Annotated in this window: 39 protein-coding genes, 3 pseudogenes and 1 other annotated feature; of the genes and pseudogenes, 32 read left to right on the top strand and 10 right to left on the bottom strand. The window is 40.5% G+C overall.

Annotated elements, in window-relative coordinates; translation table 11 throughout:
• Positions 1–76: 76 nt before the first annotated feature.
• The 4 genes from BA1_RS10325 to BA1_RS10310 all read right to left on the bottom strand — a co-directional run bounded on the left by BA1_RS10325 (position 77) and on the right by BA1_RS10310 (position 3029).
• Positions 77–727 carry an amino acid ABC transporter permease gene (locus tag BA1_RS10325; RefSeq protein ID WP_008358536.1) on the bottom strand — a complete coding sequence of 217 codons (651 nt, stop codon included), beginning with the start codon at positions 725–727 and terminating at the stop codon, positions 77–79.
• A 15-nt stretch (positions 728–742) separates the two neighbouring features.
• On the bottom strand, positions 743–1396 hold the full coding sequence (locus tag BA1_RS10320; protein ID WP_008358534.1) for an amino acid ABC transporter permease: 654 nt from the start codon (positions 1394–1396) through the stop codon (positions 743–745).
• Positions 1397–1476: 80 nt separating this feature from the next.
• Positions 1477–2286, bottom strand: coding sequence for a transporter substrate-binding domain-containing protein (locus tag BA1_RS10315; RefSeq protein WP_008358532.1), 810 nt, complete (start codon positions 2284–2286; stop codon positions 1477–1479).
• A 14-nt stretch (positions 2287–2300) separates the two neighbouring features.
• Complete coding sequence (locus tag BA1_RS10310; RefSeq protein WP_008358530.1) at positions 2301–3029, bottom strand: amino acid ABC transporter ATP-binding protein; 729 nt, start codon at positions 3027–3029, stop codon at positions 2301–2303.
• A 224-nt stretch (positions 3030–3253) separates the two neighbouring features.
• On the opposite strand from BA1_RS10310, the gene BA1_RS10305 reads away from it, so the two are divergent.
• The 14 genes and pseudogenes from BA1_RS10305 to BA1_RS10240 all read left to right on the top strand — a co-directional run bounded on the left by BA1_RS10305 (position 3254) and on the right by BA1_RS10240 (position 17294).
• The gene (locus BA1_RS10305; protein ID WP_008358527.1) at positions 3254–4318 is read left to right on the top strand and encodes an AI-2E family transporter; all 1065 of its coding nucleotides are present in this window, start codon (positions 3254–3256) and stop codon (positions 4316–4318) included.
• A 43-nt stretch (positions 4319–4361) separates the two neighbouring features.
• Positions 4362–4570: a binding site (T-box leader), on the top strand.
• Between the two features lie 81 nt (positions 4571–4651).
• Positions 4652–7288, top strand: coding sequence for an alanine--tRNA ligase (alaS, locus tag BA1_RS10300; protein WP_008358525.1), 2637 nt, complete (start codon positions 4652–4654; stop codon positions 7286–7288).
• A gap of 88 nt (positions 7289–7376) precedes the next feature.
• Positions 7377–7643: an IreB family regulatory phosphoprotein gene (locus BA1_RS10295; RefSeq protein ID WP_008358522.1), complete on the top strand. Its 267-nt coding sequence runs from the start codon at positions 7377–7379 to the stop codon at positions 7641–7643.
• Positions 7644–7646: 3 nt separating this feature from the next.
• Positions 7647–8063: a Holliday junction resolvase RuvX gene (ruvX, locus tag BA1_RS10290; RefSeq protein ID WP_008358520.1), complete on the top strand. Its 417-nt coding sequence runs from the start codon at positions 7647–7649 to the stop codon at positions 8061–8063.
• Positions 8064–8078: 15 nt separating this feature from the next.
• The gene (locus BA1_RS10285; protein ID WP_008358518.1) at positions 8079–8357 is read left to right on the top strand and encodes a DUF1292 domain-containing protein; all 279 of its coding nucleotides are present in this window, start codon (positions 8079–8081) and stop codon (positions 8355–8357) included.
• 179 nt (positions 8358–8536) lie between these two features.
• Positions 8537–8779: pseudogene (locus BA1_RS10280) on the top strand (acetyl-CoA C-acyltransferase); the annotation flags it as partial.
• 73 nt (positions 8780–8852) lie between these two features.
• The gene (mltG, locus tag BA1_RS10275) at positions 8853–9935 is read left to right on the top strand and encodes an endolytic transglycosylase MltG (protein ID WP_008358515.1); all 1083 of its coding nucleotides are present in this window, start codon (positions 8853–8855) and stop codon (positions 9933–9935) included.
• A gap of 213 nt (positions 9936–10148) precedes the next feature.
• Positions 10149–10814 carry an O-methyltransferase gene (locus BA1_RS10270; protein ID WP_008358513.1) on the top strand — a complete coding sequence of 222 codons (666 nt, stop codon included), beginning with the start codon at positions 10149–10151 and terminating at the stop codon, positions 10812–10814.
• Positions 10811–11740 (top strand): peptidase U32 family protein, encoded by a 930-nt coding sequence (locus tag BA1_RS10265; RefSeq protein WP_008358511.1) that lies wholly within the window; start codon positions 10811–10813, stop codon positions 11738–11740. The genes BA1_RS10270 and BA1_RS10265 overlap by 4 nt, the downstream gene beginning before the upstream one ends.
• 20 nt (positions 11741–11760) lie before the next feature.
• The gene (locus BA1_RS10260) at positions 11761–13029 is read left to right on the top strand and encodes a peptidase U32 family protein (RefSeq protein ID WP_008358509.1); all 1269 of its coding nucleotides are present in this window, start codon (positions 11761–11763) and stop codon (positions 13027–13029) included.
• A gap of 7 nt (positions 13030–13036) precedes the next feature.
• The gene (gene udk / locus BA1_RS10255) at positions 13037–13669 is read left to right on the top strand and encodes a uridine kinase (protein ID WP_008358507.1); all 633 of its coding nucleotides are present in this window, start codon (positions 13037–13039) and stop codon (positions 13667–13669) included.
• A 628-nt stretch (positions 13670–14297) separates the two neighbouring features.
• On the top strand, positions 14298–14771 hold the full coding sequence (gene greA, locus BA1_RS10250; RefSeq protein ID WP_008358505.1) for a transcription elongation factor GreA: 474 nt from the start codon (positions 14298–14300) through the stop codon (positions 14769–14771).
• Between the two features lie 50 nt (positions 14772–14821).
• Complete coding sequence (locus BA1_RS10245) at positions 14822–16564, top strand: peptidoglycan D,D-transpeptidase FtsI family protein (RefSeq protein ID WP_008358503.1); 1743 nt, start codon at positions 14822–14824, stop codon at positions 16562–16564.
• Between the two features lie 67 nt (positions 16565–16631).
• The gene (locus tag BA1_RS10240; RefSeq protein WP_008358502.1) at positions 16632–17294 is read left to right on the top strand and encodes a YrrS family protein; all 663 of its coding nucleotides are present in this window, start codon (positions 16632–16634) and stop codon (positions 17292–17294) included.
• 39 nt (positions 17295–17333) lie between these two features.
• Here BA1_RS10240 and BA1_RS10235 read toward each other — a convergent pair whose 3' ends face one another.
• A complete protein-coding gene (locus tag BA1_RS10235; RefSeq protein WP_008358500.1) occupies positions 17334–17537 on the bottom strand; it encodes a YrzA family protein in 204 nt (67 codons plus the stop codon).
• 186 nt (positions 17538–17723) lie between these two features.
• On the opposite strand from BA1_RS10235, the gene BA1_RS10230 reads away from it, so the two are divergent.
• The 7 genes from BA1_RS10230 (at position 17724) to BA1_RS19030 (ending at position 22399) form a co-directional block, all read left to right on the top strand.
• On the top strand, positions 17724–18365 hold the full coding sequence (locus tag BA1_RS10230; protein ID WP_008358498.1) for a class I SAM-dependent DNA methyltransferase: 642 nt from the start codon (positions 17724–17726) through the stop codon (positions 18363–18365).
• Positions 18366–18380: 15 nt separating this feature from the next.
• Entirely contained in the window at positions 18381–19076 is a 696-nt protein-coding gene (gene mtnN / locus BA1_RS10225) for a 5'-methylthioadenosine/S-adenosylhomocysteine nucleosidase (protein ID WP_008358496.1), read from the top strand.
• A 47-nt stretch (positions 19077–19123) separates the two neighbouring features.
• Positions 19124–20047, top strand: a complete 924-nt coding sequence (locus tag BA1_RS10220; protein ID WP_008358494.1) for a PLP-dependent cysteine synthase family protein — start codon at positions 19124–19126, stop codon at positions 20045–20047.
• Between the two features lies 1 nt (position 20048).
• Positions 20049–21197: a bifunctional cystathionine gamma-lyase/homocysteine desulfhydrase gene (locus BA1_RS10215; protein ID WP_008358492.1), complete on the top strand. Its 1149-nt coding sequence runs from the start codon at positions 20049–20051 to the stop codon at positions 21195–21197.
• A gap of 72 nt (positions 21198–21269) precedes the next feature.
• Positions 21270–21500 (top strand): YrhC family protein, encoded by a 231-nt coding sequence (locus BA1_RS10210; RefSeq protein WP_008358490.1) that lies wholly within the window; start codon positions 21270–21272, stop codon positions 21498–21500.
• Between the two features lie 443 nt (positions 21501–21943).
• A complete protein-coding gene (locus BA1_RS18705) occupies positions 21944–22078 on the top strand; it encodes a YrzI family small protein (RefSeq protein WP_008358488.1) in 135 nt (44 codons plus the stop codon).
• 159 nt (positions 22079–22237) lie between these two features.
• Positions 22238–22399 (top strand): hypothetical protein, encoded by a 162-nt coding sequence (locus BA1_RS19030; RefSeq protein ID WP_155887861.1) that lies wholly within the window; start codon positions 22238–22240, stop codon positions 22397–22399.
• A gap of 44 nt (positions 22400–22443) precedes the next feature.
• On the opposite strand, the gene BA1_RS19780 is transcribed toward BA1_RS19030, so the two are convergent.
• Positions 22444–22569: a YjcZ family sporulation protein gene (locus BA1_RS19780; RefSeq protein WP_008342643.1), complete on the bottom strand. Its 126-nt coding sequence runs from the start codon at positions 22567–22569 to the stop codon at positions 22444–22446.
• A gap of 267 nt (positions 22570–22836) precedes the next feature.
• Between BA1_RS19780 and BA1_RS10205 the strand changes: the two genes are divergently transcribed.
• From BA1_RS10205 to BA1_RS10170, 8 genes are all read left to right on the top strand, one after another.
• The gene (locus BA1_RS10205; RefSeq protein WP_008358486.1) at positions 22837–23439 is read left to right on the top strand and encodes a class I SAM-dependent methyltransferase; all 603 of its coding nucleotides are present in this window, start codon (positions 22837–22839) and stop codon (positions 23437–23439) included.
• A 429-nt stretch (positions 23440–23868) separates the two neighbouring features.
• Positions 23869–25083, top strand: coding sequence for a formaldehyde dehydrogenase, glutathione-independent (fdhA, locus tag BA1_RS10200; RefSeq protein ID WP_008358484.1), 1215 nt, complete (start codon positions 23869–23871; stop codon positions 25081–25083).
• 230 nt (positions 25084–25313) lie between these two features.
• On the top strand, positions 25314–26258 hold the full coding sequence (locus tag BA1_RS10195; RefSeq protein WP_008358482.1) for an ABC transporter ATP-binding protein: 945 nt from the start codon (positions 25314–25316) through the stop codon (positions 26256–26258).
• 38 nt (positions 26259–26296) lie between these two features.
• Positions 26297–27445, top strand: a complete 1149-nt coding sequence (locus BA1_RS10190; protein ID WP_237739212.1) for an ABC transporter permease — start codon at positions 26297–26299, stop codon at positions 27443–27445.
• Positions 27438–28559, top strand: a complete 1122-nt coding sequence (locus BA1_RS10185) for an ABC transporter permease (RefSeq protein WP_008358478.1) — start codon at positions 27438–27440, stop codon at positions 28557–28559. Before BA1_RS10190 ends, BA1_RS10185 begins: the two co-directional genes overlap by 8 nt.
• A gap of 70 nt (positions 28560–28629) precedes the next feature.
• Positions 28630–29379, top strand: coding sequence for a glucose 1-dehydrogenase (locus BA1_RS10180; protein ID WP_008358476.1), 750 nt, complete (start codon positions 28630–28632; stop codon positions 29377–29379).
• Between the two features lie 371 nt (positions 29380–29750).
• Entirely contained in the window at positions 29751–30971 is a 1221-nt protein-coding gene (locus tag BA1_RS10175) for an MFS transporter (protein WP_008358474.1), read from the top strand.
• A gap of 70 nt (positions 30972–31041) precedes the next feature.
• The gene (locus BA1_RS10170) at positions 31042–32082 is read left to right on the top strand and encodes a 2,3-butanediol dehydrogenase (protein WP_008358472.1); all 1041 of its coding nucleotides are present in this window, start codon (positions 31042–31044) and stop codon (positions 32080–32082) included.
• Positions 32083–32123: 41 nt separating this feature from the next.
• Here the strand turns inward: BA1_RS10170 and BA1_RS10165 are convergent, their stop codons facing one another.
• From BA1_RS10165 to BA1_RS10150, 4 genes are read right to left on the bottom strand one after another with little or no spacing between them, the layout of a single operon-like run.
• Positions 32124–32837: an amino acid ABC transporter permease gene (locus BA1_RS10165; RefSeq protein WP_008358470.1), complete on the bottom strand. Its 714-nt coding sequence runs from the start codon at positions 32835–32837 to the stop codon at positions 32124–32126.
• 12 nt (positions 32838–32849) lie between these two features.
• Positions 32850–33548: an amino acid ABC transporter permease gene (locus tag BA1_RS10160; RefSeq protein WP_008358467.1), complete on the bottom strand. Its 699-nt coding sequence runs from the start codon at positions 33546–33548 to the stop codon at positions 32850–32852.
• Positions 33545–34405 (bottom strand): amino acid ABC transporter substrate-binding protein, encoded by an 861-nt coding sequence (locus BA1_RS10155; protein WP_008358466.1) that lies wholly within the window; start codon positions 34403–34405, stop codon positions 33545–33547. Before BA1_RS10155 ends, BA1_RS10160 begins: the two co-directional genes overlap by 4 nt.
• On the bottom strand, positions 34402–35190 hold the full coding sequence (locus tag BA1_RS10150; protein ID WP_082194741.1) for an amino acid ABC transporter ATP-binding protein: 789 nt from the start codon (positions 35188–35190) through the stop codon (positions 34402–34404). Before BA1_RS10150 ends, BA1_RS10155 begins: the two co-directional genes overlap by 4 nt.
• A gap of 120 nt (positions 35191–35310) precedes the next feature.
• Between BA1_RS10150 and BA1_RS10145 the strand changes: the two genes are divergently transcribed.
• The 3 genes and pseudogenes from BA1_RS10145 (at position 35311) to BA1_RS10135 (ending at position 44531) form a co-directional block, all read left to right on the top strand.
• Positions 35311–36468, top strand: a complete 1158-nt coding sequence (locus BA1_RS10145; RefSeq protein ID WP_008358462.1) for an acyl-CoA dehydrogenase family protein — start codon at positions 35311–35313, stop codon at positions 36466–36468.
• Between the two features lie 305 nt (positions 36469–36773).
• A pseudogene (gene blaOXA, locus BA1_RS10140) lies at positions 36774–37378 on the top strand (class D beta-lactamase); the annotation flags it as partial.
• A gap of 169 nt (positions 37379–37547) precedes the next feature.
• Positions 37548–44531: pseudogene (locus tag BA1_RS10135) on the top strand (DNRLRE domain-containing protein).
• The last annotated feature ends 103 nt before the right edge of the window (positions 44532–44634 follow it).

Here is a 44634-nt window from a genome sequence, read left to right as displayed (position 1 = left end):
CGGCACGCAGGACTGACAAAGAATGCGAGGGTTTGTCTACACGCTGGGGACATCCACTCATAGTGGATGTCCTTTTTTATGCCTGCCTGTACTCTAATCTCCGTGCAAGTAAGGACAAGCCGAAGTTGACAACAAAATACATCATGGCCGCCAAAAGGAAAATAGGGAGTAAGTAAGATTGGCTCTGACCATTTAAAATTTGTGCGTGATGCAATAATTCTGGAAGGGCAATCACAACGGCAAGCGATGTATCTTTTAAAAGAGAAATAAATTGACTGACAATCGGCGGTACCATACGGCGTAACGCTTGAGGCATAATGATCATTTTTAACGTTTGAACATAGGTTAAACCGGAAGATCTGGCAGCTTCAATCTGCCCTTTATCAATTGATTTGAGGCCGCTGCGAATAATTTCTGACAGCATGGCCGATTCAAACACGGTTAAAGCTGCTATGGCAGAGGCAGTGATGCTCAGCTTAATGCCGATTTCAGGAAGTGCAAAATATGTGAAAAAGATGATCAGCAAAAGCGGCAGGTTCCGAATGGTTTCAACAATGACCGCCAGCACCTTTGATAAAATAGGGATTTGAGCGAACCTGAATGTGCCAACGATTAAACCGATGATAAAGCTTAAAATGATGGAGATAAAAGCCACTTTTAAGGTGACAGCAAATCCTTCAAGTAAAAAGGCGAGATGATCCGGCTGGTAGGCACCTATAAAATCCATTGTGTTTCCTCCTTTCTAGTGGCTTCTTGCTAATCTTCTTTCTAAATAACCAACGCCTAGGCTGAGCGGAATGGTTAAGAGTAAATAAAACATGGCAACGAAAATGTATACATCAAACGTCACAAATGTTCTGGAAGCGATGAGGTCCCCTTGATACATGAGATCAAAACCGGCTATGACACCTAAAATAGACGAGTTTTTGACAAGGTTAATAAATTGATTCCCAAGAGGCGGGATGACAATTTTGATCGCCTGAGGCAAAATAATATATCGCATCGTACCGCCGTATGACAGACCAGAAGCTCTAGCGGCTTCCATTTGTCCAAGTGGTACTGCTTGTATACCGGCACGGATGGCTTCAGCAATAAAAGCCGACGTATAAATCGCAAGGGCGATGGTCCCAGCAGTAAAGCCATCTGCCACAATACCAAGCACCGGTAAACCAAAGAAGAAAACAAATGTGATCAATAATAACGGAATATTCCGAATAAATTCCACATAAGCCGTTCCTAACCAGTTGAGCGGCCTAAGGGGCGCGATTCTCATAATGGCAATGAGTGTACCGATCAAAAAGCTTCCAATTAACGCAATGACACTTGCACCAATCGTATATTTAAATCCTTCTAAATAAAGAGGGAAGTTTTCAGTTAAAATTGAAAACCGCAGCAATCCGTTCACTTCCTTCCTAATCAACAGGGGAGCCGAGAACTGGCCCTCCTGAAGGTATGAATGTTGATTTAGTTAAGTGGCTATTCTTTGATCCATTTTTCATAAATCTTGTCATACTCACCATTATCCTTTAATGCCTTTAAGGCTTTGTTAATGGCTTCTGTCAATTTTTCATCGCCTTTTTTCACCGCGATGCCATATGGCTCATCGGTAAAGGTTCCGCCGACGACTTCATAATTTGAGTCTTCGTCAGCCATACCGAATAGGATGGCGTTATCTGTTGTGAGCACTTGCCCTTGGTTTGATTTTAATGCTGTAAAGGCTTCTTGATAGTTTTCAAATTCTAGTACAGTCGCTTCAGGGGCTTTCTCGCGGATGTTTTGAGATGAAGTAGACCCTTTGACCGCCAGCACCTTCGTCCCTTTTTTAAGATCGTCAATGGATTGGATGTCACTTCCTTTTTTCACAAGCAGTGATTGTCCTGCTTCAAAGTAAACATCTGAGAAATTGACTTCTTTTTTACGCTCTTCTGTGATGGTCATTGTGGCAACAATTGCATGGATGTCTCCTTTTTGCAGTAAAGGAATTCTTGTTTTCGATGTCACTTCTTTGAATTCTGCCTTTCCTTCATCACCGAGCATTTCTTTTGTGATCGCTTTTGCGATATCAATATCAAATCCTTCGATATCTCCGGTGCTAGGATTTTTCAGACCGAAAAGGCGGGTATCATTTTTGACACCGAACATGATTTTTTTGTCTTTCTTAATTGCGTCTAATGAGCTTCCTTGCTTGGCATCCGTTGAGCCTTTCTCGGCAGAGCCGCAGGCAGCAAGAGCGACAATACAGCAAGTCATCAGTAATAATAGGCCAAATCGTTTCATTTTTTTCATAAAAACATTCCCCCTTAGTGATTTAAAATACGGCTTAAAAAGAGCTGAGCGCGTTTCTCGCGCGGTTTTTCATAAAATGCAGCCGGTGTTGATTCTTCAAGGATTCGCCCTTCATCAATAAAAACAATGCGGTCAGCCACTTCCCGGGCAAATCCCATCTCATGCGTGACAACAACCATGGTCATTCCTTCTCTGGCCAGCTGTTTCATCACATCTAGTACCTCACCGATCATTTCCGGATCAAGCGCAGACGTCGGCTCATCAAAAAGCATGACCTCAGGCTTCATCGCGAGCCCCCTTGCAATGGCAACACGCTGCTGCTGTCCTCCTGATAGTCTTGAAGGATAAGTGTCTGCTTTATCAGGAATCCCAACTTTATTTAAATAAAATTCAGCTGTTTCTCTTGCTTCTGCCTTGCTTACTTTTTTGACCTTCATAGGCGCAAGCATAATGTTTTCAAGCACTGTCTTATGAGGATAGAGATGAAAGTGTTGAAACACCATCCCGATATTTTGCCTGACTTGATTGATGTTTGTTTTTGGATGCTGGACAGGGACTTCGTTGACAAGTACTTTTCCTTCATCAATGCTTTCAAGACGATTGATGCACCTGAGCATCGTGCTTTTACCGGATCCTGAAGGACCGATGATCACAACAACCTCACCCTTTTGAATATGTAGGTTAATGTCTTTGAGTACGTGGAACTGGCCATAATGCTTGTTGACTTCTTCGAATGTGATCATGAAGAACCTCCTCTTGTGATTATTTGGCTAAAGTGGATTCTAGCACACCTTGTGTAAAAAGAAGTAAATAATGGAATATTATCTGACGAGATTTTACAGCAAACAGTGACTTTGGTTGGAGCTGTATGTTTCATATGTATTCATTTTTAACGAAGTTAGGACAAATTTTATTTACATGGATAATTGCAGAAGTTGGTTAAACAATAAGAAAAGAGGTGAAAAAGGTGAAGAAACGTCCGATCGAGTTTCTGATATATGCTGCAGGTGTACTGCTTGTCCTTGCATCCTTACTCATTTTGGTTCAGCTCGACGAGTTATGGATGCCTATTTTCTTATTGCTCAAAGCGGTTTTGATCCCGCTTCTTATCGCTATTTTTATTTCTTACCTTCTTTATCCTATTGTTGAAAGGCTGCACAAGCGAGGCTTGCCTAGAACGGTCAGTCTCTTATTGATTTATGTGCTGTTTTTTGGAGGAATTGGTTTTGCTGTGTATAAAGGGGCACCTGTTTTAATCGCTCAATTGAATGAATTGTCAGAGCAAATTCCTGTGCTTGCGGAAACGTATAATGGCGCTTTATCTCATGTTCATCGTCATACAAGCCATTGGCCTGACGGACTGCACGATCGGCTTGATCGTTTTATTGTCCAATCGGAGACATATGCAGCAAATGGGGCAGAGCGAATGATTCTTAGCTGTAAAGTGCTGCTTGATTACGCCTTAGTTGCGGCACTCATCCCTTTTCTTGTCTTTTATATGGTGAAAGATATGAACACGATGAAGCGGGCGGCATGGTATTTAACGCCGCCAAACTTTCGGAAAAGGGGTCATGCCTTTGTGAAAGCAGTGGATGACTCACTTGGGGATTATATTAGAGGACAGCTGCTTGTCTGTTCTTTAATTGGGGGAACAGCTGCCGTTGTTCTCTGGCTGTTTCATATCCCGTACCCCCTTGTATTAGGTATGTTCATCGGTGCAACGAATGTGATCCCGTATTTTGGTCCAATTATTGGTGCCATTCCTGCTGTATTTATTGCTTTTACCATCTCAGTTAAGTCGGTCCTTATTGTGCTGATTACAGTGGCAGTGCTTCAATTTTTGGAAAGCAATGTTCTTAGTCCGATCATCGTTGGGAGAAGTCTGCATATGCATCCTGTCGTCATTATGCTTGTGTTACTCGCTGGAGGTGAGCTGTTTGGCTTAATTGGCATGATTTTAGCAGTGCCGTCCGCAGCCATTATCAGGGTCATCATTGTGCAATATATCTACATGAGACGAAGCGTTCATTGACAAGACGAGCCGAGTTGTCTATAATAATTTCGATTCATACATATTGAATTCAATGACGGACCCGAGTACGTTAAAAAGCTGTTGCAGAGAGAGGCTTTATGTTGCTGAGAAAAGCCTTATCAGACCTTTAACGGAAGCTAGTCCCGAGTGCAGATAAACACTGCCGCTCTCTTCCAGCGTTATCGGATGTGAAGGTGATAGACGAATAGGTCTATAATCAGGGTGGTACCGCGAGAACATCTCGTCCCTGTGTAAGTAATTGTATGCTTGCATAGGGCGGGATGTTTTTTCGTTTGTGTGAAGATTGATGAAATGAAAAGGGAGGATTTTTGAATGAAAACTTTAACTTCAGCTCAAGTACGTCAAATGTTTTTAGACTTTTTTAAAGAAAAAGGACATGCTGTCGAACCGAGTGCGTCTTTAGTACCTCACGATGACCCAACACTTTTATGGATTAACAGCGGAGTTGCGACATTAAAGAAATACTTTGATGGCCGCGTTGTGCCTGACAATCCGCGTATTTGCAACGCACAAAAATCGATTCGTACGAATGACATTGAAAATGTAGGGAAAACAGCACGCCATCATACGTTTTTTGAAATGCTCGGCAACTTCTCGATTGGTGACTATTTTAAAGAAGAGGCCATCGAATGGGCTTGGGAGTTCCTCACAAGTGACGAGTGGATTGGTTTTGATCCGAATTTGTTATCTGTTACGGTACATCCAGAGGATGAAGAAGCGTATGTTCTTTGGAGAGATAAAATTGGTATCCCTGAAGAACGGATTATTCGTCTAGAGGGGAACTTCTGGGATATTGGCGAGGGGCCAAGTGGTCCGAATACAGAAATTTTCTATGACCGCGGCGAAGCATATGGTCACGATATAAACGATCCAGAATTATATCCAGGCGGGGAAAATGAGCGTTATCTAGAAGTGTGGAATCTCGTTTTTTCTGAATTTAACCATAATCCAGATGGTACATACACGCCGCTGCCGAAGAAAAACATTGATACAGGAATGGGTCTTGAACGTATGGTCTCTGTCATTCAGAACGTGCCAACGAACTTTGACACCGATCTATTCATGCCGATTATCCGTGCAGTAGAAACGATTTCTGGAGAAAGCTATGGTGAGTCGAAGGAGAAGGACACAGCCTTTAAAGTCATTGCTGACCACATTCGAACAGTTGCCTTTGCTGTCAGTGACGGAGCACTACCTTCTAACGAAGGCCGCGGCTATGTATTAAGACGTTTGCTGCGCCGTGCTGTGCGTTATGCAAAAACGATCCATATCCACCGTCCGTTTATGTATGATCTAGTACCAGTTGTTGCAGAGATCATGAAGGACTTCTATCCAGATGTTCAGGCAAAAGAAGAATTTATTGCAAAAGTAATCAAAAATGAAGAAGAACGTTTCCATGAAACACTGAATGAAGGGTTAGCCATTTTGTCAGAAGTGATCAAAAAAGAAAGAGACAATGGCAGCTCACAAATTTCAGGTGAAGATGTGTTTAAGCTGTATGACACATACGGATTCCCTGTCGAGCTCACAGAAGAATATGCAGAAGATGAGAACATGACAGTCGATCGAGAAGGCTTCCAGGCAGAGATGGAGAAGCAGCGTGAACGCGCGAGAAATGCAAGACAAGATGTCGGCAGTATGCAGGTTCAAGGCGGGGCTTTAGGCGATATTAAAGCCGAAAGCACGTTTGTTGGTTACGAAAACTTAACTGCGGATTCTCGTATTATCGAATTGCTTCAAAACGGTGAAATTGTCGCAGAAGCACACGAAGGGGAAACGGTACAAATCTTATTAGATGAAACACCTTTCTATGCGGAAAGCGGCGGACAAGTTGCGGATAAAGGGACGTTAAAAAGTGCTGAAGTCATCATTGACATCAAAGATGTGAAAAAGGCGCCAAACGGTCAGCATGTCCATGAAGGGGTCGTCGTAAGCGGTACCGTTCAAAAAGGAATAGAAGTGACTGCAGAAGTCGAATCAGCTCTTCGAAAAGGCATTGTGAAAAATCATACAGCGACGCATCTATTGCATCAGGCGCTCAAAGATGTATTAGGCAGCCACGTCAATCAAGCAGGTTCACTTGTGAACGAGAACAGACTTCGCTTTGATTTCTCTCACTTTGGACAAGTGACAAAAGAAGAATTGTCACAGATCGAAAAAATCGTCAACGAAAAGATTTGGGAAGGGATTTCGGTTGCGATTGACCTGAAGCCAATTGCTGAAGCAAAAGAAATGGGCGCAATGGCGCTGTTTGGCGAGAAGTATGGCGATATCGTCCGTGTTGTGCAAGTAGGCGATTACAGCATCGAGTTATGCGGCGGCTGTCACGTCCAAAACACTGCGGAGATCGGTTTGTTTAAAATTGCATCTGAATCGGGTATTGGTGCTGGAACACGCCGTATCGAAGCTGTCACAGGCAAAGGGGCTTATGAAGAATTAAATGACCAGCTGGCCATTTTAGAGCAGGTAGCGAGTGTGCTGAAATCAAATACGAAAGATGTACCAAAACGCATCGCTTCCTTGCAGGCCGATTTAAAAGAGGCTCAAAGAGAAAACGAATCCCTTCTTGCGAAATTAAGTCAGGCAGAAGCAGGCTCTATTTTAGAAAAAGTAACAGAAGTCGGCGGAGTAAAAGTGTTAACGGAAAAAGTAAACGCCAAAGACATGAACCATTTAAGAACAATGGTCGATGACTTAAAAGCCAAATTAGGTTCAGCTGTCATTGTACTTGGATCCGTTCAAAATGGAAAAGTAAACATTTCAGCAGGTGTAACAAAAGACGTTATTGAAAAAGGTCTTCATGCAGGAAAGCTTGTCAAGCAGGCAGCTGAAATCTGCGGAGGCGGCGGAGGCGGACGCCCAGATATGGCACAAGCAGGCGGGAAACAGCCAGAAAAGCTTGAAGAAGCATTAGCAACTGTCGAAGAATCTGTCAAATCCGTTTTATAATCAGTCAATGTAGTGTAGAATAATGGTATTAGATGAGCGGTTAGAAAAAGCTTGCTAGTAGAATGTTGGAAGAGAGGTGCAAGAAGCAGTGAGTTCATTTGATAAGACAATGAAGTTTAACTTCTCTGATGATTCAGCTGAAACCAATGTGAATGAAGTGCTCATTACAGTTCATGACGCACTCCAAGAAAAAGGATACAACCCGATCAATCAAATTGTCGGATACTTGCTGTCAGGCGACCCTGCTTATATTCCAAGACATCAGGATGCACGCAACCTAATTCGTAAACTAGAACGAGACGAATTAATTGAGGAATTGGTTAAATCGTACTTAGAGACACATAAAGAGGCGTAAAACATGAGAATTTTAGGCTTAGATTTAGGCACGAAAACCCTTGGTGTTGCGATCAGTGATGAAATGGGATGGACAGCGCAAGGGATTGAAACAATTAAAATTGATGAAGCAGGCGGAGACTTTGGTCTCAGCCGCCTGTCTGAGATTATCACGCAATACGGAGCAGATAAAATTGTACTGGGCTTTCCAAAGAATATGAACGGTACGGTCGGTCCAAGAGGCGAGGCCAGCCAATCATTTGCGAAAGTGCTAGAAAACACGTACAATGTTCCTGTTGTGCTTTGGGACGAGCGCCTGTCGACAATGGCAGCGGAAAAAATGCTCATCTCTGCAGATGTGAGCAGGCAAAAGCGCAAAAAAGTCATTGATAAAATGGCCGCTGTTATGATCCTTCAAGGATATTTAGACAGCTTAAATTAAAATGAGGTGAATCAAATGGAACACGGAGAAAAGCAAATTACAATCGTTGATGATAATGGAAATGAACAGCTTTGCGAAGTACTATTTACTTTTGAAAGCGATCATTTTAATAAATCATATGTCCTTTACTATCCAATTTCTGAACAAGATAACGAAGAAATTGAAATTCATGCATCAAGCTTCACACCAAACGAAGATGGTGAAGATGGCGAGCTAGAGCCAATTGAAACGGATGAAGAGTGGGACATGATCGAAGAAACGTTAAATACGTTCTTAGATCAAGAAGAAGAATAGAACAAATAAAAGGCCTGTGAGCATGATCTAAACGATCGTTCTTCACAGGTCTTTTTTTATACTCAATATGTTAACTTTTATTTACTTTGTGTTGACATAAGTCACTCAACTTTTTACTTATTAAAAAGAATCGAGTGAGGGGCATGAATATTGAACATTCAAGAGATGATGCAGATGGCATTAATGAAGCGTTTACGCTCAAAGTAGCACTGATTGCACTTGCGCTTGGTATACCTTATGACCGGATCAATAGAAGGGGCGGTGCGCTTTGTCTTGGGCATCCATACAGCGCCTCGGGAGCTGCTATGATGGTGAGATTATTTTACGAAGCGCACGGCTTACCGAAAGGGAGCTATGTCGTATCTGCCATTGGCAGTGGCGGCGGTGTGGGCTTAGCCGTCTTATGGCAAGTTCTGTCATGACATGCATGAGCAAGTAATTGCCGAACTCCGTCGAATCATGTACTATAAAGGCTAGATGTGAGGAGGGCCATGCATGTTTTCAGAACAAAAGAAACGACCATTTTTTAAACGAAAAATGGGGATCGTCCTGTTATCTGTACTTGCTGTGATCATCATTGCAGCATTATCAGGTTTTCTATATGTTAAATCAGCACTCGGACCGGTCGATCAAAAAAGCAAACAAACGATTAATATTCATATTCCAAATGGGACATCTGTCAGCGAGATTGCAGGCATTTTAAAAGAAAATGGGCTTATTTCAAATGACACGATCTTCACGTACTATGCAAAATACAAAAAAGCGTCCGGCTTTAAAGCGGGCTATTTTCATCTCAAACAAACAATGGATGCAGATCAGCTCATTCAAAAGCTGACCTCTGGCGGTACAGATTATGCCTTTCAGCTTGTGATTCCTGAAGGGAAAAAGCTGTCTGATATTGCAACCATTATTGCGAACCAGACGAATTTCACAGCGAAGGAAGTTGAAGCGAAGCTCGATGACCCAGCGTTTATTAAAAAAATGATGAAAAAATACCCGAAAACGGTGACGTCACAGGTGAACGGAAAACAGATCAAACATCCGTTAGAGGGATATTTATTCCCTGCTACGTATCCGTTTTATCGCGAGGATGAATCACTCGAAACGGTCATTGACACCATGATTAAACAAACAGATCAATATGTGAAAACGTATGAAAAAGACATGAAAAAGCGAAACATGTCCATCCATGATGTATTAACGATGGCATCGCTGATTGAAATGGAAGCAACCGAAAAGACAGACCGGGCAAAAATCTCAAGTGTGTTTTATAATCGGCTGAAAAAGGATATGCCGCTTCAAACAGATCCAACGATTCTTTATGCACTTGGGGAGCATAAGTCGCGCGTCTATTACAAAGACCTAAAGGTGAAATCTCCTTATAATACGTATACCAACAAAGGACTGCCGCCAGGTCCGATTGCAAATGCTGGTGAATCTTCTTGGAAAGCAGCACTCCATCCAGAGAAAACAGATTTTGTTTATTTCCTAGCGAAGAAAAATGGAGAAGTCGTCTTTACGAAAACGTTAAATGAGCACAACAAAGCGAAAGCGAAATACATCACAGGCAGCAATTAACGCCCATGTGAGAGGAAAAAGACTGTAGACAATTGTTTAGATTGCCTACAGTTTTTCTCGTTGGAATATCTATTTTATAGATTCGCAATTACCACTTCTTTGTGGTAAAATATATCGGGTTGTTTTTACTTAGATGAACGAAAGATTGACGAGAAAGAGAGCTGCAGCAGGCAGGACTCTTCTTTTTCAGGTCATGAAGGAGCTAGACATATAATGACAATCGAAGATGATCAAATAAATGATTATATTGAACATTTAATTGAGCCGAGTCCTGATGCAATCGCTCAATTAGAGGAATATGCAAAAGAGCATCATGTGCCAATTATGGAAAAGGTGAGCATTGAACTTTTACTGCAGCTCCTTTCCTTGAAAAAACCGAAGAAGATTCTTGAGGTTGGGACAGCCATTGGCTATTCTGCGATTCGAATGGCGTCAGCTCTGCCAGATGCTGAGATTTACACGATTGAGCGAAATGCGAAACGGTATGAAGAAGCGACGAGGAATATTGAGGAACTACATTTCAAAGATAGAATTCACGTGTTCTTTGGCGATGCCATGGAATCGGCTAAAACAGTCCAGACGATGGCGCCATATGATGTCATTTTCATTGATGCGGCAAAAGGACAGTATCAACGCTTTTTCGAGCTGTTTGAACCGATGCTGTCTGATGACGGAATGATTATCACAGACAACGTATTATTTAAAGGTTTAGTTGCGACAAATTATGAAGAAGACATTGAAGATAAACGGAAAAAACAATTAATAGGAAAAATTGATCGATACAATCAATGGCTGATGTCAAACCCTGATTACCAAACATGTATCATTCCTGTTGGAGATGGGATCGCGATTAGTACAAAAAGAGGTGACCAATCATGAAAAAACCAGAATTGCTTGTGACGCCAAGCAAGGTATCGGATGTACTGCCACTAATTGAGGCGGGAGCAGACGCATTTTTAATCGGCGAACAAACATACGGGATTCGTCTTGCAGGTGAGTTTTCAAGAGAAGATGTGAAACAAACGGTTCAGCTCGCACATGCACATCACAAAAAAGTATATGTGGCAATGAATGCGATCTTTCATAATGACCGGGTTCAACTGCTTGGAGATTATTTAACCTTTCTCGATGGATTAAACGTGGATGGTGTGGTCTTTGGAGACCCGGCAGTGATTATGGCTGCAAAGGAAACGGGGGTGAGCCTGAATCTTCATTGGAGTACAGAAACGACTGGGACCAACTATTACACTTGTAACTACTGGGGCAGAAAAGGCGCAACGCGTGCTGTTCTTGCCAAAGAACTCAATATGGACAGCGTGATCGACATCAAAGAAAACGCTGAAGTGGAAATTGAAATTCAAGTCCACGGCATGACATGTATGTTCCAATCGAAACGTACACTCATTGGCAACTACTTTGAATATCAAGGCAAGCAAATGAACGTGGAAGGCAGAAATATGGAGGAAGGACTATTCCTTCACGACGAGGAGCGTCAAAACAAATATCCTATTTTTGAGGATAAAAATGGCACACACATTATGAGTCCAAATGATGTATGTATGATTGACGAATTAGAAGAATTTGTCGATGCAGGCATTGACTCTTTTAAAATTGACGGAATTTTAAAGTCACTTTCATATATGACAGAGGTGACATCACTATATCGAAAAGCAATCGATTTACTCACAACTGACAAAGAAGCCTATGAAGATCAGAAAGACGAGTGGGTACAGCGAATTGAAGAGATTCAGCCTGTCAACCGCCCAATTGATACAGGGTTCTTCTTTAAAGAAACGGTTTATTAATAGAAAAGGAGGCAGAAGAAATGACACTTTTAAAGGATGGAATTTCTGAGATGATTGATGGAAAACGTGTCATTACGAAAAAACCAGAACTGCTTGCACCAGCAGGAAACTTGGAAAAGCTGAAAATTGCTGTACATTATGGAGCAGACGCTGTCTTTATTGGCGGGAAAGAATTTGGACTGCGTTCAAATGCAGATAACTTTTCAATTGAAGAAATGGCAGAAGGCGTCGCATTTGCAAATAAATACGGTGCGCGAATTTATGTGACAACGAATATTTTCGCCCACAATGAAAATATGGACGGGCTGGAAGAATACCTACAAGGGATTGAAAGTGCTGGTGTAGCGGGCATTATTGTTGCTGATCCACTCATCATTGAAACGTGCAAACGCGTGGCACCAAAGCTTGAAGTTCATTTGAGCACCCAGCAATCTCTTTCAAATTGGAAAGCGGTTCAGTTTTGGAAGGAAGAAGGGCTTGAGCGAGTGGTTCTTGCACGTGAAACAAGTGCCCAAGAGATTAGAGAAATGAAAGAAAAAGTCGATATTGAAATCGAAACGTTCATTCATGGTGCAATGTGTATTGCTTATTCTGGCCGGTGCGTCCTTAGTAACCATATGACAGCGAGAGATTCGAACCGCGGCGGTTGCTGTCAATCTTGCCGCTGGGATTATGACCTTTATAAACTAGAAGGCTCTGAGGAATCACCGCTGTTCAGCGAAGAAGACGCACCATTTGCAATGAGTCCAAAAGACTTAAAGCTGATCGAATCCATACCGCAAATGATCGAAATGGGGATTGACAGCTTAAAGATCGAAGGACGAATGAAATCCATTCATTATGTGGCTACGGTCGTGAGTGTGTATCGTAAAGTCATTGATGCTTATTGTGCTGATCCAGACCATTTTGTTATTCAGCAAGAATGGTTAGACGAATTAGATAAATGTGCCAACCGTGACACAGCACCTGCCTTTTTCGAAGGTGTACCAGGAACGGATGAACAAATGTTTGGTGTACACGGAAAGAAAACGACATTTGATTTCGCAGGTCTTGTGCTCCATTATGATGAAAAAGAACAAATCGTTACCTTGCAGCAGCGTAATTTCTTTAAACCAGGCGATGAAGTTGAATTCTTCGGTCCCGAAATTGAAAATTTCACCTGCAAAATTGATACCATTTGGGACGAAAAAGGAAACGAGCTTGATGCTGCTCGTCACCCGCTTCAAATTGTGAAGTTTAAGCTTGATCAAAAAGTATACCCTAGCAACATGATGAGAAAGGGGAAATAACCAGCACATGGGGAAAAAACCAGTGGTGATTGGCATTGCGGGCGGCTCGGGTTCAGGTAAAACGAGCGTCACCAATTCGATCTATGAAAAATTTAAAGGACATTCAATCCTCATGCTTCAGCAAGATTTATATTATAAAAATCAAAGTCATATGCCATTTGAAGAGCGCCTGCTCACAAACTATGATCATCCGCTTGCATTCGACAATGACCTGATGATCGAGCATGTAGAACAGCTGCTAAGGTACGAGTCCATTGAAAAACCAATTTATGATTTTAAACTAAACACACGTTCAGAAGAGACAGTACATGTTGAACCGAAGGATGTCATCATCGTTGAAGGGATCTTTGCGCTTGAAAATGAGCGTCTTAGAAACTTAATGGATATTAAACTGTATGTGGATACTGATGCAGATCTTCGAATCATTCGCCGTATTTTACGCGATACGAAAGAAAGAGGCAGGTCTATTGATTCAGTGATTGAACAATACGTATCTGTCGTCAGACCGATGCATAATCAATTCATTGAACCGTCAAAACGATATGCAGACATCATCATCCCAGAAGGCGGCCAAAATCATGTGGCCATTGATTTAATGGTGACAAAGATTCAAACGATTCTTCAAAACCGCGGAGAGTAGATGAAAAGACCTTTACACTGTAAAGGTCTTTTCAGCATAATAATCACGTAGAAAAGATACGTAACCTGTTAGTAGATTTTCGTTCAGCATTGGAGAAGCATACCTTGCATGCAAGATTTGATATGATAGGAAAACAATCATTCGAAGCGGAAGTGGAAAAATGGCGATGGTAAGCTGAACGTTGTAGTGATTCCTAGTTTGTAAAAGTATATTAAAAAAACGACAAACAAATCATCACAAATTTTCAAACAATTCTTGATCAAAATGCAATTTTGTAATAATATAGCATAGACATATCGTACACTGACCATATTATGTATTGGAAGTTGGAGAATGGATAAGCTATTCTTCTACATATGATCGAAATGGCCGAACGAGGTACAGGAGCTTCCTGTGCCTTTCCACAGTTTGTGCGATAAAGATAAATGATCTTTAGACCGCTGCTGGGTCCTGCTAGATAAAAGGCATAATAGTTGCATCTAAAAGGGACGCCATGTAAGATGGACTTTTACGAATATGGGACAGACGGAATGAGGGCCTGAACGTGTCCTCATTCTTGTATATTTCAGTCGTCACTCACATGCAGAAAGCTTGCATGATGAGGATTAATAGAAGGAGTGAATGATTCATGGCACAAGAGAAAGTATTTCCAATGACAGAAGAAGGAAAGCGTAAATTAGAAGAAGAGCTTGAATATTTGAAAACGGTTAAACGTAAAGAGGTTGTAGAGCGTATTAAAATTGCTAGAAGCTTTGGGGACCTCTCTGAAAACTCGGAATATGATTCTGCGAAAGAAGAGCAAGCGTTTGTAGAAGGCCGTATTACTACGCTTGATAATATGATTCGTAATGCCAAAATTATCGAAGATGAAGGGAATTCAAATGTTGTTTCACTTGGTAAAACGGTGACATTCGTTGAATTGCCGGATGGAGAAGAAGAATCTTATACAATTGTCGGAAGTGCAGAAGCTGATCCGTTTGAAGGCAAAATTTCAAACGACTCACCAATTGCGAAAAGCCTGTTAGGTAAACAAGTAGATGACAAAGTTACCGTTCAAACACCAGGCGGAGAAATGTTCGTCCAAATTGTAAAAATTTCATAATCACGTTTATACGATAAACACCTCGTCCACAATAGGGACGAGGTGTTTTTATGCGCAAAAAAAGAAGAATTCAATGGACGGGTGCCATTATATTTATATTATTGCTCGCTCTTCTGATCAGATTGGCAGAAATCCAGCTGTTTTTCACAGAATCTTTTTCAAAGCTTGATATCAATTTGATACAAGAAAGTGTCAAACAGCGGACAGAAGAAGTGGTCATTTCAGACGGACGTGGCGAGTTTTTAGATCGAAACGGCGAGGCACTTCTCACAAAAGAAGAGCCAGCGGTCATCATCTTTCCTTTCCTCCAATATGACCTTCCTCACTTAAAGCAAACGGCTTTGATTCTTGAGATGGAAGAAGATGAACTGAAAAGGCAGCTGACAGAAACGAAAAAACCACTGATTTTAAAAAATGACATCACGAAAAAAAAGCTCAAAGACATCAATGAGATGAAATATTCAGGTGTTTATGGCGTATATATGAAAGAGAAGGACAAAAAAAGACTGGCCCTTCACACATTAGGCTTCACAAGCGAGAATCCAGAACTCTTAAGAAAGCGTTATCCTGACAAAAAAGAGCTTTCAATCCGAACCGAAATCGGTACATTTGGGCTAGAAAGTACATTTGACGAATTTCTATTACCCGAGCAAGACACAAAATTGTTATATCATGTGGACGGAAGGGGAAACCCTTTGTTTGGGATGGACGTCAAATATACAGCAGAAGCTCATTCGTTTTATCCGCTGCAGGTTCAGACAACCATGGATGAAGACATGCAAGCTGAAATGGAGAATGTTCTAAAAGAACAAGCCGTCGAAAAAGGCGGAGCTGTTCTGCTCGACATTCAAAACAGCAGTGTGCTGGCGATGGCGAGTGTTCCAAATGTCACGAGTAAAAACCGGCATGAGGCAAGAAATTACATGCTGACTGCGATGGCACCAGGCTCTGTATTTAAAACGGCCGTGCTTGCCGCAGCGATCGAAAAAAACCTAGACAAGCCACAAACGATGTATGATTGTCGAAAGAATTTATATGGAGAGCCAGAAGGAAAACAGGAAGTGCTGAATTTGTCTGAGAGCTTTGCGCAAAGCTGTAATTATACCTTTGCGACACTCGCTGATCAGCTCATTCAAACAGATGATCAAATCATTGAAAAGACAGCTTCAAAGCTTGGGCTAGTCGATCGAGTGGGCTGGGAAGGGGATGTATACCATAAGCAGCAATTCAAACAGTTTGATCGTGAAGAAACAGGCAGTGTGTGGGGAGATAAAAGAGACAAGCATGTCAAAAAAGCCATTGCACAAACGGCAATCGGTCAAAAAAATGTTAAAACAACTCCCTTGCAAATCGCCAATATGATGGCAACGATTGCAAGGGGCGGAGAACGAAAAGAAGTGAGAATTGCAGATAAAGTGCTGTATCAAAACGGAACAACGATGCTGTCCTTTCAAAACAAACAGCCTGAAGGCGAGAGCATTGACCGCTATACAGCTCAAAAATTGCAAAAGTACTTAAGTCAGGTGGTGACGTCTGACAAAGGAACAGGCAGGAGGTTTCAAGATCTGCCATTTCATGTAGCGGGGAAGTCAGGCACTGCCCAAACAGGCAGTAAAGATAAAAAGGGCAATCCGCTTTATCATAAATGGTTTGCTGGATACTTTCCGGTAGAAAAGCCAAAATACGCCCTTGTGGTTGTTCATCTCGATGAGACAAGTGGCCGTGCTAAGACAAATGAAGCGTTTTATGATATTGTAAAAAAGGTCAATGAAATTGAAAAGAAACAGACATAGAACATCCCTTCATGTCATGTTAGAATAGTAACGACTTAGGGAACAGAGGCAAAGGAGTGCAGAGATTTTGAGTAGAAATTCTCGATTTGAACATCGTGATAAGCGCAGAAAGGCGAATATGGTGCTTAACATATTAATTGGTATCGTTGTGGTGCTTATTTTGGTTGTCGCATCGAGTTTGTTAATTTTTAATAAGCCAACGAAAGATGTAGCAGACGCACCATCAAAAACGGCACCTGCTTCAAGTGAAAATAAACAAAACTCACAAGAAGATGTGAAAGATCAAAAGAAAGATACATCCGATGATGCAGATACAAAAAAAGATGATTCATCTGATCAAGACGAAGATACAAAGAAAACAGATGATGAAGAAAAGACGAACAAAGATGCGTTAAAAGACGCCAAAGTAACAGATGGCGGCAAAACAAGTGACGTAGACAAAACATATGAAAACGATGACTGGGAGCCTGTAGGAACAGAGCAATCCGGTTCACATACAGCGACCTATGATTCTAACTCAAAAGACTGGAAAGAAATGATCAAAGCCATGTCCTATGCGACAGGAATTTCAGAAGATCAAATGACTGTTCTTTGGTTAGGAAATAACGGAGGGCCTCAAGATGCAAAAGGAACCATCCGTGATAAATCAACAGGTGAACGCTACCGTGTAGAAATTACATGGGTGGATGAAAAAGGCTGGAAACCTGTGAAGGTTGAAAAATTAAAATAAACATGAAAAAAAGATAGCGGACATGCTATCTTTTTTTATTTAGACATTCGCTTTAAAATGAACAACCGCTGTATACAAAATCCGGTCATCAATGACGGTCGTTTGATGACTCACTGAATGAACAGTCAGCAGGATCGCCTGATTATGTTCAATTTGTTTTTGGATCTTTTGTTCAAGTTCTTTTAAAGATGCTGCTTCAAAAAATTCAATTTTGTCCTTTAAAAAATCCAGTTGAAAATCCATTTCATTCACCCCTTCACGCTCTAGAATCATCATAATCTCTTCCTTTCAAAAGGGCAAATATTTTTCTACCCCTCCCAGTATTTTTTAGTAGGAAAGAATCAGAAGATGTGGTAGGATAGGAACTGTTCAACGGATTAAAACATACTATACGCATAGGAATAAATAGATAAAGTGGAGGGAAAGAAAATGGGACGTGAGTTTCTTTCTTTATTTGATCATTGGGCTGAGTCTTATGATGACACAGTCAGTGGTCACGACGAGCAGTATGAAGAAGTGTTTCGCGGGTATCCGGCTATTCTAAAAGAGATTGCTCGCCGTTCAGGTCAACATGTTCTTGAGTTTGGAAGCGGTACTGGAAATCTAACCGCGGCGCTTCTTAAAGCAAATAAAAAAGTGTTTGGCGTTGAACCTTCTGAGGCGATGAAGAAAGCGGCTCTTCAAAAGGGAGTACCAAATGTATTTCATGATGGAGACTTTTTATCGTTTCCAGCCCCGCCTTTTGAACCTGATACGGTCGTCAGTTCATATGCTTTCCATCATTTAACGGATGAAGAAAAAAAACAAGCCATTCACACCTATGGCAACATCCTTCCCTCAGGTGGTAAAATAGTCTTTGCTGATACAATGTTTCAAAATCAAGCAGCACATCAAGCTGAAATCGACAAGGCGAAAGCCGCTGGATTCGATCAGCTTGCAGAGGATTTAGAAACAGAATACTATCCATCTATTGATGTGCTAAAGCAAATCTTTGAAGAAGAAGGTTTTAGCACATCCTTTCAACAAATGAATGATTTTGTGTGGATCGTAGAAGCGAAGAAAAGGGAATGAAAGGATGTTTTTGATTTGAAAATCGCAGTCATAGGTGCAATGGAAGAAGAAGTGACGATTTTAAGAGATCAACTAAAGAATGCCACACAAGAAAACATCGCTGGGTGTGAATTTACAACAGGTGTTTATGAAGATAAAGAAGTGATTTTATTAAAATCAGGCATAGGAAAAGTAAATGCTGCGGTCAGCACAACACTTCTGCTTGACCGCTTCCAGCCAGATTATGTGATCAATACAGGATCTGCTGGCGGTTTTCATCACTCATTAAATGTAGGTGATATTGTCATATCGACAGATGTTAGACATCATGATGTGGATGTGACAATCTTTGATTACGAATATGGACAAGTGCCAGGGCTGCCGGCTGCTTTTATTGCCGATGAAAAGCTTGTGAAGCTGGCAGAGGAAGCTGCTTTAGAAATCGATCATATTCAAGTGGCAAAAGGAACGATTGCAACAGGAGATTCATTTATGAATGATCCTGACCGTGTAGCGTTTGTCAGAGAGAAGTTTCCAGAGCTATATGCGGTGGAAATGGAAGCAGCAGCCGTTGCGCAAGTTTGCCATCTGTTTGGAACGCCATTTGTGGTCGTTCGAGCGCTATCCGATATTGCGGGGAAAGAATCCAATATTTCCTTTGATCAATTTCTTGAGCAAGCAGCAATTCACTCAACAGACCTTGTCCTGCGTATGATAAAGCAAACACAATAAAAGAAGGGGTTTCCCCCTTCTTTTCCATGCAAAGGAAGGGAAAAAATATGGCTGTCATACATGATATTACGGAATTAATTGGTCACACACCACTTTTAAAGCTGTCAGGCATTGGCGTGCCAGCAGGTGTTGATGTTTATGCAAAGCTTGAAATGATGAACCCAGGCGGAAGTATTAAGGATCGTTTAGGTGATATGCTGATGAAAGAAGCACTGGCATCGGGCAAACTGCGGCCAGGCGGAACCATTATTGAAGCAACTGCGGGAAACACAGGCATCGGGCTTGCGCTAAGTGCAAGGAAGCATCAATTACGCACCATTTTCTGTGTGCCAGAACACTTTAGTCAAGAGAAACAACAACTCATGAAGGCGCTTGGTGCAGAGATTATTCATACACCAAGAAAAGATGGAATGAAGGGTGCGATTGATCGAGCCCTTGAACTAGAGGCAAGTCTTGACAATGCGTATTGTGTTTTGCAATTTAAAAACCAAGTAAATCCATTGACTTACTATAAAACACTTGGGCCAGAAATATGGTCTGATCTGCAAGGGAACATAGATGTATTCGTAGCAGGAGCGGGCTCTGGCGGGACGTTTCAAGGATGTGCCGCCTATTTAAAGGAGCAAAATAAAGCGTTAAAAACGGTTGTTGTGGAACCAGAAGGATCAATTTTAAATGGCGGAAAGCCGGGCCCGCATAGAACGGAAGGAATTGGCCTTGAGTTTATTCCAGATTATATGGAATCGTCTTTATTTGATGAGATTTATACCGTCAGTGACGACGATGCTTTCCGAATGGTGAAAGAAGCGGCTGAAAAAGAGGGCGTTCTGATCGGAAGCTCATCTGGTGCTGCTTTATTTGCCGCCTTAGAAGAAGCAAAAAAGGCAGCACCTGGGACAGTCATTGTCACCATTTTTCCTGATAGCAGTGAGCGCTATTTAAGTAAAGGCATTTATGAGGGAGGAAATTAAAATGAAACCAAAAACAATGATGATTCACAGCGGAACAACTGGTGATGAAAAAACAGGAGCCGTGTCTGTTCCCATTTACCAAGTGAGCACCTATAAGCAGCCAAAAGCAGGCGAACATACAGGATATGAATATTCCAGAACAGCGAACCCTACAAGAACAGCACTGGAATCGGTCATTCGTGATCTCGAAGGGGGAGCAAACGGCTACGCATTCGGTTCAGGGATGGCTGCGATTACAGCAGTGATGATGCTGTTTAACAGCGGGGATCATATCGTACTGACAGACGATGTATACGGCGGAACCTATCGCGTGATCACAAAGGTGTTAAACCGGATTGGCATTGAAGCCACATTTGTTGATACAAGTGATCCTGAAGCGGTGAAAAAAGCGATTTTGCCAGAAACAAAAGCTGTCTACATTGAATCACCGACCAATCCACTACTCAAAATGACCGATCTACAAGCTATCAGCCGCATTACAAAAGCAGCCAACATTTTAATGATTGTAGATAACACATTCTTCACACCGTATTTCCAAAAGCCGATTGAATACGGGGCTGACATTGTCTTGCACAGCGCCACAAAATATTTAGGCGGCCATAGTGATGTCGTAGGCGGACTTGTCGTGACAGCCACTGAAGAACTTGGTGAAGAACTGCACTTTGTTCAAAATTCTACAGGCGGTATTCTCGGGCCGCAAGATGCATGGCTTCTGATGAGAGGGATGAAAACGCTTGGACTAAGAATGGAAGCACATCAACAAAATGCGCAGAAAATTGCTGAGTTTTTAGAACAACATCCTGCCATTACACGTGTCTATTATCCAGGTTTAAGCGCTCACCCAGGTCATGAGCTTGCGAAAACACAAGCAACAGGCTTTGGTGGTATGATCTCTTTTGATATTGGAAACGAAGAAAATGTCGATGTGTTTTTAAGTCAGCTTAAGCTGTTTACAATCGCAGAAAGCCTTGGAGCGGTCGAAAGTTTAATCTCTGTTCCTGCTCGAATGACTCATGCATCCATTCCAAAAGAGCGCAGGGAAGAGCTTGGCATCACAGATGGTTTAATTCGTATTTCTGTCGGTATTGAGGATATTGATGACTTATTACATGATATCGAACAAGGGCTGGACGCACTAGCGAATGGATAGATTTACATGCCCCTCGCTTTCTCTCACTATGTTAAGCTATGAATAGACATGGATAACGGGAAGGTGAAACAAGTGAAGAAAAAGTGGAGTGGTTTAGTGACAGATTATAAGCAATACGCTTTTATTTTGCTTGCTGTCAGCACCTTTTTATATATTGGTACGATTTTACCTAATCAGCACATTGAAACATCTCCAAAAATGCTGATGATGGCAGTGGATTGTGTTTTCTTAATAGCCGCTTTTCTTTGTGTGAAACGCGCGATCTTTTTTCAAAAAAAGCTACAAGAACTAGATGAAGATTAATTCGTAAAGTCTCCTCATGTGATGAGGAGGCTTTTTTTATGGCATTGGACAATTGGACAAGAATGACTGTAGAAATTTAGTCAAACACACAAAAATCATCTCATTTACTAAAAACAGGTTTACAAAATGGTGCTTGCTGGATATACTTACAAAGTAATTAAAAACGTAAAGGAGGCTGAAGAATATGTTATTCGTATCTACTTGTGATCAACTCAACAAACAATTTCATTATGTCATCAGCCTGTGGAAGAGCTCGTGTCCTTCCTTTACCTTTTACGGTGCACGCTTCAAAACTGTTTAAGTAAACGAGGATTTCACGTATCATCCATCGCAGGTTGAAAGACACTGTCTTTTGATCTGCATTTTTGTGTGCCCGCAGGTCAACTGATAAAGAAGATCTGCGGGCTATTTCGCGTGCTGCGAACTGAAGGGAGGTGAGCGATATGACAATCCATTTATTTTTTATTACATTGACGATCCGGCGAAAATACAAAGACATTGAAACAGTTCTTTATGAACAACAAGTCGAATCCTTTTATGAAGAAATGAAGCAGAAACAATTAAAGTATATGAACTAAGAAGGAAAAGAAAAAGATGAAAAGGAGGAGATTGACATGTTTATGATACTGGCAATGCTTGATTGTTATACAAGGGAGAAGGACCAGGTTTAGACACGCTCCACATTGATCATCCGCACATATGATAACCGTAAAAGGAGATTGTGAGGTGATCAATGAATGTCGATGTCACCATATATGAGGTTTCCGTCAGTGGGGCACGGGTATGCGTCTATTCCGCATTCTTTAAAGCACGGGTACGGCAATCCATATAGATTGCAAAGAGAGCAAGAGGAAATGCTCAGACGCTATATGTACACATATCCAACCTATTGGTATTAAAGAAAAGGAGCAGGAAAACGTCATCGTTTCCTGCTCCTTTTACATTAGCAAATCCAGCTTGCACCGATGATGATTAACAAAATGAACAGTACAACAAGCAACGCGAATCCGCCTGCAAAACCGCCACCGTAGCCACCGCAGTAGCCTCCAGAATAACCGCCAAAGCCCATAATCTAGCACCACCTTTATCTAATCAAGATACATTCATAAAATATGCAGCTCATGCAGAAAACGAAATCAATCTGAGCATAATTAATGAAAATGCCTATTCGTTAAAATATTTTTCATCACGTGCGAAACATTTTCAGAAAAGGTGCCGTCTTATAAAGGAGAAAGAAATTAGGACTAGGTCTTAACTTTTGTTAGGCGAGAGCCGATATGAAAAGTAAGAAAATTCGTAAATAGTTTTATTTACTGATGCAAAGCAGGTGTTAACATTGATTCAAAGCTGGATTGGAAAACAAATGAGGGAACCAAAAGGCTTGTTCTCAAAATGGATTGCCCGCTATATGGAAAAAAATCATCATAATATCAATCAATGGACGATTCAACTCTTAAATATACAAGAAAATGACCGAATTTTAGAAATTGGCACTGGAAGAGGTATGACTTTATCAAAAGTAGCAGAAAAACTCGATCGAGGAAAAGTATATGGAGTCGATGCTTCTCGTCATATGGTGAAATACGCAAAAAGAAAAAATAAGAGGCTTGTAGAGCAGGAAAAAGCCGTTATCACACTTGGAAAAGCTGAGCAATTACCTTTTGAAGACAGATCATTCAATAAATTGTTTACAGTGCAGACCATCTATTACTTGTCAGACATAGAGCAAGTAATGAAAGAGGTGTACCGCGTTCTTCAAGTGGATGGAGAGGTATTCCTCTCTTTTCAAAAGCAGGATCTCATGAAGGAACAAAAACGTTCAAAGTCCGTTTCGACATACAGTGAACAAGAAATCAGCCGCCTCTTTTCAGCGTATCACTTTAGAGACGTTTCTGTTTATCACTATGATACATATATCTGTATCAAAGCCTTAAAATGATGAAAATATTTCCCAGGTAATGAACAAGTAATCTACAAAGAGGCTCTTCGTCAGAGGAGCCTCTTTTTGCGTGGGATGAAATCCATCGTTCGGCAATAAAAAAGACTCTTCATAAAAAGAGCCTTTCGGATTCATTTCATATGTAGGGGCCAGCCAGGTGTGTAAGGAATGATAGTATATATAAGGAATTTGTTTGTCGATTAAGGATACCTGTCTGGCTTATTCCTTATATCGACATTATTCTGCAAATGTTTAGCTTTTTTTTCAATATTTTCTTTTTTATTTGACTGGAAAATACATTTTTCTTTCCATGGTAGACATTCAGTTTTTACTTTTTGAGTCAATGTGCGGTTTGAAGAAGGGAAATGCACGAGAAATAGAGAAAATTGTAGAGACTTCATTTTTAAACAAAAAGGGAGGAATGGAAACATGTCGGGAAACAAAGGTGTCGTTTATAAAGGAGCAGGAAATGTAGCAGTGGAGGATATCGGATACCCTGATTTGGTGTTAAAGGATGGCCCTGGTGTACCTAAAGCCAATGTTGGACGTAAATGTGAGCATGGCGTCATTTTAAAAGTGGTGACAACAAACATTTGTGGAAGTGACCAGCACATGGTAAGGGGACGTACAACTGCGCCTGAAGGACTTGTCCTTGGTCATGAAATTACAGGTGAGGTTGTTGAGGTTGGACGGGATGTAGAGTTTATCCAAAAAGGGGATCTCGTATCAGTTCCGTTTAATATTGCCTGTGGCCGCTGCGTCATGTGTAAGGAACAAAAAACCCATGTGTGCTTAAATGTAAACCCTGATCGCCCTGGCTCAGCTTATGGATATGTAGATATGGGCGGTTGGGTTGGCGGCCAATCCGAGTACGTGATGGTTCCATATGCTGATTTCCAGCTCCTTAAATTTCCGGACAAAGATCAGGCAATGGAAAAGATACTTGATTTGACGATGCTTTCTGATATTTTCCCGACAGGTTTTCATGGTGCTTATTCGGCGGGCGTTAAGCCAGGCTCTACCGTCTACATTGCGGGCGCAGGGCCAGTAGGTCTTGCAGCAGCGCATTCCGCTCAGCTCCTTGGCGCGTCCGCTGTCATCGTCGGTGATCTCAATGAACAAAGGCTGGAACAGGCCAGAAGCTTTGGCTGCGAGACGATCAATTTACGAAAACATGATCGAATCGGCGAACAAATCACAAACATTCTAGGAGAGCCGGAAGTCGACTGTGCGGTCGATTGTGTCGGCTTTGAAGCTTCAGGCCATGGAGATCAAGGAGAAGCACCAGCGACCGTTTTAAATACAATTATGGATATTACCAAAGTTGGCGGTAAACTTGGAATCCCAGGACTTTACGTCACAGAAGATCCAGGTGCCGTTGATGAGGATGCAAAAGTGGGTTCTCTTAAAGTGCGGATTGGACTTGGCTGGGCCAAAGCCCATACCTTTGTGACAGGCCAAACCCCTGTCATGCAATATCACCGCAGTCTAATGAAATCCATCTTAAGCGGAAGGGCACAGATCGCCAAAGCCGTCAATGCAACCGTCATTCCCCTCGATCAAGCCCCTAAAGGATATAGTGATTTTGATTCGGGTGTAGCGAAGAAATTTGTGATTGACCCGCATGGGATGATTTCTAAATAAGGATCCATTCGAAAATAAGCTAAAAAACTTACAGGAATCGTCCTGTAAGTTTTTTGTGTTTCCAAATATAAAAAGTCCTATACTATTCTCCTGCATTTTATAACATGTTAAAATGGATGAATTGGAAAAAATAATCTTTAGTTGAAGTGAATACCATACGTGTTGATGAATGAACTATGATAGAAAATGATCCTATAGAATAGATAGGAAGAATAGGGGAGAGAGTTCAATTGCTAAAAGTACATGACATCATGAAAAATTATGAGAATAAACAAGTATTAAAAGGGGTTAGCTTTCACTTGAAAAAAGGAGAATCGTTTGGACTGTTAGGCCCTAATGGTGCAGGGAAGTCAACATTAATTGGCATTATGACAGGACTTATCCGTGCGACAAGCGGGACTGTTACGATCGGAGGTATTGATCTAACTAAAGAAACAAAGCAAGCGCAGCAATTGATTGGCATTGTTCCACAAGAGATCGCTTTATATTTAGATTTAACAGCAAAAGAAAATTTAATGTTTTGGGGGAAAATGTACGGACTTAAAGGAAAAGAGTTAAAAAATAGAGTGCAAGAAACACTTGAGTTAATCGGTTTGGATAATAGATCAAATGATAAGGTGAACGTATTCTCAGGAGGGATGAAAAGAAGAGTGAATATTGGCTGTGCAATTTTGCATCGGCCGAAACTATTAATTATGGATGAGCCTACAGTAGGTATAGACCCACAATCTAGAAATCATATATTAGAAACAGTGAAAACGTTAAATAGTGAAGGAATGACGATTATTTATATTAGTCATTACATGGAGGAAGTCGAATATCTATGTCAAAGAGTGGCTATTATGGATCAAGGTTCTTTCATTGCTATAGGGAATCAAAAAGAATTAAGTGAGCTTGTCGGAAAAAAAAGAGAAATGATTTTCACGATCAAATGTGAACAAGGACAAAACGATATAGATCGAATGTGTCAATACATACATCAATACGACCCTTTGAAGGACATTGTGGTTCAGGAAAATCAAATCAAATTATTTGATGAACATCCTCAGCAGTTACTAAGTGACCTCATTCAAGGTATGACCGAATTAAATGTTCAAATGATGTCAGCAGAAATTGTAGAACCAAATTTAGAAAATATATTTTTGTATTTAACTAGTAAAAAATTACGGGACTAGAACTGTTTAGAGGTGAGCACATGAGCATTTGGATTGTATTGAAAGATTTACTATTATTTTTTAGAGATAAAAAAAGCTTTTTTACCCTTTTTTTTATGCCTATCATTTTGATCGCTATATTAGGTGCGGCATTTGGAGATAGCATGAATGAAAATAGTGAGGTCAGTATCAACTCATTTCGTGTAGGGATCACGGATCAAGATGGGTCAACTACAAGTAAACTGTTTATATCGACTTTGTCTAAAAGTGAGCTAAGTGAAATCATTAATGTAAAGCTACTGTCAAAGGATCAACTAGAGAAAGATTTAAAAAGTAGAGTGATCGAAATGGGGATCATGATCAAGCCGAATTTTGAAAAAAGCTTAATCAAACATGACAATGTACAATTAAATATTTTAAAAGGCCCAAATTCAACATTACAGGAAATGGTTCTAGAGAATGTGGTTCTACAATTCTCACAAAACTATGAAATGAATCGTATTCTCATGCCGTTGAATCAGGGGAAAGAATTAGAGAGTGTATCTCATCAATTGAAAAAAGAACTAATAACTGAGAGAAATATTCATAAAAACAGCCAGCCGATTACATCCTTCCAATACTACGCAGGCGGGATGGGTGTGCTCTTTTTATTAATGACGGTTGTTTTCTTAGTTGGCAGTATGATAGAGGAAAAAGAGGAAGATGTCTATAAAAGGCTGCTTGTATCAAATTTAAGCAATACTAGTTATATCGTTGGAAAGTTATTGGGTATTCTTTTAATGAGTATGATTCAGCTTTCGCTCATCATTTTATTTACTAGTGTTGTCTTTAAGGTCAACTGGGGAGATCCATTTACCGTCGTCATGATTGGATGTAGCTTTATATTAAATGCTGCTGGATTCGGTGTAATGATAGGTTCTTTTATAAAAAGAGAAAAAACGTTCAACAGTGTAGGCATTTTAGGGACACAAGTATTAGCTGCTTTAGGTGGGAGTATGGTTCCCTTGTACTTATTTCCACAGTGGTTAATCAACACCAGCTATTTTTTACCGAATTCTCTTGCTCTTCAAATGTTTTTAAAGAGTATGGCAGGTGCTGATTTTCATGAAATTCAAAGTGGTTTTTTGCTTAGCTGTGGGATGGGATTAGTTTTTTTCATCTTTGCTCTACTAAGAATGTCTTTTGAAAGGAAGCATCATTATGTATAAAATGCTAGCGATCATTTCTCTAAAGTTAAAAGAAACGCTAAAGTCCCCATTGACCCTCATCTTTTTATTTACAATGCCAATTGTCTTTAGCTTTATCTTTGGTAGCACGGCATCAGATACAAAGAAACCCACAGTTGCTTTTGTTCAAGAGTCCAGTCAAGGTGAACTGAATCAAGAAATTTTTCGAATTCTCGAAAAGAACACGAAATTCCTTTGGATAAAGGTGTCTGAAAGTGAAGCAAAAGAATTAGTATCTGATGAAAAAGCAGTTGCATCGGTGAAAGTCACCAATCAATTAAAGTCCCATTTAAAAGAAAATAAAGAGATTTTTGATGTGACAGTTTATAAGAAAACAGAGGAATACGCGGTTTTATCTCCGTATTTAAAAGAGACAGCGGCCCACATATATCAAATCAATCAAGCTGTGAAAGAGCAGAAAAGTGTTTCGCTGATCAAGACACTGAAAAAAATAAATGCGTCTGGCATCATTTCAATGATTGAAGAAAATCTAGATGGTCAAGCAAGTGAGCAGCCAAATTTAATCCCGCTTGGATTTACCATCATGTTTATGATGTTTGCAATCTCGAGCTCGGTGTCGTCTATTCATTTGGAATATAAAGATTATACATGGCAAAGATTGCTGTCGAGTCCTATTCATAAAATATATGTGCTGCTCGGTTATTTCATTGCGTATTTCCTGCTCTGCTGGATACAATTAGGCGTTTTATTGACCGTCTTATCTGTGTTCTTCAATGTGTACTTAGGCAACTTCATACTTATTTTATTGTTTGGGTCATTCGTTATTGGTCTTGTAGTAAGTTTAGGATTTATGATCGCTGCTTTATCTCAAACAAAAAAACAAACTGAAATCTTTAGTGCAATTGTGATAGTGGGAACATGCATGTTAGGCGGTATTTATTGGCCTTTGGATATTGTTCCAGACATCATGAAAAAAATATCGATGGCTATTCCACAAACATGGATGATGTCTGGTTTTGGTGAAATCATGAGCGGCAATGTCAATCATTCAATTTTACTGCTGGATACGATAGTTTTAATTGGTTTTACCATTGTTTTTATGATCATTGGTTTAAAAAGTATTAGATCATATTGATCGGTACATTTGATTCCAACAAAATGGTATGATAGACGACATCATCTCATGTAGAAAGGTTGGATAAACAATGAACTTTCACAATAAAACAATCATCATCACTGGCGCAGCCAATGGAATTGGTGAATCGATCGCGTATGGCTATGCGAAAGAAGGGGCGCGTGTCGTGCTTGCGGATATTGATGAAGAAAAAGGGAAGCGCTTGGAGGAGCAGTTGAAAAAAGAGTCCTTTGTGGCCTTTTTTCAAAGAACGGATGTGAAACAAGAGAAGGATATTCAAGATTTAATGTTGTCTGCTGTGGAGCGTTATAAAACGATCGATATCCTCATCAATAATGCTGGGGTCATGTGTACAAAATCCCCTTATGAACTAACGGTCGATGAGTTTGATCATGTGTTACATACGAATCTAAGAGGTGCTTTTTTATGTGCAAGAGAAGCGGCACGTTATATGAAAGTAAATCAAACAGGCGGTTCCATTGTGAATATTTCATCGACTCGTGCGATCATGTCAGAACCTCATACAGAAGCATATGCAGCATCAAAAGGCGGGATATCAGCGCTTACTCATGCTCTGGCGGCTTCCTTTAGTCAGGATTCCATTACTGTGAATAGTATTTCCCCTGGGTGGATTGAAACGAAAGATGAGAAAAATCTTCGGGAGATCGATCATCAGCAGCATTTTTCAAATCGAGTCGGAACGCCAAAGGATATTGTCAAAGCTTGTTTTTATTTAACTGATGAAGACAATCAATTTGTGACAGGGACAGATGTAGTCGTTGATGGAGGCATGACAAGAAAGATGATTTATGCTGATTAAATATGGAAAAACATTGACGCGTTGATCGAGCCGCTGTATAATATGTAACAATTCAACTGAAGATCGTATAAAAAAGGAAAAGCGCAAATAGAGAAGAGTACGTAATGGCTACCTGCACAGAGAACTCCGTTCAGCTGAGAAGGAGCTTGGAAGCATTACGGAACCAAGCCTCTTAGCTCTGCATCGGATTCATTTTGATGGTGGTGCAGCGATATTCTCCCGTTACAGAGAAGGGTTAATCATAACCTGCTAAGGTTTATCTGGTAACAGATGAATGAACTGAGGTGGCAACGCGGAGTCAATCCCGTCCTCAAGACAGAAATGTCTTGGGGGCGGGATTTTTTTTGATGACAAATAGGGGGAACGTTACGATGAAAAAACATTGGCGAGATATGAGCATTTTACTTGGAGCGATTGGTATGGCGAACATAGGAGAATGGATATACATAATTGCTCTCCACCTACTGATTTTTCAGGAAACGGGCTCCGTTCTTGCTGTAACAGCCGTCTATCTGCTAAGGCCTGTCTCTGCTCTTTTAACAAATAGCTGGTCTGGCAGTTTGATTGACAGGCTGAATCAGCGTAATGTCATGATCAGTCTAGATGTATGTCGGGCCATTCTGATTGCATGTATTCCCATTGCCTTATTTTCAGGCCATTTATTGATCGTATACGTTATGTTGTTTCTCATACAGATGGCACACGCCATGTTTCATCCAGCGTCGATGGTATATATGACAGGACTGATCCCAGCGGATAACCGCAAACGATTTAATGCCATTCGGTCTTTATTACAATCGGGTGGATTTTTACTTGGACCCGCTGTAGCAGGGCTGCTTTTTCTGATCGGCACACCAGTCTTTTCAATTTATGTGAATGCGATCTGCCTTTTGATATCCGCTCTTTTGACAATGTGTTTACCGATTTTGTCAAAAACAAACGAGGCACAAAAGGAGTTTTCCCTTTCCATATTAAAGGAGGATGCAGCACTTGTTCTTCGTTTCAGTCTCACATCTCGCCAAGTGATGGCGGTGTATTTATTATTCAGTGCCGCTATCATGGTGTTGCCTACTGCTATTGACTCACTTGAAACAGCTTTTGCAAAAGAAGTGTTGATGCTGACCAATACCGAATATGGATTTCTTGTCAGTATGGCAGGAGCAGGGATTATCGCAGGGGCATGTCTCAATACGGTCATTGTCGAAAGGCTGCCTGTTTCTATTATGCTTGGTGCGGGAAGTTTGTTTGTGGCTTTTGGTTACTTGATCTATGCTTTTTCTAGCACATTGACTGCAGCAGCAGTTGGCTTTTTTGTTCTCGCTTTCTTTTTAGCATTTGCAAACACCGGTTTTATGACTTTTTATCAAACGAATATCCCGGTAGAGGTCATGGGGAGAGTGGCAAGTTTTTATGCGTTATGTGAAGCTGTTCTGACGATGATGATGACAGGAATATGCGGCGTATTGGCGCATGTGTTATCGATACGTACTTCTGTCATAATTGGCTGCCTATGTATGCTTCTTATTTGTCTATTGCTATGTTTTGTCATTTTTCGTCCATTGACTGTCAAAAAAATAGTGCATCTTTCTTAGAAAATTTTAAAAATTATGTTATCATTATTTAAGTAAGTTAATTAAAAAAAAGAGAAAAGGAGTCTTACAAATGAAAGCACTACGCTGGCACGATCAAAAGGACATTCGACTAGAGGAAATTGACGAACCAACAGTTGCTCCAGGAAAAGTGAAGCTTAAAGTAAAATGGTGCGGCATTTGTGGTAGTGATTTACATGAATATTTAGGAGGGCCTATCTTCATTCCGGTCAATGAACCTCATCCACTGACAAAAGAAAAAGCACCTGTGACACTTGGTCATGAGTTTTCAGGTGAGGTTGTTGAGGTAGGAGAAGGTGTGAGCGATTACAAAGTAGGTGATCGAGTCGTTGTAGAACCTATTTTTGCAACTCACGGGCATCAAGGTGCCTACAACTTAGATGAAAACTTGGGATTTTTAGGACTTGCCGGTGGCGGCGGTGGATTCTCTGAATATGTATCAGTCGATGAAGAATTACTTCATTTATTGCCAGACGAAATCTCATATGAACAAGGTGCACTCGTAGAACCTGCTGCAGTTGCTTTATATGCCGTTCGTTCTAGTAAACTAAAAGCTGGGGATACAGCGGCTGTGTTTGGCTGCGGACCAATTGGCTTACTTGTCATTGAAGCGCTGAAAGCGGCTGGTGCTACAGATATTTATGCAGTGGAATTATCAAAAGAGCGCCAAGAAAAAGCAAAAGAGCTTGGAGCGATCATTGTAGATCCTTCTCAATATGAAGATGTTGTTCAAGAAATCGCCCGCCGTACAAACGGTGGAGTCGATGTTTCTTTTGAAGTGACAGGTGTACCTGTTGTATTGAAGCAAGCCATCCAATCAACTAGAATTTCAGGTGAAACGGTCATTGTGAGTATTTGGGAGCAAGGTGCAGAAATTCTGCCGAATGACATTGTCATTAAAGAACGGACAATCAAAGGCATCATTGGCTATAGAAATATCTTCCCATCTGTATTAAACCTAATGAGAAAAGGCTATTTCTCTGCGGATACACTCGTCACGAAAAAAATCAAGCTGGACGATGTGATCGAGGAAGGCTTCCATGCATTAATCAATGAAAAAGATCAAGTGAAAATTTTAGTCAGTGCTGAATAAGTAGGACGACAAAGAGAAGGGCATCTGCCATTCTCTTTTTTTTAACGTCCAAGAGATTTTCCGTACACGCTGACTCGTTTCTCTAACAAAGCAAAAGCGAGTTCAAAGAAAATACTAAGCATCCAATAGATCAAAGCAGAGACAAGATACGTTTCTAAAAACTTGTAGCCATCATTTGCAATGATGCGAGAGATTCCCATGATTTCCAGTACACCAATTGTAAACGAAAGGGATGTGGCTTTTAACAGCTGAATGAGCTGATTTCCTAGGTTTGGCAGGGCAACCACAAACGCTTGCGGTAAAATAATGCGAATCATCGCCTGTCTGGTGGTCATGCCAACGATTTTTGCCGCTTCAAGCTGCCCTCTGTCTACTGCAAGAAGTGCGCTTCGGACCACTTCTGTTAAATGTGCGGCTGAATGCAGGCTGAAGGTGATAAGGGCAACGGTAAGCGGGGAGACCATATCCGGGTGAAAGGTCAACCCAAAAGTGCTATTTATTTTGGTCAGAACAAATGGAATGCCATAAAAGAAAGCAAACAACTGAACAATGAGAGGTGTTCCTCTAAAAAATGAGACATAGAGTGTGACCAGCTGGCGGAGCACAGGGATACGAAAGAGGCGAATGAAAGCAAAAACAGATCCAATCAAAAGGCTCACAGCCATAGAAACAAGTGCAATCAATAAGGTAAAGGGAACGCCTTTTAGAATATGTGGTATTTGGTCAATCGCAAATGATATATCAATGGTTTGCATCAAATCGCCTCCTTAGCGTGACAGGCTGGTGCGGCCTTTCACAAACTTTCTTTCCAGTAGCATCGTGATCAGTTCAATACTGATGCAAATCAGCCAATACACAATTGCAATGATGACGTACACTTCAAACATCCCTATCCCGTAGTTATTGCCTAGGATGATTTTGACCTGTCCCATCATATCAATGAGTCCGATTGTAAATGCAATGGCGGTATCTTTTACGAGATCAATGGTGTAATTTCCGAGGTTCGGAAGTGCAATGAGAAAGGCTTGCGGAATAATGATCCTCATTAATGCCTGCGTATCTGTCATCCCAACAATGTAAGCTGCTTCAAGCTGATCTCTCCCCACAGAGGAATAGGCACTGCGAAAGACTTCAGATAAATAAGCGCCCGTATGTAAAGAGAATGTGATCATGACAAATAACACACGATCCCAATGATTGATTTGAATACCGGCCATGAGTAAAAGCTGAGGTAGGCCAAAATAAATCAGAAATAACTGAACAATGAGCGGCGTACTTCGTGTAAATGACAAATAAATGACCGCCAATTGTTTCAGCACTGGCATTTGTTTGATTCGAATACAGGCAAATAGCAATCCGATGATGATGGCAAAAAACAAAGACACCACAATCATAAGAAATGTGAGTGGCAGACGATCAACCACCTGTAAAAAGATGCTCAGCCAATCTCCAGCTGTAAACGTCATGGCGCTTCCTTCCTTTCTTCATATTGATAGCCTTGCTCTGATATATAGTCAATATCTTGAAAGAAATCAACGCCAAACCATTTCTTCGCAAGGTCAGGTAATGTTCCATCTTCGATCATCTCTTGTGTCACTCGGTCCAATTCTGATGCTAGTTTCTTTTGACTAGGCTGTAAGACAAGATAAATAGGTTCCTTTGAGACAATACCGCCCACTTTGACTTTCAGGTGAAGATGTTTTTGAATCGTATCAAAGGTCGAAATATTCATAAAAGCCGCATCGGATCGTCCGCTTTCGACTCGTTTTAAATTGAGTTCGTTTGAAGGACTTTCAATGGTGGTGAGCGGAATTTTTGGATCATTTTCTTCATTATATTGATTTAATATGGAACGAAGGCCGCCGCTAGGACTGACGGGGGCGAGCTTTTTTGATGTCATATCGTCAAGAGATTGAATATCTTGCTCTGATTCATTCACAATTAAGCCTGTCATCGAATAGCCGTATGGAACCTTAGGATAGAGAAAACGTTTTTCGCGTTCAGGATTACTGAAAAACCAATTAGCCGCCATTTCAAATTTCCCAGCGCCAATCCCAATTAAATTGGATTCTTCCTCGCCAAAGATATAATCAAAATGAACGTGTGGCAAACGTTTCTCGACTTCATTTAAATAATCGATGTTATAGCCAATCGGCTCGTTTTGGTCATTTGTGGCTAAAAAAGGCGGATTGACTTCTGCGCTTAGTACGACTTTGACAATTTGTCTGCCATCATCTGTTGTTGTTTTCACACTACTGCAGCCAATGAGTGAGAGGAGAAACAGAAGAATACTAGCGGAAGTGAATAAAGTCTTGCGCTTCATCTGTCTTCCTCCGTTCCTTGCCACATCCCGCGATGAATTCTTGATAAAAATTGTTTCGTCCGTTCATGCTGAGGCTTCATCAAGACGTCTTCTGGTGAGCCTTTTTCAACGATTTCCCCATCTGCCATAAAGATCACTGTATCCGCTACATCCTTTGCAAACGAAATTTCATGCGTCACAATGACCATCGTCATTCCTTGGCTCGCAATATCTTTCATCATTTCAAGGATTTCTCCGACCATCTCTGGGTCCAGCGCGGACGTCGGCTCATCAAATAAAAGCACCGCAGGATTCATGGCAAGAGCACGCGCAATTCCGATTCGCTGCTGTTGACCGCCGGATAATTCGCTTGGAAATGCTTCTTTTTTATGAAGTAGCCCAATTCGCGTTAACAATTGCTCTCCGATTTTTTCTGCCTCTTTTTTAGACATGTTTTGAGACACAATCAATCCTTCTGTGATGTTTTCAAGTGCTCGTTTATTTTGAAACAAGTGATAATGCTGGAATACCATAGACGATTGCTGTCTGAGTTTTAGAAGATCTTTTTTTCGATATTGTTCAAATTGAATCGTGGCTTCTCCAACTGTCAGCGTTCCTTTGTCTGGGATATCAAGGCTGTTTAAACTGCGAAGAAGTGTTGTTTTTCCTGATCCGCTCGGTCCAATAATGGCGACCACTTCACCTTCTTGTACGGTGAAATTAATTCCTTTTAACACATGAGTTGACCCATAGGATTTATGTAGATTAGTAGCAGAAATCATAAAAGCATCACGTTCCTTTGACATATGTACTTAATATTGATAAAATTTAACACATTAAATCCTATAAGTAAAGTGTGTTTTAATAATACCTATTGGATAAATCGGATAAGATAGATTGCGAGAAACAGAGGAGCTGGATATGTTTTGTCTAAAGCATTATTTGTCGATACAGATTTTCAAAAAAATTGGCTAAATCAACTAGAATCCCTTCGTGAGACGATCGAACAATCTGCAAAAGAACATGATGAGGGTGCCTATTTTCCTAAACAAAATATCGAATCATTAGTAGAACTGGGCTATACAACGTTGTCTCTGCCTGTTGAGTACGGGGGCGGGGGTCAATCTGTAAAGGATATGGTCCTTTTTCAAGAAACGCTAGGAAGTATGGATGGAGCAACTGCCTTATCGATCGGCTGGCATCAAGGAGTTGTTGGTGAAATTTATGAAAAGAAACTATGGAATGAGAAGCAGCTGCAATTTTTTGCTGAAGAAATCAAGAATGGGGCTCTTGTGAACCGGGCCGTCAGTGAGGCGCAGACAGGGAGTCCAACAAGAGGAGGCAAACCTGGAACAACTGCAACGAAATCAGGAGATCATTGGGTGATCAATGGCCGGAAAATATTCACAACGATGTCACCAGCACTCACATACTTTCTCGTCGGTGTATGGATCGAAGAAAAAGAAGCGATGGGCTTCTTCTTAATTCACCGTGATACAAAAGGTGTTTCTATAGAAGAAACGTGGGATGTTGTTGGCATGAGAGGAACAGAGAGCCATGATTTAATTCTAGATCAAGTGGAAGTCCCAGATGACATGTTGGTTGAAGTGCAAAAAGGACCTCGGGGCGGTACGCTGAATCCTTGGATCGCACATATCCCTTCCTGTTATTTAGGGATTGCGCAAGCGGCAAGAGACTATGCTGTTCAGTATGCCATCACCCATTCACCGAACAGTATTAGCGGAACGATTAGCGAACTGCCAAATGTCCAAACACTGATTGGCGAAATTGATTTACTACTAAAGCAAGCACGCCATGTCATCTATTCAACGACAACATTGTATGAGCAGCCAGAGAAAAGAGAGCTGTTAATCAATGAATTCGGTGCTGTGAAGCATACAGTCGTCAATCATAGTCTGCAAGTGGTCGATAAAGCCATGCGTTTAGTCGGTGCAAAAAGCTTAAGCCTTAGCTGCCCGCTTCAACGTTACTATCGAGACATTCGTGCTGGCCTTCATAACCCCCCAATGGACGATATGACGATTTCAAAAATTGCAAAGCAAGCGATTGAAGAGAAAAAATGAACGTACAATAAACAGAAAGCCGGATAAAACCGGCTTTTTTGATTGAAAAAGAGGACGAGCGGCTCTTATTTCTGATCAGTCAGCATGCTAGAATCGATTGCAATCATGAGCAAAGAGAGTGATTGTTTGCAAAAAAAGAAGATGAAATGGCTGATTGCTGGCGTGATGCTTGCAGCACTTTGTATGAGCAAGCCTGCATCAAGTGAAGGAACATCTCCAAAATAGTCCGTCGATGAATTCATGAAAGAGCGGGAAGGCACATTTTGATTCAAGAAGTAAAAGAAAAATTACCTTGGGTGTATAACTATAACAAAAAAAGAGCGAAACAGCGCTTTGCACCACAATCAACGTTTAAAATAGCAAATGCCTTAATCGAACTTCAAACTGGCGCAGTTAAAGATGAATACGATTTCAAATATTGGGACGGAGTAAAAAGAGAGAGTGATAACTGGAATAAGGACCATACACTGGTCTCTGCATGAGAGATTCAGTCGTCTGGTATTATCAAGCCATGGCGCGTGACATCGGGGAAGAACGCATGAGCCATTGGATAAACGCCATTCATTATGGGAATCAAGACATATCTGGCGGAATCGATCAATTTTGGCTAAGCAGTACGTTGCGCATTTCTCCAGTAGAACAAGTCCATTTCCTTAAACAGCTATATGAAGAAAGTCTCCCATTTGACCTATTGGTTATGAGAACCGTCAAACGAATGATGATACAAGAAGAAGAGAAACACGCCACGCTATACGGAAAAACAGGCTCCGGATCAGGAATCGGCTGGTACGCAGGCTTCATCAAAAAGGAAAACAAAACCTACATCTTCGCCACAAATATAGAAGGCACCGGACTAGAAGCAAAAGAAATCACCTATCGTATTTTGAATTTGGTAGAAGCATCCGTTTAGGGTGCTTTTTTTATGAGTGAATTTGGGTATATATTGATAAAAAGATGATACTTGGGTTAGTTTGAAAGAATGGTATATTTCTAGAAAAATATTGAAACATGATTTTGAATATATTATGATATATGACATATTGTTACAAATGTTACAAATATATGATAAGGAGACCGATATGAATCTAAAAAGAAAAGTAAATTGGAAAAGAAATATTGCAGCGCTTCTAGCCTTTGTGATGCTTATATCAATGCTACCTTCTGACATTTTTGCAGAAGAACATGTAGAAAATACAAAATCAAGTCCTAACAGCATGCAAGAAACAGACGATTCAAAGACCCTTGAAATGGCAGGGATTGATGAAGCTGAAATTGGAAAAGACGGAGAAGTTCTTTCGGAAAGAACAGAAAATAGCAAACTTTTCTATGAAGGAGAGGGGGTATTTACGCAAGAAGTATATCCTGACCCAATTCATATAAAAGAGTCACCAGGTGCTGAGTGGGAGGACATCTCTCCAGAGTTAAAGTCAACTTCGAAAAAAGAAATAGAAACGGAAAATGCAAGGTTGGATTCAACCTTTCAAAAACAAATGAAGCAAGGGCTCTATGCTACATTCGAACATAAGAAGCATCAAATTGAATTTTCAATTTTAAAAGCTTCAGGAACAAACAAATCAGAAATTCGTTCCAAAGATCCCTCTGCACAATTTACAGAGAACACCAACGAACTTACATACGAAGAGGTATTTCCACATATTGATTTACGATCATTTACTTTTAATGAAAATATCAAAGAAGATATTGTACTCAAACGATATGATGGCTACAATTCTTTTACATTTAAAATAAAGACAGATCTAACTGGAGAAATTGAGGAAGATGGTTCTATTAGATTTTTTGATCAGAAAAAACAGACCATTTTTCAAGTTCCAAAACCGTTTATGACCGATTCAAATCTAGATGAAAAGTCAGGCGAAGTGGCTCGATCAGAAGATGTGAGCTTTGAATTGCAAAAAGAAGATGATGGCTATTTACTTCGTGTAACTGCTGATGAGAAATGGCTCAAGGACCCTGAACGAGTTTATCCTGTGTCTATCGATCCATCGACTTCTTTATCTGTTTCATCAGACACATTCATTATGAGTGCATACCCAACAACAAACTATTCAACTTCTACGCAAAAATGGGATGCTAATCTAAAAAGTTATGTACTGAAAACCGGTTATTATGACAAAACAACTGGTACAAACTACGCATTCATGAAGTTTAATTCATTTAAACCGATTCAAAATATGAATGTAACAAAAGCGACGCTCAAAGCGTATGTTGCTCATTCATATTACGGAACGAAGGCAACGGGTCTTTGGCTGGATACAGTGAATGCAAACTATGATCATACAAAACTAACATGGAACAATAAACCAAGTTCCAAAAACATCGGTAAAGCCAACGTATATAAAGGACAATGGGCCACCTATGATGTGACATCGACCATTAAAGCTTGGAATAGCGGAACAGCTAACTATGGATTTAAATTACATGCAAATGGAAATGGACAAGACCATTGGAAAAAAATAATTTCATCAACAAACTCTACCAATAAACCAGTCATTGAAGTAACGTATACAATTCCACAAGCAAATGCCCCAACTGTAAAAGGTTTTAGTAATGGAAATGGTACAGGTTACTTAAATTTAAGTTGGAAAAAGGTGTCTGGCGCAAAAGGCTACAAAGTGTGGATATATAACGGAAAAGAGTATGAAGCCATTTCAGTTGGGAATGTGGCGTCATGGAGTACAAAAGGAAAGAATATATGGCCGACAGCGAGCGAGATTGCCGCAAAAAAATATAAACTCCATTTAGATGGAAAAGGTGGGACTTAATTAGCAGTTGATCCTTCTCCAGTTTATAAAAACTCAGGCGGCAATTATGCGACAAGTAAAAATTATTGGGTAGCTGTAAGTGCGATATTTGACCAAGGTGAAGGTGCTATGTCGGCAAAAGTAAAACCTGTTGTGCCGAATGTGGCTAGAGCAAAAGCACCTAGTACAAAAGGTTTCAATAATAATAACGCAACAGGTTACTTTGATCTCTCTTGGAATCCAGTTTCTGGTGCAACCGGATATAAAATTCAAATGTTTAACGGAAAAAGCTATGAGACATTGGATCTCGGAAATCAAACATCTTGGTCAACAAAAGGGAAAAAAGTCTGGCCGACAGCTGCTGAGATTAAAGCAGGTAAATATGCATTGCACCTGCAAGATGGAAAAGGTGCAGAGCTTCCAATTCATCCTGGTGCGACTTATAAAAATGCTGGAGGAGATGCGTCTCAAAAACATTATTCCTTCAGAGTGATTGCCTACAATAAAGATGGAGAAGCCATTGCTTCGCCGCCAGCTGGACCAACTTTACCTGATCTATCTAGACCGAAAGCTTTATCTGGATATGCTTATACCAATACAAAAGAGAGCCAAACGGGTTACATCAATTTACATTGGGACAAAGTGAAAAATGCAAAAGGGTATAAAATCAATATCTATAATGGTAAGGCATATCAATCATTTGATGTGGGTGATGTCGATCATTGGACGACACAAAACAAGAACATCTGGCCAACTCCTGATGAAATTAAAAATGGAAAATATGTACTCCATACTGATGGTAAGGGAGGGGAACTAGCACTAGATCCTTCACCCGTATATGAAAATGCGAATGGAAATTACAAAGGACGCAAGAACTACTCCTTTACTCTTTCCGCCTACGATGCAAATGGAGAAACCATTCCGACACCAGCCTTTAACCCGACATTCCATGAAGGTGTAGAATTCCTTGGAACAGAGGATTATTGGTCGATTATTGATATACCAGACGGCCAGCTCAATGGTGCAACTGGTAATATGATTGTCAGTGAAGAAGAAATGTCGATTGATGGAAGAGGACCGGGACTAGGAATTGGCAGAACGTACAACAGTTTAGATGCAGCTGACCATCTGTTTGGTCAAGGGTGGTACGCAGATGTAGAAACAAGCATCACGCCAACAAAAGAAGGTGCCATCTATCTTGATGAGGACGCCACAACTCATGTTTTTACAAAAAAAGCAGATGGTACGTATCAACCACCAACAGGTATTTTCCTTGAATTAACGGAATCAAAAGATGAATACATGTTAAAAACGAAGGATCAAACCTTTGCGCACTTTAGTAAAAATGGTGGGAAGATCACCAAGATTGTAGATGGACATAAAAATACAACGACATACGAATATAACGAAAACAATCAGCTCACATCAATAGAAGATGCATCTGGACGAAAAATAACAATCGAATATGATGCAGATGGTCATATCATCTCGGTTCAAGGACCAAAAGGGAAAAAGCTTTCATATGAGTACGATGCAGGTCTACTAGTGAAAGTCATTGACTCAGATGGAACGAGCATCTCGTATGAATACGACAAAGAAGGCAAATTGATTAAACAATTCTCTCAAAACAGCACAGAAGATCAGCCTGTTTTTACAGAATACCAATATGAAAATCACCGTTTAGTCAAAGCAATCAATGCCAAAAAAGAAACCTTTGAGTATGCATATGATATGTCTAAAAAGACACTCATGCTAACGCAGCCAAACGGCCGAAAAATACAGTATACGTACAACGAAGCAGCTAATCCAATTCAAGTAGTAGATGATGCGGAAGGGCTTAAAATCACCACTAAAACGAAATATGAAGGCAACCAAATCGTAGAAGAAACTGACCCCAATGATGTAGAAAAAGGAAAAGCTACAGAAAGCTATTCGTATGACAAAAATGGCAACGTCATTCAGGCAAAGGATGCTTACGGCACAGAAACCTACGAATATAACAAAAACAATGACGTCACTAAAGTGAAAGATACAGAAGGAGATATCACAGATATCGCCTACGATGGGTTAGATGCTGTATCTGAAACGGATCAAAGTGGAAATATGTCTTCAGCAAGTATTTATGATTCTTACGGGAATTTGGTACAAACGAGTAAAGAACTTGCTGCAGCTGCGAGTATATTAAAAAATGGTAGCTTTGAAGATACGTTAACTGGCTGGAAGCTTACAGCATCTAAGGATGATGGGAAGTTAGCGCAAACAGCTGGAAAAAGTGGTGCTTTGTCTGGTAGTAAAGTATTAGAGATCAGTTCACAATCGACAACTGAAGGAACTGAACTTGGCTATTCTTCGGCTACTCAAGAAGTGACACTAGAGCCAAATACAACGTATACACTTAGTGGAAAAATAAAGACTGAGCTAACGAAAGCGAGAGCATTTTTTAACATCGATTTAAGAGATACAAACAACAAGCGAATTCAATGGATCAGTAACGGCTACAGCACATTATCAGGCAAAAATGATTGGACAAAGCGTCAAGTCACGTTTACGACGCCATCTCATGCAGGTAAAGCTGTGATCTATATGGAAGTGGATCATCGAGATAAAGCTGGAAAAGGAAAAGCCTGGTTCGATGAGATTCAACTGGAAAAAGGCGAAGTTTCTTCAAGTTATAATCCAGTCAAAAATAATTCCTTTACGGATAAAACAACAGGTTGGAGTGGAACAGGTGGTTCATTAGATAATGAAGAAGGCTTTAACGATGACGTTTCGTTAAAAATGACTAGAACTTCTTCATCTCAAGCGAATGTCATCTATAAACAATCTGTCCCAATTGAGCAAAGTACGAATGATCAACCTGTGTATGTCACACTGACTGGGATGTCTAAGGCTGAAAATGTCAAAGTATCAAATGAAAATGATTACTCACTTCAAGCGTCCGTTACGTATACAGATGGCACAACAGGAACGTTTAATGCGAAATTCCCAACTGGTACACAAGAGTGGAACCGAGCGGCGGTTGTCATACCAAAAACAAAACCGTTGAAAAAAGTCGACGTTCAGATCGTTTTCCAAAAAAGCGCGACTGGAACGGCTTGGTTTGATGATATCCGCCTAGTAGAAGGTAGCCTGTTAACGAAAACCACTTACGACGAGAAGGGAAATTATGCTGTTAAAGAAGAGGATGAGCTTGGTTACTCATCTCAATCTACCTACGATGAAACGGGCAAAAAGCTTTCTGAAACAGATGCGAAAGGCGAAAAAACAACATTTGAATACGACCAAGCCGATCAGCTGAAGAAAATCACTTTATCTAACGGGACATCCATCGTGAGAACCTACGATAAAGAGGGAAATGAACGGTCGAAAACTATTCGTGCTGATTCAGATCAGACGTATCAATTTGAATACGACCTGATGGGTAAATTGACAAAAACGATTGATCCATTAGGGAATGTGTTGAAAAGTGAATATGATGCAAATAGCAACTTAATCAAAACCATTTCTGCCAATGGACATGAAGTTTCTCTCACGTATGATGGAACAGACAGAGTGAAATCAAAGTCATATAATGGAACAGAAAAATATCACTTTACCTATGATAAAAATGGAAACGAAACAACGGTAGTCAATAAAGAACAAAACACAACCAAAAATCGAACGTTTGACCAACAAAACCGTATGACAAAGTTAACGGAGCGAGGCAGTAGCCAAACTTGGACGTATCCAACCGATTCAGATAAACTGAAATCCTTTGAGTGGACACACGGAAATCAAAAAGGGACGAACCAATTCAGTTACAATAAGCTTGATCAAATGACGCAGATGAAGGATTCGAGTTCTACGTATTCGTTTGATTATGATGAAAATGGAAATGTTCAGTCCTTTATTACAGGTAACGGCAGTGGTGCTAGCTTTGCTTATGATGAGCGCAATTTAATTAATGATTTGCATATTGGAACAAACCAAGGCACAACGATCTTAAACGAAGCTTACGAATATGATCAAAATGGAAACAGAATAACGATTGATCAAGGAAGCAACGGGAAGATTCGTTATGAATATGGAAAATTAGATCAATTGATCAAAGAAACTCATCCAGATGGCACGGTCATTGAGTACACATATGATGGGTTTGGAAACAGAAAAACCGTCACGACTGAAAAAAATGGCACTAAAAAAACAATCAACGCATCATTCAACATCATGAACCAACTGACAAAGGTAAATGATGAGACTTTAACTTATGACAAAAATGGCAACCGAACGTCTGACGGACAATTCCTTTATGAATGGGATGCAGAAGATAACATTACAGCCATCACGAAAAAAGGGGAAGACAAGCCATTTGTCACTTACAAATATGATGAGCGTGGATATAGAATTCAAAAAACAGTGAATGGAAAAGTCACCAATTACTTTTATGACGGCGACAGCCTGAATGTTTTATACGAAACAGATGGAGACAACGAAGTCACAAAAACATACACATACGGTGAGAGTGGACAACTCCTTGCATTCACGCAAAACGGGAAAAAATATTTCTATCACTACAATGCACACGGTGATGTCATAGCCATCACAAATAGTGCAGGAAAAATCGTCGCTGAGTACGAATACGATACATGGGGCGTTCCAACAAAAGTAAAAGAAGATGAAGAAGTAAAAGGCAACCCATATCGCTATGCTGGTTACCGCTTCGACGAAGAAACAGGACTTTACTATTTAATCGCACGCTACTATGAACCAAGAAACGGCGTATTCCTATCACTTGACCCAGATCCAGGAAGCGATGGAGATTCACTAGATCAAAACGGATATACCTATGGAAACAACAACCCAGTCATGAATGTAGACCCAGACGGCCATTGGGTATGGTTAGTTGTCAATGCAGGATTTGCGGTATATGATGGATACAAAGCTTATAAATCGGGCAAGGGCTGGAAAGGCGCAGCTTTAGCAGCAGCATCTAATTTTGGACCAGGGAAGATATTTAAGGGTGCAAGCCGAATTTTAAAAGGTGCACATTCTGTATATACTTTAAGAAAAGGTAAAAAGGTCGTTTATGTAGGAAGAACAAAAAATGTTAAGAAAAGAAAAGCTGCACATAAAAAGAAACACGGTGATGCTTTCTTTAAAAAAGAAGAAAGTGGTTTAACCTATGCTGAAGCAAGGGGGTTAGAGCATCGTTTGTATCTACAACATGGTGGAAAGAAAAAGCTTCGAAATAAAATAAGACCAATTAGCAAAAAGAACAAAAAGTATAAATATTACTTGTCGGAATCAAGAAAATATAAATAAGGAGTGTGCTTTCAAATGGGTTTTTGGGAAGAAGAACATAAGAAAAAGAACATTATGATCGGTGATGACGGGTTAGATATTTTTGAAGAAGCGATCGAACAAT

The organism is Bacillus xiamenensis (assembly GCF_000300535.1).
Taxonomy (GTDB): Bacteria; Bacillota; Bacilli; order Bacillales; family Bacillaceae; genus Bacillus; species Bacillus xiamenensis.
Note: the sequence above shows the minus strand (reverse complement) of the source record. Positions and strands in the feature narration are given on the sequence as shown.

What these genes read in the sequence shown, in the direction of transcription:
- BA1_RS18705 (WP_008358488.1), top strand. Translation starts at nt 21,944, where the DNA reads ATGACAATCCATTTATTTTTTATTACATTGACGATCCGGCGAAAATAC.
- BA1_RS10260 (WP_008358509.1), top strand. Translation starts at nt 11,761, where the DNA reads ATGACACTTTTAAAGGATGGAATTTCTGAGATGATTGATGGAAAACGT.
- BA1_RS10155 (WP_008358466.1), bottom strand. Translation starts at nt 34,405, where the DNA reads ATGAAGCGCAAGACTTTATTCACTTCCGCTAGTATTCTTCTGTTTCTC.
- BA1_RS19030 (WP_155887861.1), top strand. Translation starts at nt 22,238, where the DNA reads ATGTCGATGTCACCATATATGAGGTTTCCGTCAGTGGGGCACGGGTAT.
- BA1_RS10245 (WP_008358503.1), top strand. Translation starts at nt 14,822, where the DNA reads ATGCGCAAAAAAAGAAGAATTCAATGGACGGGTGCCATTATATTTATA.
- BA1_RS10175 (WP_008358474.1), top strand. Translation starts at nt 29,751, where the DNA reads ATGAAAAAACATTGGCGAGATATGAGCATTTTACTTGGAGCGATTGGT.
- BA1_RS10215 (WP_008358492.1), top strand. Translation starts at nt 20,049, where the DNA reads ATGAAACCAAAAACAATGATGATTCACAGCGGAACAACTGGTGATGAA.
- BA1_RS10310 (WP_008358530.1), bottom strand. Translation starts at nt 3,029, where the DNA reads ATGATCACATTCGAAGAAGTCAACAAGCATTATGGCCAGTTCCACGTA.
- fdhA (WP_008358484.1), top strand. Translation starts at nt 23,869, where the DNA reads ATGTCGGGAAACAAAGGTGTCGTTTATAAAGGAGCAGGAAATGTAGCA.
- BA1_RS10315 (WP_008358532.1), bottom strand. Translation starts at nt 2,286, where the DNA reads ATGAAAAAAATGAAACGATTTGGCCTATTATTACTGATGACTTGCTGT.
- BA1_RS10270 (WP_008358513.1), top strand. Translation starts at nt 10,149, where the DNA reads ATGACAATCGAAGATGATCAAATAAATGATTATATTGAACATTTAATT.
- ruvX (WP_008358520.1), top strand. Translation starts at nt 7,647, where the DNA reads ATGAGAATTTTAGGCTTAGATTTAGGCACGAAAACCCTTGGTGTTGCG.
- BA1_RS19780 (WP_008342643.1), bottom strand. Translation starts at nt 22,569, where the DNA reads ATGGGCTTTGGCGGTTATTCTGGAGGCTACTGCGGTGGCTACGGTGGC.
- BA1_RS10325 (WP_008358536.1), bottom strand. Translation starts at nt 727, where the DNA reads ATGGATTTTATAGGTGCCTACCAGCCGGATCATCTCGCCTTTTTACTT.
- udk (WP_008358507.1), top strand. Translation starts at nt 13,037, where the DNA reads ATGGGGAAAAAACCAGTGGTGATTGGCATTGCGGGCGGCTCGGGTTCA.
- BA1_RS10160 (WP_008358467.1), bottom strand. Translation starts at nt 33,548, where the DNA reads ATGACGTTTACAGCTGGAGATTGGCTGAGCATCTTTTTACAGGTGGTT.
- BA1_RS10265 (WP_008358511.1), top strand. Translation starts at nt 10,811, where the DNA reads ATGAAAAAACCAGAATTGCTTGTGACGCCAAGCAAGGTATCGGATGTA.
- BA1_RS10170 (WP_008358472.1), top strand. Translation starts at nt 31,042, where the DNA reads ATGAAAGCACTACGCTGGCACGATCAAAAGGACATTCGACTAGAGGAA.
- greA (WP_008358505.1), top strand. Translation starts at nt 14,298, where the DNA reads ATGGCACAAGAGAAAGTATTTCCAATGACAGAAGAAGGAAAGCGTAAA.
- BA1_RS10235 (WP_008358500.1), bottom strand. Translation starts at nt 17,537, where the DNA reads ATGGATTTTCAACTGGATTTTTTAAAGGACAAAATTGAATTTTTTGAA.
- BA1_RS10150 (WP_082194741.1), bottom strand. Translation starts at nt 35,190, where the DNA reads ATGTCAAAGGAACGTGATGCTTTTATGATTTCTGCTACTAATCTACAT.
- mltG (WP_008358515.1), top strand. Translation starts at nt 8,853, where the DNA reads ATGTTTTCAGAACAAAAGAAACGACCATTTTTTAAACGAAAAATGGGG.
- BA1_RS10185 (WP_008358478.1), top strand. Translation starts at nt 27,438, where the DNA reads ATGTATAAAATGCTAGCGATCATTTCTCTAAAGTTAAAAGAAACGCTA.
- alaS (WP_008358525.1), top strand. Translation starts at nt 4,652, where the DNA reads ATGAAAACTTTAACTTCAGCTCAAGTACGTCAAATGTTTTTAGACTTT.
- BA1_RS10180 (WP_008358476.1), top strand. Translation starts at nt 28,630, where the DNA reads ATGAACTTTCACAATAAAACAATCATCATCACTGGCGCAGCCAATGGA.
- BA1_RS10285 (WP_008358518.1), top strand. Translation starts at nt 8,079, where the DNA reads ATGGAACACGGAGAAAAGCAAATTACAATCGTTGATGATAATGGAAAT.
- BA1_RS10220 (WP_008358494.1), top strand. Translation starts at nt 19,124, where the DNA reads ATGGCTGTCATACATGATATTACGGAATTAATTGGTCACACACCACTT.
- BA1_RS10165 (WP_008358470.1), bottom strand. Translation starts at nt 32,837, where the DNA reads ATGCAAACCATTGATATATCATTTGCGATTGACCAAATACCACATATT.
- BA1_RS10230 (WP_008358498.1), top strand. Translation starts at nt 17,724, where the DNA reads ATGGGACGTGAGTTTCTTTCTTTATTTGATCATTGGGCTGAGTCTTAT.